The sequence below is a fragment of the Aeromonas sp. 603757 genome (genome assembly GCF_049171255.1).
In the GTDB taxonomy this organism is placed as follows: Bacteria; Pseudomonadota; Gammaproteobacteria; order Enterobacterales; family Aeromonadaceae; genus Aeromonas; species Aeromonas veronii_A.
The window spans coordinates 57672-115342 of record NZ_JAAKOE010000014.1 but is presented as its reverse complement, the minus strand read 5'-3'; the positions used below and the strand labels follow the sequence as shown (position 1 = coordinate 115342).

Genomic DNA, 57671 nt, shown 5'->3' with positions numbered 1-57671 from the left:
CTCGCGCTGCTGGCACCACGCATTCGTCACCACTTCGGCGAGCAGGCGGCGTTTGCGCCGGACAATCTGGCCAAGCTCTACAGCCGGGTCGAGCCGGGCTTTATCCGGGTCGATGCGGACGAGGTGACCTATCCGGCCCACGTTATCCTGCGCTACGAGCTGGAGCGCGATCTGGTGGAAGGGAAGATCGAGGTGGCCGACATCCCCGAACGGTGGGACGCCAAGATGCAGCAGTGGCTGGGGCTCTCCACCAAGGGCAACTACCGCAATGGCTGCATGCAAGATATTCACTGGACCGACGGCTCGTTCGGCTACTTCCCGAGCTACACCCTGGGCGCCATGTATGCCGCCCAACTGCGCTTTGCCCTCGAGAAAGAGCTGGGCAGCATGGGTGAGGTGATCGCGGCGGGCCGCCTGCCGGAGATCTTCGGCTGGCTCGGACGCCACATCTGGTCACAGGGGAGCCTGCACAGCACCGACGAGCTGGTGCGCCGCGCCACCAATGAAGCGCTCAACCCGCACTGGCTGCGCCAGCATCTGGAACAGCGTTATCTGAAGTAATGAGCGCAGTAAGCTAACAGCAGAACGGGGCCCTTTTTAGTTGACCACTACAGGGCCCGTTTTTATGGCGGTTCATTTTTATGGCGGTGCATGGCACAGCACGCCACCACCATGCTGTAAAAAGAGAAAATTCAGAGAGGATCAGGGGCACCCAGCAACTCGCGCAGTTGCAGGATATTGCCCTCCGGGTCGAAGGCGTTGCGCACCACAAAGCCGGGCCCCGTCCACTGCTGTGGCAGCAGGCCGCCGCCGAGATCCGCCGCCTTCGCTTCTGCCCAGGCGAGGCTGGAGACGGTGAAGAACAGCTTGATGGCCCCCTCTTCCCGCAGTGCCGGCGGCCGCTTGATAACAACTTGCCCGGCATAGGGCGCAGGAATGGCGTGGATCAGCAGCTGGATATCGCTGTTTTCCAGCACCACCAGCTGCTCATCCTGACTGCAGACCACCATCTGCAGCAGGGTACGGTAAAAGTGGGTCAGCAGGCCCGGATCCTTGGCATAGATCAGGGCACCGGCGCGAGCTGGGCCTGGCATGGAGCACTCCTCAACAGTGAACGACTGGGTGGACAGATCTCCACCATCTCACAGTTGCGCGCCCCATTCGATCCTTTTTAGCGGCTCGCCAGCCTCACTGCACAAAGTGCCACTGCCGCAGTGCCAGTGTCGGAGGCGGCCCCTGATCATCCCCCAAATCTGCCATGCCCAGCGCCTCGTCATAGTGCACACCGCCCGCGCCACTCTCGGTCAAGTGTTTTGCCCGCACCGCCCCGTACAGACCGCCACTTCCGCTGATCTTCATCTCGGTGAGCGGGGCATAGAGAGCGGCATAGAGCGGCGTATTGCCCGACAGCTTGACCCCATCCTTGCCGCTATACGCGGAATAGATAGAGATAGCGGGCGTACCGCCAGCGGTCAGCCCCTGTTTGGCTGCCGTCACCTCGGCACCGGCCCCAAGATCGACCTTGCCGCTGACGATCAGGGTCAGGCTGCTCCCCTCGCTCACCGTCAACTTGTTGCTGCCTGTCATGGTGAAATCCTTGTCGATCAGCAGCACCACATCCCCCTTGATGGTGAGCTTGGCATCGGCCCCCATATTGAGGCTGTCGAGCTTGTAAATAGTCTGTTCCTTGCCAAACAGCTCCCCTTTGCCGGGGAACGGTAGCCCGGGCTTGTGCTGGTTGCTGCTGGTTACCGAGCCGGTGGAGGGATCCGTGGTCAGCACCATCTGCTGGGTGGCCCCGAGCGTCAGCGGGCCATTGATGGGCAATGTTGCAGGGGGGAACGATTTGGGCAACGCGGCCACATTGAGCGGGTCACACACCTGCCCGGCCACAGGCGGTAGCTTGGGATGAGTTCGGTATTGGGGATACAGATACTTCTGATGCTTGGCATCAAGGAATGCCCCGTTCCCACCATAGTTCAACTTGTCGTCAGCAATGCTTGTGCCATGACCCATAGAAACATCACCATTGATCGCAACAGCTCCGGCAATATGCCCCCCTTGCAAGGCAAAATTTCCACTCCCGTTTACGCTGCCCTCAACCCTGACGACCCCATCAGAGGGAGAAATTGTGATGTCGCCACCAGCAAGTACATTACCCGCAACAGGTGAAGAACCGTTCAAGGTCACCGAGCCGGTCGCCCGCACATCACCCCAGATGGGGGAGTGCCCGGCGAGCACCACATTGGCCTTGTCGCTGACGGTCGCCACCTTGGCGTTCTGCCCCTGATTAAGAGTCCCGGAAACAGACTCCTTGTACGCCCCCTTGCGCGAATCGTAGCTGTCGATAAAACCGCTCCCAGAGAGGCTCAACCCTTCACACGCCACCACCGAATCCTGAAAGATGAGATTGCCCGGCTCGCGCTTGAGGGCAAACAGGGCGTTGAGGCTGGCATTGCCCTCCAGATAACGGCCATGGCTCTGCAACGCCAACTTGCTGCCTGTAGAGGCATCCAGCTGATCGATGCGAAAGCGGCTGCCCGCCATGGCCCCTTCCCCCTTGCCAGGCACCTTCTGCACCAGTTGATCCCACTCTATCCGTGGTTCGGCGCCGAGCGCCTGATGCAGGGCGCGATAACTGTCGTTCATCCCCTGCTCGGCACTGAGCTGCGCATTGATCTTCTTGTGAAAATTGCCGCTCAGGCGGGTTTGCAGCTGATTCTCCTGAATGCTGGTAAACACCAGCAGGCTCGACAGCAGGCTCACCACCAGCACCACCAGCAATACGGCTCCCCGCTGCCCCTGCAATCCCTTGTTCATCCTGCTCCCCCTGCACCGGATGTGGCCAGTGCTGCCGCCCAGACCGCCTTGCGGCGTGCCACCTGCACCTCTACCCCCGGCGCCAGATAGCTCGGCAGCCCTTCGGGCAAGATACGGATATTGACCAGCGCCCCCTGCTGGCCGAATTCAAGATCCTGAAGATGGGCCAGCAACAGACGCGGGCCATCCCCGTCATCGCAACTGAGTACCGGCGGCGTGAAGCGGTACTGCTCGGTAAAATCGGCGGTTTTCTGGTTGCCAAGGCAGGAGAGCACCTGACTGCCCCCCTCTACCTTGAAAGCCAGCGTCAGGCGATCAGGGGTGACCGCTATCAGCTGATCCGCCTGCTTGATGCTGTTGGTAAAGGTGAGAGTGGCAAAGCGCAGCACCTCGTTCGCCTGCTCCAACGCCTTGCTCTGCTCGACCGTGCTCTTGATGGGCACGTAACCGGCAAAAATCGCCAGCATCAGCATCAGACCGAGCACCATGGAGATCATCAGCTCGACGAGACTGACACCTCGCTGTCGGAAGGGAACGTTCAGCATAGTGGTGGAAATCCTGCGTTCAGCTCCACCCGCTTGGCGCCGGAGACCCGCTCATCCTGCCACTCGATAGCGACCACAAAGTTGTCGCTATAACGGTTCGGTAGCACCAGCCGGTGGCCCTCGAGCAGGGTGAAGCGGGCAAGAAAATCGCCCTGGGTGAACCGCTCCGGCTTGCGCTGCACTTCGCACAGCGAACCCCATATCTGCTCCACGCTGTTGCTCGCCTCGATCGTGGCCAGGGTGCTCTGCAGGCTATAGTGCGCCTGCTGCAACGAGACCACCTGCCCCTTGGCGAGACCAAGAAACACCATCACCGCCAACACCATGGAGACCATGATCTCCACCAGATTGAACCCCTGCTGACGGGCAAGTGCGGCGTGTCTCATGAGCAGCTCCCTTGCAGCAGCTGACCGCTCGGGGCCACGCAGAGTACACGCTGCTCACCGAGGCGATTGGCCAGAGTGATCTCGGCGTGGCTGCTGCTGCCGGTTGGCGCGATCCGGATCGGCTCAAACGGTTTGATCACCACTCCGCCAGCAGGTGCTGCCGCCTGACGCAGCAACTTGCTGTCAGCCATCACCTCCCAGCCACCGTTCTCGGTGCCCTGCAGTACCACCGGCAGGGTCAGCTTGACCGCTTCGCTGCGGGCAAAGCGGTAGGCTGACGCGAGCTCGGTCGCACTGCGATCGAGTCGTTCGGCCGCGAGGCGCTGACTCATGGAGGGCAACCCGACTAGCAGCAAAATAGCGGCGATGCCGACCGTGATCATCAACTCAATCAGAGTAAATCCGCGCACGTTCATCTTATGATCCCCAGCAGTCATGGCGATTGGCCGCGCGATAACCGGTCTGATCTAGGGTCAGAGTGCCGCACTCATCCTGTTGTCGCGTCGTTGGAATGGCTTTGAGCAGATAGTCACCAGCATCTTGCTGGCTGTAGCTGAACTGGTAGAAATCCGTGTTGGAAGGGGTGGCAAACGTGGCGGGATAACGCCCCTGTTGGGTATAGATACGTTCGAGGGCGAGCGCCTGCTCCAGCAGTTGCTGCTGCGCTTCGTAACGACGTCCCTGTTGCAGATAACCCTGATACGCTGGCAACGCGATGGCTGCGAGAATGCTGACAACCGTCATGGCGATCAACAACTCGATCAGACTAAAGCCCCGGCAATGGGGCCATGCCTTACAGTCGTTCACTTATCATCCTTGGCAAGTGTTGTTGTTATTGGTCGGCCCTGAGCCGTAGATGCGATGACTTAATAATCATCAAAAATTAACCGACTCAATTGAACAACACAAAATTGTAATTCTCAATGTAAAAAAGCTAATTATGTGATCCATTGTTAATTTCCAAGCCTTTCTCATCACAACTAATCTCGCAATACAAATAAAGTTAAACCCATTGCGCCCCCATCTATCCGCTATGGGCTCTGCTACCCGTGCACAGTGGTAAACAAAATGAAGGGGTAGTCGACATGGAAGAGTGCAACGAAACCTGCGGCCGATTTTTCCTATCCCTGTCCGCTTCTGGCTAGTCACGGCCCCCGAGCCCCCTTACTCTTTTGCCATCTGTTCCAGCAAAGCCGCCAACACCATGAATGCAAAACCAAGCCCTGAGTTGTCACCGGATGAGGTGATCAACACCCTCAGCCGTGAACAGTGTCACGCCGCACGGCTCGCCCGCGACGCTCGCTTTGATGGCCGTTTTTTTACCGGCGTCATCTCGACCGGCATCTACTGCCGGCCAGTCTGCCCGGCACGGCCACCGCACGAGCACAACGTGTGCTACTTCCAAAGCGCCGCGGCCGCCGAGCAGTATGGCCTGCGACCCTGCCTGCGCTGCCGCCCTGAGCTGGCCCCCGCCGCCCGTGGCGATCTGCCGGTTGAACTGGCACGTCTGCTGGCGCGCATCGATCGCGGCGAGCTGGCTGACGGCACGCTCGCTGAACTCGCCGCTGAGGCAGGGATAAGCGAACGCACCCTGCGCCGCCAGTTCGAGCAGCACCTCGGCGCCTCGCCAAAACAGGTGGAACAGACGCGCCGCCTGCTGCTCGCGAAACGGCTGCTGACTGAAACCGGGCTGCCCATTACCGACATCGCGTTTGCCGCCGGCTTTGCCAGCATCCGCCGCTTCAATGACGCCTGGCTCAACGCCTACGGGCTGGCCCCACGCACTCTGCGCCAGCAGGAGCAGCACGCTGACGCGCCAGAACACATAAGTGCGGAGCCGCGCGGCGCCCCCCTGACCCTGCAATTGCCCTATCGCCCCCCGTATGACGTAGCGGCCATGCTGGCGTTCTACCGGATGCGGGCAATCCCGGGGCTGGAGCGGGTAGATGGCGAGGTGTATGAGCGGCGCTACCGGGTCGGCGATCGGGTCGCGCTGGTGCGCATCGCGCAGGGCAAGGGGCATAGCCTGCAGCTTACCGTCCATGATCTGCCGCTCGCGGCGCTGCCCGATCTGCTCTATCGAGTGCGCCGGATGTGGGATCTCGATGCCGATATGCAGCGGATCGGTGATCTGCTCGGTCAGGATCCGCTGCTCGCCCGCTTGCAAGCGCGCTGGCCCGGCGTACGGCTGCCTGGTGGTTGGGATGAGTACGAAGTAATGCTGCGCGCCATCGTCGGCCAACAGGTCTCGGTCAAGGGGGCCATCACCATACTCGGGAGACTGGTGGCCCGCACCGAGGCGCAATTCGGGGTGGCGCAACTACCGACCCCCGCTCAGTTGTGCGAACTCGATCTCGACGGTATCGGCATGCCCGGCAGCCGTATTCGCACCCTGCGGGGCGTGGCACAGGCGCTGGCCAGCGGCGAGCTGACCCTCACGACAGCCAGTGATGAGCAGTTGCAGGCGCTGCCGGGCATAGGCCCCTGGACGGTCGCTTACTGGCGGCTGCGTTGCGGGCTGGATACCGATGCCTTCCCCGCCTCCGATCTGGTACTGCAAAAGGCACTCGGCGGCGGCACCAAGCTGCCGGTGAAAGAGGTGTTGGCGCAAAGCGCTGCATGGCAGCCGTGGCGCAGCTATGCGGCCAGCTGGCTGTGGCACGCCATGAGCGAAGCGCCCGATTTGCTGCTCCGTGCCACTGGCAACGAACAACAGCCAGATACCCAACAACAGGAGATAACCCCATGATCCGCTACGATATCCTGCCGACCCGCTACGGCGATCTGCTGGTTGCCATCAATGAATCCGGTCTGGTGCACGTGGACTTTGTGGCGGGCCTGCGGGCACTGCCCGATATGAGTGGCTGGCAGCAAGATCACGGAGCACTGGCCCCGTTCCTCGCCGAATTTGACGCCTATTTTGCCGGTCGCTTGCAGCGCTTCTCCCTACCCCTTGCCGCCCGTGGCACCGCCTTTCAGCAGGCGGTATGGCAAGCGCTGTGCGACATCCCCTACGGCGAGACCCGCAGCTACAGCGATATTGCTCGCACCATCGGCAAACCCGATGCGGTGCGGGCAGTGGGCGCGGCGAATGGCCGCAATCCGCTCTCGATCATCGTCCCCTGCCATCGGGTGATCGGCCAAAACGGCAGCCTGACCGGCTATGCGGGGGGATTGGAGATTAAAAAAGCACTGCTGGCGCTGGAGAGGGGCAATTAAAGGAGGGTAGGCAGAGAACCTGCGATAAAAATTGCCCCTTTCCGGATGGAGAAAGGGGCTCATTGATCAGCGTTTCAGGCTGCCCATCACATGCATTTCGCAGCGGTTACAGTCAAAACGCAGGCGGAAGGTGTCTTTACCCATCTTGAGTTCCAGCGGCTCGGCCTTGAGACCGGGTACCTCGTTCGGACAGAGGTTCTGGCTATAGCGGATGCAATGCTTGGTGATCATCAGCACCACTTCCCGCTCCTCCTTGTTCGCCTCATAGGCGGGAGCAATCCGCTCCACCCCGTGTTCGCGGAAGAACTGCTCGGCCGCGCTGTTAAGCACATTGCCAAGGTAGGAGAGACGGTGCTGGGGATAGTTGATATCCCGCAGGGCGATACGTCGCTCGGGGCGTTGGTAGCTCGCCACGCGTGCGGCCTCCAGCGCAGCGATGCCATCCCGGCGCAAACCGTTGAGCTGTGATGCGGCGATAAATAGCGGCCTCGTTACTACCAACTCAATCTTGCGCGCCACAAACAGGGTATTGCCGAGCTTGCCAAGTTGATCCCGCGCCTGTTGCAGCGCCCGCTCCGGATTGTCGGCAGGCTGTTTGTCACAGGGAAGCGTCACCGCGGCGCTGATGCCTTGCTCGTCGGTGAGCGTGAGGTTCACGCCCTCATCGCACTCTGCCAGCACCATATCGACCCGGATGCGGCGATCCGCGCTCGCCTTCTCCAGCATCTTGCTGAACGCCTGATCGTGGTTGCGATAGATTTCTGTCCCCACCTTCAGCCCCGGCATGCGTTCTGACAGGAGTAACTGCTTACCTTCGACTTTGTTGAGACGCATCCCCACCAGCTCGTTATTCGGCTTGAAGAAGCCCAAACCGTCGCCGTTGTTGAGGGTGACCTGTTTGCCATCAATCTCGATACCGTCACGGGTCACCTTGGTGACCCGCCCCAGCGGCTCGCCCACATATTTCGGGCTTTTGGTGGAGTCGATCCCCTGCTGGCGACCATGGAGGAAGTAATCGGTGCTGCCGCGGTTGAAGCTCTTTTTGGGGTCAGGCGTGAAGCTGTAGCTGCAACGGCCAGCAGAGGCAGCCACCAGATCGGAGCGACTATCCAGAATGGCGTCCAGCTTCTGGCGATACCAGGCGGTAACGTTTTTGACGTAGTCGAGCCCCTTGAGTCGCCCTTCAATCTTGAAGGAGCGGATCCCCGCCTCGATCAAGGCCTCCAGGTTGTCTGTCTGATCCATATCCTTGAGGGACAGCAGGTGGCTGTCGGCCACCAGCACTTCACCGTCCGGCTTTTGCAGCGAGCAGGGCAGACGGCAGAGCTGGGCACACTCGCCACGGTTGGCGCTGCGGCCGGTACGGGCATGGCTGATATTGCACTGGCCACTGTAGGAGACACAGAGCGCGCCGTGGATAAAGAACTCCAGCTGCACATTGGTCGCCGCGCTGATCTCGCGGATCTGAGCAAGAGACAGTTCGCGCGCCAGCACCACCTGAGAGAAACCCACATCCTGCAGAAACTTCACCTTCTCCGGCGTGCGGTTGTCGGTCTGGGTACTGGCATGGAGCGCGATGGGAGGCAAATCCAGCGCCAGCAGCCCCATATCCTGGACGATGAGCGCATCGGCACCGGCTTCATAAATTTGGTGGGTCAGGCGCCGGGCCTGCTCCAGCTCGTGATCGTGCAGCAGGGTGTTGAAGGCGACAAAGACTTGGGCACCGAAGCGATGGGCGTGGCGCGCCAGCGCTTCGATATCTTCGATGGTGTTGCCCGCAGCGCTGCGGGCGCCAAAGGCAGGGCCGCCCATGTAGACGGCATCGGCGCCATGGTTGATGGCTTCGATGCCGTAGGCTAGGTTCTTGGCCGGAGCCAGCAGCTCCAACCGGTTGTTGTGGCTTAACGGGTGCTTGTTCTGGTGCATGGTCTCGGGATCAGGGCGGACAGCAAATGGGCGCTACTCTAGCCCATTCACCACCCACATGCCTTGATCCCGCTTAAGGTATCTGCGAAATACAGGATTACATAACCACCTTGAGTGCCAGCCCGAGCAGCACCAGCCCGCTCACCTTGTCGATGACAAAGGATTTGGCTTTAAGCCACGCCAGCACCGGCCCGCGCGAGAGCACCAGCGCCACCAGCACGTACCAGACGGCATCGATCCCGCCAGCGGTGAGCATCATGATGCCCCCTTCGCTCCAGCCGGTATCGGCCCGCACAAACTGGCTGAACAGGGCGATGAAGAAGACCGCCAGCTGGGGATTGAGGAAGGCCACCATAAAACCTTCAAAGGCCCCTTGCCGACCGCGCAACTGGTGCACCTCTTCACTCGCTTCACCACTGGCTGGTTTTGCCAGCAGGGCTTTCACCCCGAGCCAGGCGAGAAACGCAGCACCGCCGTAGCGGATCAGATCAAACAGGATCGGGGTCTGGGTGATCAGGATCGAGAGGCCAAGCGCGGTAACCAGCGCATAGATACCAACCCCAAGGCCATGACCGAGTGCGGTGGCAACGCCGTGCCCCTGCCCGCCCTGCACCGTGTTGCGGATGATCAGAGCCAGACTCGGCCCCGGGCTGATGGCCCCCATCACGCAGATTGCGGCCAGTGCCAGCCAACTCGTCAGTTCCATGCATTTCCTCTTTATATGCTCGATATGATGACCTGTATTCAGGGTACGGGCTGAGCCATTATGCCAGTAGTGAAAGTTATGAATAGATTCCATAACCAATGGCTATGGCACCACACAACTGACTGCGGCTAACCGCCGAGATCGAGCAGCTTGCGACTCTCGCCGACGGTACGTTGCAGGTGATCCCGCAGGAATGGGTAGGCCAGCTCGCGAAACCAGCGGTGGGCCGGATCCTGATGGTGGCGCTGATGCCACAGCAGATGATACTGCTGGTCGCGGGTAGCAAAGGGCAGGTCGACAAAGGTGAGCTCATGGCCGCAGGAGAGCTGCCAGGCGATATGAGCCGGGGTGGTCATCAGGCAATCGGTGCGCAGCAACACCTCCACCGCCGCCTGAAAGAAGGGGACTCGGGCAAACCAGCGCCGACTCAGTCCCTGCGGCGCCAATACCTGCTCAACCGGACTGTCCTTGTCGCCACCGCCGCTAACCTGCAGGTGAGGCCAGGCGAGATAGTCATCGAGACTCAGCGCCTTGCCCGCCAGCGGGTGATGACGTCCCATCAACACCGCCAGTCGATCTTCCCCCTGATGCAGACCGCGTATCTGCTCCGGTACCTGCTCGGTGATGGTAGAGACCAGATCGAGCTCGGACTGCCACAGCTGCGGCAGCTGACGTTTGTCCCACAGGCTGTACTCCAGCGCCGCCAACGGCGCCTCTTTGGCGAGCGCGGCGCAGATATCAGGCAGGATATGCTGAGCCACATAATCAGAAGAGGCGAGCCGAAATACCCGCTCGCAGCGGCTCGGGTCAAACCCGGGCGCCTCGTAGAGCCGCTCCAGCGCACCGAGAGAATCCGCCAGCTGGGCAGCCAACTGTTCGGCCCGTGGCGTCAGCAGCCAGCGTTGCCCCTCTCGCACCAGCAACTCGTCATCAAACTCGCTGCGCAACTGGGCAAGCTGCTTGCTGATGGAGGGCTGACTCAGGTGCAGACGCTCGGCGGCGCGGCTGATATTGCGGGTCTCCAGCAGCACCTTGAGGGTCGGCAACAAGTTGAGATTGGCTCTGAGCAAGGAGATACCCTCATCGGTGGCGAAATGCCTATCTTAGGGCAGAGGAGTCCCGCGCTTTAAGCGAAATTTCCTGCCATGTTCAGCGCGTTGCAGCCCTTTGCGACTAGATGGCACAGCTGAGCACCCCGCACATAACCATGACCACAAGATGACAGTGGTTGTCTCGTACGGCATAATTGCACGATTTTCCGCCCGCGGGCGATCCACTTTGAGAAGCGGTAACAAGATGAAATACGCCAATATCACCGGCTGGGGCAAATGCCTGCCTCCCTCCGTGCTGACCAACGATGACCTCAGCACCATCATGGATACGTCAGATGAGTGGATCTATCCGCGCACCGGCATCAAGGCCCGCCGAATCTCCCATGTCAGCACCTCGGATCTCGCCACCCTGGCCGGTCGCCGCGCGCTGGCCTGCGCCGGTCTGGAAGCGAGCGATCTCGATGGCATCATCCTGGCCACCGCCACCCCGGACAACCTGCTGCCAAGTGCCGCCTCTGCCGTGCAGAAGAAACTGGGCGCCGTCAATGCAGCCGTGTTTGATCTCAACGCTGCTTGTACCGGTTTTGTCTACTCCCTCTCGGTCGCCACCTCGCTGGTGCAGACCGGCATGATGAAGAAGGTGCTGGTGATCGGTGCCGAGCGCCTCACCTACCTGCTGGACTGGGCGCGCCGCGATACCGCCGTGCTGTTTGGCGACGGTGCCGGTGCCGTGGTGATCGAGGCGAGCGAGCAGGAGTGTGGCCTGATCGCCAACAAGCTGGGCTGCGACAGCGAAGCGCGAGAGATCCTGCATGTACCGAACTTCGGTACCGATCGGGTGCGTTTTGCCGATATCGATGGGCTGTTCACCTTCAACTTCGAAGGGCCGGAGATCTTCAAACGCGCCGTGCGCGGCATGGGTGAAGCCACCAGCACTGTGCTGGCGCAAGCCGGTATTGCGCCGGAGCAGGTCGACCTGATCGTGCCGCACCAGGCCAATATCCGCATCATCGAGACCCTCGCCAAGCGGATGAATGCGCCGATGGAGAAGGTGATGGTCAACATCGAAAACTACGGCAACACCTCCGCCGCTACCGTGCCCATCGCCCTGTGCGAAGCGCTGGAGCAGGGCCGCGTAAAGCCGAACTCCTATCTGCTGACCGCCGCTTTCGGTGCCGGCCTGACCTGGGGGGCCGCCATCATCAAGTGGGGCGATCGTGTTACCCCTATCAACAAGTGCGAGGCCGAGTTGCCACCCTGCGACCAGAGCGCACTGGAACTGATTGCTCACGCCGTCGAAGGGTGCCAGAAGGCCCACGCCAACGAGGCTTGATCCTCATCAGGAGCCTGAATCCTCAGGCTCCTTTCTCCCACCCCCTTCGCGATACTTTTCTAACCTGATCTCTTGAGGCTCCGGCAATGCCCACCACATCCTGAGCAGAGAGCCAACTTCGGCGTGATGAGCCTGAGCGCATAAACGTGATGAGCCTGAGCGCATAAACGTGATGAGCCTGAGCGCATAAACGTGATGAGCCTGAGCGCATAAAAAAGTCCGGCGCCCCAAAGGGCGCCGGACTTTTTACTGCAACCGGAGAATCCGGTTCAGGAGGACAGATTACTCTGCGGCAGGCGCTTCGGCAGCAACCGGAGCATCAGCAGCCGGGGCTGCATCAGTCGGAGCGTTCGCTTCCTTGATGGAGAGACGTACGCGGCCCTGACGGTCCACTTCCAGTACCTTCACCTTGACCACGTCACCGATAGTCAGGTGGTCAGCCACGTTCTGAACGCGAGCATCGGTGATCTGGGAGATGTGTACCAGACCATCTTTGCCCGGCAGGATGTTGACGAATGCACCGAAATCGGCCAGACGGACAACTTTACCTTCATAGATGCGGTTCACTTCGATCTCGGCGGTGATGGCCTCAATGCGACGGATCGCTTCCATGGCAGCTTCGTTGGCCACAGCGGAGATACGTACAGTACCGTCATCATCCAGCTCGATGTTGGTGCCGGTCTCTTCGGTCAGCGCACGGATCACGGAACCACCCTTACCGATCACGTCCTTGATCTTCTCAGGATTGATCTTGATGGTGTGGATACGCGGTGCGAAATCGGAGATCTGGGCACGGGGAGCCTGGATTGCTTCATCCATCACTTTCAGGATGTGCAGACGAGCACCACGAGCTTGCTTCAGCGCAATCTCCATGATCTCTTTGGTGATGCCTTCGATCTTGATGTCCATCTGCAGCGCGGTCACACCTTCGGTGGTACCGGCTACCTTGAAGTCCATGTCGCCCAGGTGATCTTCGTCACCCAGAATGTCGGACAGCACGACGAAACCTTCTTCTTCCTTCACCAGACCCATGGCGATACCGGCGACGGAAGCCTTGATCGGCACACCGGCATCCATCAGCGCCAGAGAGGAACCACAGACAGACGCCATGGAGGAGGAGCCGTTGGATTCGGTGATTTCAGACACCACGCGCACCACGTACGGGAACTCAGCAGCACTCGGCATCACGGCAGCAACGCCGCGCTTGGCCAGACGGCCGTGACCGATTTCACGACGCTTCGGGCTACCCATCATGCCGGTCTCACCGACGCAGTATGGCGGGAAGTTGTAGTGCAGCATGAAGCGATCGGCACGGTTGCCGGTCAGCTCGTCGATGTTCTGGGCGTCACGCTCGGTACCCAGGGTCGCAACGACCATAGCCTGGGTTTCACCACGAGTGAACAGGGCAGAACCGTGAGCACGGGGCAATACGCCGGTAGCGACAGACAGGGCACGGATCATTTCCGGATCGCGACCATCGATACGCGGCTCACCACGCACTACGCGGCCACGAACGATGCGGCTTTCCAGGCTGTGGAACTCTTCGCCGATCTTCTTGGCATCTTCTTCCACACCGGAAGCGATAACTTGCTCAACCACACGACCCTTGATGGCTGCGATGGTTTCGTAACGGACAGCCTTCTCGGTGATGCGGTAGGCTTCACCCAGTTCGGCGCTCGCCAGCTCGGCAACCTTGGCTTTCAGCGCTTCGTTGACGGCAGGCGGAGTCCAGTCCCACGGCTTGGTGCCGACGGCAGCGGCAAACTCGTTGATCGCATTGATCACGGTCTGCATCTGCTCGTGACCGTATACCACGGCGCCCAGCATGACCTCTTCGGAGAGGATGGCAGCTTCGGACTCAACCATCAGCACGGCGTTGGCAGTACCGGCAACAACCAGATCCAGATCGCTCTGTGGCAGTTCGGTGGTGGTCGGGTTCAGCACATACTGACCGTTCATGTAACCCACGCGAGCAGCACCGATCGGGCCGCCAAACGGAATGCCGGAGATGGCCAGCGCAGCAGAGGCGCCGATCATGGCAACGATATCGGGGGAGACTGCCGGATTCACGGACATGACGGTGGCAACCACCTGAACCTCATTGAAGAAGCCTTCCGGGAACAGCGGACGAATTGGACGGTCGATCAGACGGGAGATGAGGGTCTCGCCTTCGCTCGGACGGCCTTCACGACGGAAGAAACCACCCGGGATACGACCAGCAGCATAGGTACGCTCCTGGTAGTTGACGGTCAGCGGGAAGAAATCACGGCCGTGATCGGCCTCTTTCTTGCCTACGACGGTCACAAATACACAGGTATCGTCCATGCTGACCATAACGGCCGCAGTGGCTTGACGGGCCATCACACCGGTTTCCAGTGTGACGGTGTGTTGACCGTACTGGAATGACTTAACAATAGGATTCACGTGAATTTCCTTTTTACAATTTGGCTCTTTAAATTCGCGCACAAGTATACTTGATTCGATGCAAAAGGTAAGCGTCGACACAAATTCTGTGAGGATGGCAACAAGCCGCTAAAGAGCAATAAAAAAGGGGAACCCGGAGGTTCCCCTTTTCGCGAAATCTGATGGTCGATTAACGACGCAGACCCAGCTTGGCGATCAGAGCAGCATAACGCTCGGAATCTTTACGCTTCAGGTAGTCCAGCAGCTTACGACGCTGGGAAACCATGCGCAGCAGACCGCGACGACCGTGGTGGTCCTTGGAGTGCTCTTTGAAGTGACCTTGCAGATGGTTGATCTGGGCAGTCAGCAGGGCAACTTGCACTTCGGGGGAACCGGTGTCGTTGGCGCCACGAGCGTGCTCGGCAACGATTTGAGCTTTGATCTCAGCATTTAGAGACATGGTATTACTCCAGTACAGTGTTTAAAGGTTCACAGCCAATCTCTAATTCAGCCGTGAAATGAGGGCGGTATGATAATCGTCCCTGCCCATTTTCGCAACGAGAAAGAAGCAAGAGAGGGAAAGAGCACGCCGATACCGCCTGAGGATCACTCCTCGTCGTGATAACGTACCAGTCGCTTGGGGGCGACGCGGCCATCATCATCAATCTCGCCAACCCCGATGAACTCGCGCTCCGGGCCGACCGTCATACGAACCTGACCGCTGTGCGGCGCACCCGCCACCTGCACGGCCTGGCCCTGATTCACATAGGCAGCCACAACAGCCAGCATGTTCACCTCGGGCAAGCTTGCCACGGCAGTATCCATCGGCAGCAACAGGGGATCCAGCTGCTCGCGCGGCGGGATGCTCTCGGCCTTGGCCTGCTCGAAAATACACTCGAGCTGCTCCAGAGTCAGCATCCGCTCGTACGGATAGCTGGCCACCTGGGTACGGCGCAACTGGGTCACGTGGGCGCCACAACCCAGCACTTCACCCAGATCATCCACCAGAGAGCGGATATAGGTGCCCTTGCTGCAGTGCACTTCAAGGCGCACTTCATCACCTTCGAAACTCAGCAGTTTGAGCTCGAATACGGTGATGGGACGGGCTTCACGCTCAATCTCGATACCTTCGCGGGCATATTCGTAGAGCGGACGGCCGTTGTGCTTGAGCGCAGAGTACATGGACGGCACCTGCATGATGGGGCCGCGGAACTGGTCCAGCGCCTCAATCAGAGTACCGACAGCCACGTTTACCGGACGGGTGGAGACCACCTCACCATCGGAGTCGCTGGTGTTGGTGCGCTCGCCCAGTTTGGCGGTCACCTCATAGCGCTTGTCCGCTTCCAGCAGATACTGGGAGAACTTGGTGGCCTCACCGAGGCAAATCGGCAGCATGCCGGTCGCCAGCGGATCCAGCGCCCCGGTATGACCAGCCTTGGCAGCGTTGTAAATCCGCTTGACCTTCTGCAACACATCGTTGGAGGTCAGGCCGGTCGGCTTGTCCAGCAGCAGAATGCCGTGCACATCACGGCCCTTGAAACGACGTCTTCGGGTCATCTCAGGCTTTATCCTCAGTCGTGTCATCCGGTGCGGATTCAGCTTCTTCGTCACGGCCGGATTCGGCCATGCGGCGCTTGTCTTCACGCACAGTGTTGGTCACCAGGTTGGAGAGACGCATCCCCTCGACCAGGGTCTGGTCGTAGTAGAAACGCAGCTCGGGCACCACGCGCAGACGCATGGCACTGCCCAGCAGACTACGGATATATCCGGCTGCTTCGGTCAGACCCTGCAAGCCTTCCTTGATGCGCTCGGCATCATTTTCCAGCTGCAAGAAGGTGACGTAAATTTTGGCATAGTTGAGGTCACGGGACACTTCCACATCGGAAACGGTCACCATGCCGATGCGCGGGTCTTTCACCTCGCGCTGCAGGATCAGCGCGATTTCACGCTGGATCTGCTGTCCGACCCGACGGGTCCGGCTGAATTCTCTGGCCATATTCTATCCTGCGATAAAAGGGGGCCGCGGCCCCCTATTTTGTCTAACTCTCGGCTTACAGAGTCCGTTGGATTTCAACAGTCTCGTAAACTTCGATCTGGTCGCCTTCGCGCACGTCGTTGTAGTTCTTGACCGCGATACCACACTCGTAGCCGTTGCGAACTTCGTTGACGTCATCCTTGAAGCGGCGCAGGGATTCCAGCTCGCCTTCATAGATAACCACGTTGTCACGCAGAACGCGGATACGGTTGGAACGCTTGACCACACCTTCGGTAACCATACAGCCGGCAACGGCGCCGAACTTCGGAGACTTGAAGACGCTACGCACTTCAGCCAGACCGATGATTTCCTGACGATACTCTGGGGCCAGCTTGCCGCTCATGGCCTGCTTCACTTCGTCGATCAGGTCATAGATGACGGAGTAGTAACGCAGATCCAGGCTCTCGGATTCGATAACCTTGCGCGCAGACGCGTCGGCACGGACGTTGAAACCAACCAGGATGGCGCTGGAAGCGGCAGCCAGGGTCGCGTCGGTTTCGGTGATACCACCTACGCCGGAACCCACGATCTTCACCTTCACTTCGTCGGTGGAGAGTTTGACCAGCGCATCGCAGATCGCTTCCACAGAACCTTGTACGTCGGCCTTGATCACCACGTTCACTTCGGACACTTCGCCCTCGGTCATGTTAGCGAACATGTTTTCCAGCTTGGCCTTCTGCTGGCGAGCCAGCTTGACTTCACGGAACTTGCCTTGACGGTAGAGCGCCACTTCACGGGCTTTCTTCTCGTCACGGACAACGGTGGCTTCGTCACCGGCAGAGGGAACGCCGGAGAGACCCAGGATTTCCACAGGCAGGGACGGACCCGCTTCCTTGATCTCGCGACCCAGTTCGTCACGCATGGCGCGAACACGGCCGTACTCGAGACCACACAGAACGATGTCGCCCTGACGCAGGGTACCTTCTTGTACCAGTACGGTAGCAACCGGACCACGACCTTTATCCAGGAAGGATTCGATCACGACGCCGTTGGCCATACCGTCAACCACCGCTTTCAGCTCCAGTACTTCAGCCTGGATCAGGATGGCTTCCAGCAGATCGTCGATACCCTGACCGGACTTGGCAGATACGTGCACGAACTGGCAGTCTCCACCCCAATCTTCGGACATGACGTTGTAACGAGCCAACTCGGTCTTGACGCGATCCGGATCCGCTTCCGGCTTGTCGATCTTGTTGACTGCCACAACCAGCGGCACACCGGCAGCCTTGGCGTGCTGGATAGCTTCGATGGTTTGCGGCATCACGCCGTCGTCAGCAGCAACGACCAGAACAACGATGTCGGTCGCCTTGGCACCGCGAGCACGCATGGAGGTAAACGCCGCGTGACCCGGAGTATCCAGGAAGGTGATCATGCCGCTATCTGTCTGAACGTGGTAAGCACCGATATGCTGGGTAATACCACCGGCCTCGCCAGCAGCAACCTTGGCTTTACGAATGTAGTCCAGCAGCGAGGTCTTGCCGTGGTCAACGTGACCCATGATGGTCACGACCGGTGCACGGGGCTTGGCTTCGGAGGTCTCGTCACGATCGGACAGTACCGCCTCTTCCAGCTCGTTCTCACGACGCAGCACAACCTTGTGACCCATCTCCTCGGCGACCAGCTGAGCGGTCTCCTGGTCAATCACCTGGTTGATGGTGGCCATGGCACCCATCTTCATCATCGCCTTGATGACTTCAACTCCCTTGACGGCCATCTTGTTGGCCAGCTCGGCCACTGTGATGGTCTCGCCGATGACAACGTCGCGGTTCACCACGGCAGCCGGCTTGTTGAAGCCATGCTTCATGGCGTTCGGGGTAGCGACCTTGCCACGTTTGCCTTTACGGGCACGCGGATCACGGGAATTGCGATCATTGCGATCATCATCGCGACGACCCGCCTTTTTCGGGGCCTTGACAGCGGCGGCGGCAGTACGGCGGCTGGTCTCTTCTTTGCGATCCAGCTCGTCTTCTGCAGCTTGCGCATGCTTGTTGGTAGTCAGGTGATAATCGCTGCTCTCTTTTGCACGAGCGGCTTCTTCTTCAGCCCAGCGGGCTGCGTTCTGTTCCGCCATGATGCGAGCCTCTTCGGCTTTCTTCGCGGCGAGTTCTTCAGCTTTTTTCAAAGCTGTCTGTTCCTGTTGGCGCTTCAGTTCTTCTGCTTCGCGCTTGGCCATCTTTTCTGCCTCTTGCTGAGCTGTGCTACTGGCTGCTTTGGCGGGCTGTTGAGCCTGTCGAGCCTTTTGTTGTGCCTCGATCCGCGCCTTTTCCTCAGCTTCACGACGAGCCTGCTCAGCCTCACGGCGAGCCTTCTCTTCAGCGTCGAGGCGAGCCTTCTCTTCGGCTTCGCGACGAGCTTTTTCTTCTGCTTCCAAACGCGCTTTTTCCTCGGCTTCCGCCTGACGCTGTTCTTCTTCCAGCGCCGAGCGTCTTACATAGGTGCGAGATTTGCGAACTTCCACCTGCACTTCTTTGTTCTTGCCGCCGGTTCCCTGAACACTGATGGTGCTCTTGGTCTTGCGCTGCAAAGTCATGCGGGCAGGAGCGGCGACCTCGTCACCTCCATGCTGTTTCTTCAGGTGTGCCAGCAGAGTCTGCTTTTCAGACTCGCTGACCATGTCGTCGGCCTTGCTCTTGCTGATACCGGCATCGACAAACTGCTGGAGAAGACGATCAACCGGTGTGTCGATGTCAGTGGCAAGTTGTTTGACTGATACTTCTGCCATTCATTTTCCTCCGTTTGATCTTACTTAAGACTGCTCTTCTCCGAACCAACAGATATTGCGAGCAGCCATAATGAGCTCACCCGCCTTCTCGGCAGTCAGCCCTTCAATACCAGCAAGGTCATCAATACCTTGCTCAGCCAAATCTTCCAGGGTGCCCACGCCGCGGCCCGCCAGAGCGTATGCCAGTTCACGACTCAGACCGTTCAGATTGAGCAGCTCTTCGGACGGCTCGACGCCATCAAAGGACTCCTCTTTGGCCAGCGCCTGGGTAGTCAGGGCATCTTTGGCACGCTTGCGCAGCTCTTCGACCATGTCTTCATCCAGACCGTCGATAGCCAGCAACTCGTTGACCGGTACGAAGGCGATCTCTTCCAGGGTCGAGAAGCCCTCTTCCATCAGCAGACCGGCGAAATCGTCATCGATATCCAGGGTGCTGGTGAACAGGTTCATGATGCGGTCGTTCTCGGCCTGGTGCTTGGCACGCATGTCCTCAACGGTCATCACGTTCAGCTCCCAACCGGTCAGCTGGGAGGCCAGACGCACGTTCTGACCATTGCGACCGATGGCCTGGGCCAGGTTGGCAGCTTCCACGGCGATATCCATGGTGTGGTTGTCTTCATCAACGATGATGGAGGCCACATCGGCAGGTGCCATGGCATTGATCACGTACTGGGCCGGGTTGTCATCGTACAGCACGATGTCTGCACGCTCACCGCTCAGCTCTGCGGAGACAGCTTGCACACGGGCACCACGCATACCGATACAGGCACCGATCGGGTCGATACGACGATCGTTGGTCTTCACCGCAATCTTGGCGCGGGAACCCGGGTCACGGGCAGCGCCCATGATTTCGATCATCTCTTCGCCGATCTCCGGTACTTCGATACGGAACAGCTCTTTCAGGAAGTCCGGGCTGGAACGGCTGACAAACAGCTGGGAACCACGGGCTTCTGGACGTACTGCGTAGAGCAGGCCACGGACACGGTCGCCCGGGCGGAAGGTTTCACGCGGCAGCATGTCATCACGGAAGATCACGGCTTCAGCATTGCTGCCCAGATCCAGAATGACGTTGTCGCGGTTGCTCTTCTTGACGACACCACTGATGATGGTGCCTTCTTTATCTTTAAACTGATCAACTACTTGTGAACGCTCCGCTTCGCGCACTTTCTGCACGATAACCTGCTTGGCGGTCTGGGTAGTGATACGGTCGAAGGTGACAGAGTCGATCTGGTCTTCAACATATTCACCGACCTGGATATCCGGCTGATCAATCTGAGCAGCTTCCAGGGTAATCTCGGCGTAAGGGTTCTCCATCGCGGCTTGATCTGCGATTACCAGCCAGCGGCGATAAGTGTCGTAGTCACCGGTCTTGCGATCGATTTCGACCCGAACTTCAATCTCGCCTTCATATTTCTTCTTGGTCGCAGTCGCCAGCGCGGTTTCCAGAGCCTGGAAGATCTTCTCGCGGGGTACCGCTTTCTCGTTGGATACTGCGTCAACGACCAGCAAAATCTCTTTATTCATATCCGATAGCCTCGTTAACCAAAGTTCGGCACTATGTTCGCTTTTTGGATATTGGTGAAAGCCAACACGTCGTCCTTACCATCTACTGTCAGGGTGATCATGTCGCCTTGCACAGCTTTGATTACGCCTTTGAACTTGCGGCGGTTGTTTGTTGCCATCCGAAGCGTTACCGCCGCCTCTTGGCCAACGTATTTTTCGAAATGGGCAACCTTGAACAGGGGACGATCCAGGCCTGGGGAGGATACCTCGAGGTAGTACTCCTCGGTGATGGGATCTTCGACGTCCATGATGGCGCCAACCTGATGGCTGACCTCAGCACAGTTCTCGACAGTCACACCCTGCTCGCCGTCGATATAGACACGCAAGGTGGAGTGTTTACCCGCGCGGATAAACTCAATACCCCAAAGTTCAAAACCCAAGGCAACGACCGGAGCCTCGAGCAGATCGGTCAAACGTTGTTCCAACGTAGCCAAAGTCACCCTCCGAAAAACAAAAAAAGGGCATAAAGCCCAGATAGATATCGATTCAGAGTAAATTGCACATAACAAAAAGCCCCGATGTCAAATCGGGGCTTGGCGCTTTACCCTGATTGTCGCCTCGCAGCGACCGCCTTCCTGAGCGTAGGAAATGCGTGAAATTTGGTTGCGGGGGCCGGATTTGAACCGACGACCTTCGGGTTATGAGCCCGACGAGCTACCATGCTGCTCCACCCCGCGTCCGAAATCGTGCGAGATTATAGCCACTTCACTCTCTCGATACAAGACTGACTGGCTATAATAAACTCGGTTTCCCGAGCTCACTGCTTAATTGGTGCCGTGGGCGGGACTCGAACCCGCACACCCTAGAGCACTACCCCCTCAAGATAGCGTGTCTACCAATTCCACCACCACGGCAAAACTCTTACTCGGGAACGTCAGTATCTTTCTTCACTGGCGCTTTGGTCTGCTCAACCTGTTGGGTTTGTTGCAGATTCTCCCACTCACTACCCTGCTTGACCTTGTTGCTGGACATAGATCCGAGCACCAGGCTGATAACGAAAAACAGAGTAGCCAAGATTGCTGTTGTTCGGGTCAGGAAACTGCCTGAACCACCGGAGCCGAATACTGTGTTCGATGCCCCTGCGCCGAAGGAGGCGCCCATATCAGCCCCTTTACCTTGCTGAATCATCACCAGACCAATCAGAGCCAGTGAAACCAGCAGATAAACGACTAAAAGAATCTCGTACATTTAACTTGCACCCTTTGCCGCTTCAACAATTCCTAAAAACGCATCGCTATCGAGGCTTGCTCCGCCAATCAGTCCGCCATCAATGTCGGGCTGTGCAAACAAATCTCTCGCGTTGCTCGGCGTTACGCTCCCACCATAGATGATTCTAACTTTCTCACCTATTACCGGAGTATCCTCCGCCAAGCGACCACGTATAAAGGAATGAACCTCTTGTGCCTGCTCGGGTGTGGCGCATTTACCTGTACCTACAGCCCAAATCGGCTCGTAGGCGATGATAGCATTATCGAAAGCCATCGCGCCATTTTTCTCTATGACGATATCCAGCTCTTCAGCGATCACCTCGAAGGCTCTTCTCGCCTGCCTAGCCGCACCTGATTCACCTAAACAGAGGATGGGAATCAAGCCTGCCGCTCTGGCTGCCGCAAATTTCTCTGCGACGATAAAACTGGTCTCACCAAAGAGACGCCTGCGCTCGGAGTGCCCTACCAATACGTAACGACACCCTGCCTCAACCAGCATCTGACACGAGATTTCTCCGGTGTAAGCGCCAGTAGCGTGCTGACTCACATTCTGAGCCCCCAACTTTATTACTTTCTGCTCGTTGAGCAGTGAAGCGCTAAAGTCGAGATGCACATGGGAAGGACAGAGAACCACATCTACTTTTCCGTCAACGCCGTTTAGGCATTGACTCGTAAACTGCTCTAACTGCGACCTACTACCGTGCAACTTCCAGTTGGCTGCTACAAACGGCTTGCGATGTCCCATCGGCAACTCCCTTGCGAAAGCGGGGCTGATAATATCCAGAGGATGCTCAGCTGACAAGTGCTATTTTTAAATTTTTGAATCGTTTGAACAAGATACAACCAGGGCGGCTAAAAAGCCGCCCTGGTTGTTCATTAAAACGCCGATTCAACCTGCTTGGCGATGCGCTGAGCCATGTCACGCACCTGCTGTTCATGCTCCCCTTCGACCATGACGCGGATCAGCGGTTCGGTACCTGATTTACGCAATAGTACGCGACCACGACCAGCCAGCTCCTGTTCCACCTTGGCAACCTCAGCCATGACAGCATCAGCGGCCAGCGGATCCTTGCCTTCGGCAAAACGAACATTCACCAGTACCTGCGGGAACTTGTTCATGCCGGAGCGCAGCTTGGCAAGCGGCATCTCGGCACTGCGCATGGCAGTGAGCACCTGCAAAGCGGCTACGATGCCATCACCCGTAGTGGTTTGATCAAGACAGATAATGTGGCCGGAGTTCTCGCCACCGATGCGCCAGCCCTTCTCTTCCATCATCTCCAGCACATAGCGGTCACCCACCTTGGCACGGGCAAACGGAATGCCCAGGGTTTGCAGCGCCAGCTCCAGACCCATGTTGGCCATCAGAGTGCCGACGACACCGCCTTTGAGGCGACCATTGCGCAGAGCATCGCGCGCGATGATATAGAGCACTTCATCACCGTCGATGAGATAGCCGGTATGGTCGACCATGATCAGACGGTCACCATCGCCATCAAAGGCAACCCCCAGATCGGCCTTGCACTCCAGCACCTTGGCAACCAGTGCGTCAGGCGCAGTCGAGCCGACACCATCGTTGATGTTGAGACCATCCGGGGCACAGCCCATTGTGATCACTTCAGCACCCAGCTCGCGGAAAACCGACGGCGCAATGTGGTAAGTAGCGCCGTGGCCACAGTCGACCACCATTTTCACCCCATCCAGATTCATGTGGGAGGGGAAGGTGCTCTTGCAAAATTCGATATAGCGACCGGCAGCATCATCAATGCGCACCGCTTTGCCAAGTTCGGCAGACTCGACACACTTGAGCTCGTGATCCAGCTCGGCTTCGATAGCCAGCTCGACATCATCGGGCAGCTTGGTGCCATCGGCGGAGAAGAACTTGATGCCGTTGTCGTAGAAGGGGTTGTGGGAAGCGCTGATGACGATGCCGGCCTCGGCACGGAAAGTGCGAGTCAGGTAGGCAACCGCCGGCGTGGGCATGGGCCCCATCAGAATGGCTTTAAGGCCTGCCGCGGAGAGCCCCGCTTCCAGCGCGGATTCCAGCATGTAACCGGAGATGCGGGTATCTTTGCCAATCAGCACCTTTTTGGTGCCCTTCTTGGAGAGCACTTTGCCGGCAGCCCAACCCAATTTCATTACAAAATCAGGGGTGATCGGGTATTCGCCAACCTTGCCGCGCACACCATCGGTACCGAAATACTTTCTTGCCATTGTCTGTTCTCTTTATTATTTGGAAATAAAATCTTGTCCCGTCATTGCCAGCCAACCGACGCGCAATGCGTCCATGGTCTCCCGTACATCGTGTACCCTGATGATGCGGGCCCCATGCTGCATGCCGATAAGGGCGCATGCCAGACTGCCCGCCAGACGCTCATCCACCGGACGGCCCAGCAGGTTGCCTATCATAGACTTTCGCGACATCCCCACCAATAGCGGCAAGCCATAATCAAGCAGTTCCTTTTGAGCCGCCAACAGCTGATAGTTGTGTGCAAGGGTCTTGCCAAAGCCATATCCAGGATCCAGCAACAGCTCTTCACGACGGATCCCGACCGCCAGACAAGCCGCAATACGCTCATCAAAGAAGGCGCGAACCTCCCCGATCAGGTCCTCATAGTGCGGCTCGACCTGCATGGTTCTCGGCTGCCCCTGCATATGCATCAGACAGACCGGAACCCGAGCTTCGGCCGCGGCTTGCAGTGCTCCAGGTTCTTGCAGTGCCCGCACATCGTTGATCAGATGGGCACCCACCTTGCAACCCTCCCGCATCACAGCCGCTTTGGAGGTATCGAGGGAGATCATCACATCCAGCTCACGGGCCATCTGCTCCACGACAGGAATGACCCTGTCCAGCTCCTCCTGCTCGCTCACATCGGGCGCACCAGGGCGGGTTGACTCGCCACCGATGTCGATGAGGGTCGCACCGTCAGAGACCATCTGGCGCGCATGGGCCATTGCCCGTTCAAACTGGTTGAAATTACCGCCATCGGAGAAGGAGTCGGGCGTCACATTGAGGATCCCCATCACATGGGGACGATCGAGGGAGAGGCTGAGCCCCTTGCTGGTTAACTGCATTTTCATGTCCATCTGATAAAGAAAAACCCCGGGCAAGCCCGGGGTTTGGAGAGTCACGATTATTTGGCCGGCGCGTCGTTGGCTTTGTCGATAGTGACATCCGCCACCGGTGCAGCCTCATCGGCCGGCTTGGCCTCGGCAGCCACGGTGGAACCGCCTTGCGGGGTATCACCGTGCTCGTCATGCCAGTTGCTCGGAGCACGAACCTCGCGACGCGCCATCAGATCATCGATCTGTTTGGCGTCGATGGTTTCATACTTCATCAACGCATCTTTCATGCTGTGCAGTACATCCATGTTATCCAGCAGGATCTGCTTGGCGCGGTCGTAGTTGCGATCAATAACCTGCTTCACCTCGGCATCGATGATGCGCGCAGTGTCGTCGGACATGTGCTTGGCCTTGGCCATGCTGCGGCCGAGGAACACTTCACCATCTTCTTCCGCATAAAGCATCGGGCCGAGACGCTCGGACATACCCCACTGGGTCACCATCTTGCGTGCGATATCGGTAGCTCGCTCGATGTCGTTGGACGCGCCGGTCGAGACCTTCTCGGCACCGTAGATCAACTCTTCCGCCAGACGACCGCCATACAGGCTGGAGATCATCGACTCCAGATGCTGCTTGGAGTGGCTCCAGCGATCCTGCTCAGGCAGGTACATGGTCACACCCAGCGCACGGCCACGCGGAATAATGGAGACCTTGTAAACGGGATCATGATCCGGAACCACGCGACCAATAATGGCGTGACCGGCTTCATGATACGCAGTCATCTCTTTTTCAGACTCTTTCATCACCATGGAGCGACGTTCCGCCCCCATCATGATCTTGTCCTTGGCCTTTTCGAACTCAGCCATGGAGACCACTCGGCGGCTTTCGCGAGCAGAGAAGAGGGCAGCTTCGTTGACCAGGTTGGCCAAATCCGCACCGGAGAAACCGGGTGTACCACGGGCAATCAGCGCCGGATTGACGTCATCCGCCAACGGAACTTTGCGCATGTGCACTTTCAGGATCTGCTCGCGACCACGGACATCCGGCAGACCGACCACAACCTGACGGTCGAAACGGCCCGGACGCAGTAGTGCCGGATCCAGTACATCAGGACGGTTGGTGGCAGCGATGACGATGATCCCTTCATTGCCTTCAAAGCCATCCATCTCGACCAGCATCTGGTTAAGGGTCTGCTCACGCTCATCGTGACCACCGCCCAGACCGGCGCCACGCTGGCGACCGACCGCATCAATTTCATCGATGAAGATGATGCAGGGGGAGGATTTCTTGGCCTGCTCGAACATGTCACGTACCCGGGAGGCACCGACACCCACGAACATCTCCACGAAATCAGAACCTGAGATGGTGAAGAAGGGCACCTTGGCCTCACCCGCAATGGCCTTGGCCAGCAGGGTTTTACCGGTACCGGGAGGACCTACCAGCAGTACGCCAGTCGGGATCTTGCCACCCAGTTTCTGGAATTTGCTCGGGTCGCGCAGATAGTCGACCAGCTCCTTCACCTCTTCCTTGGCTTCATCGCAACCAGCTACATCGGCAAAGGTAGTCTTGATCTGATCTTCACTCATCAGGCGAGCCTTGCTCTTGCCAAACGACATGGCGCCTTTGCCACCGCCGCCCTGCATCTGACGCATGAAGAAGACCCAGACACCGATCAGCAGCAACATCGGGAACCAGGAGATGAAGATAGAGGTCAGCAAAGACGGCTCTTCCGGCTTCTCGCCCATCACCTTGACGTTGTGATTGAGCATATCGTTGAGCAGCTGGGGATCCGGCGCCGGGATGATGGTGGTGAATCGTTCACCAGTACGCTTGACGCCATTAATGACCTTACCGTCCATCCGCACTTCACGGATCTGATCTTGGGTCACCTCTTTAACGAAGCTGGAATAGTCCAGCTGGCGACTGGTGGTATCGCTGGGGCTGAAGCTATTGAACACCGACATCAATACGACGGCGATGACCAGCCACAGGATTAAGTTTTTCGCCATGTCACTCAAATCAGTAACCTCGCAGACTGACAGTTAACGATGAAGGTTAGGGTACTACAGTTTAAAACCGGTAGCCACAATGTAGACTTCCCGTGATCTGGCGCGGGATGAGTCTGGTTTACGAATTTTAACGGCGGAGAAAAGTTTCCGAATTTCATTCAGATAGGCATCAAAGCCCTCCCCCTGAAACACCTTCACCACAAAACTGCCGTCACTGCGCAATACCTGATGACACATGTCCAGAGCCAACTCGACCAGATACATGGCACGAGCCTGATCCACCTGCTGGGTGCCGCTCATGTTGGGGGCCATGTCGGACATCACGACATCGACCTTGTCGGGTCCGACTCGCTCCAGCAAGGCACCGAGTACAGTTTCCTCCCGAAAGTCCCCCTGCAGGAAATCGACACCGGCAATGGGATCCATAGGCAGAATATCGCAGGCGATGACCCGACCCGATTCGCCAACCTGCTCGACCGCGAATTGGGACCAGCCGCCGGGGGCAGCCCCCAAATCCACTACCGTCATGCCATTTTTCAACAGGCGGTCTTTGCCCTGGATCTCGTCGATCTTGAAAACAGCACGGGAACGCAGCCCCAATTTCTGGGCTTTTTTGACGTATTGATCGTCGAAATGTTCTTTTAACCAGCGGGTGGAGCTGGCGGAACGTTTTTTCTGGGTCATGATAATCGGCTTTAAAAAACCACAAGGGTTATTAGTATTAAGGGCTAAGTGGGGGTAGAATACGCCCCTTTCAACCCTGACTTATGAAGAAATTGCGATGATTCTCAACAATAAACAGAAACAGTACCTCAAGGGCCTTGCCCACAGCCTCAAGCCTGTCGTCCTGCTGGGTCAGCACGGTCTGACCGAAGGTGTACTGGCGGAGATCGATCTGGCGCTGAACCATCACGAGCTGATCAAGGTTAAGGTTGCCTCTGAAGATCGCGAGATGAAACAACTGGTTATGGATGCCATCGTCCGTGAAACAGGCTCTGTAAAAGTACAGAGCATGGGTCATGTGCTGACCATCTATCGTCAGGCCAACGAACCCAAAATCCAGCTGCCTCGCAAGTAAAAGGAAAGAGCATTGCTCTTTCCTTATTTCACTTCTTCCCGAGTCGCTTGCCACAGTAGTCGCCAAGCCCTTAACCTGCGATGAATAGTTTCGGACACGCGCCATGGCTCACCATCCTATTCTGACCGACGATGAACTGACCATGTTGCGGGAGCTGGGATGCTCGGAGGCGACCCACCTTCTGAGCGGACATCTCGACAACCCCATGCTTGGCTTGCTGCAAAAAGCCGAACAGCTGGTATTGGAAGCCCGCTATGCAGGCCATCAGTTGCGATTCCCCCTCACCTTTATCCAGAGAGAAGATGGCTTTGTCGAGCCTCGGCTCGCTGCGCCAGTGATCCGGGAGCTGGGGTTTGCCCAGCCAAGAGCTTGGAGACTTGCCCAGAAAGCGACACTGCAAACAGCTCATGGAGTACTCCAAGTGCTGAGCCTTTCGCTCAATGGCCTCATCGTGGAAGATCTGCCCACAGATATGATGGCGGATACTACCTTGCAGGGAACTCTGCAGATCGCCCCAGAGGCGCCATTTCCCTTGCAGGCCAGGCTGGTGAGACGGGTCAAATCTAATGCAGACCGTGCAACCTGGGCACTCAGTTTCCAGATGAGCGAGGCAAACATAGAGCGACTTCGTCACTGGCTGTTTCAGCGCCATCAGGACACCTTCAACGACGCTTACCAACCAGCCTGAAGCGCAACAAACAGGGGAGCAAGTGCTCCCCCGTCTCATCCCGCATTAACTACATCAGATGTAGGCAACGTCCAAGATTTCGTACTCCACATCACCTGCGGGCGTCTTGACGAGCGCCACATCGTCCACTTCCTTGCCAATCAGAGCGCGGGCAATCGGAGAGTTGACAGAGATAAGGTTCTGCTTGATGTCAGCCTCATCGTCACCCACGATGCGGTAGATAACCTCTTCCTCTGTTTCGCTCTTGAGCAGGGTCACGGTGGCACCAAAGATGATGCGACCATTGTTGGTCATCTTGGTGACATCGATCACCTGGGCATTGGAGAGCTTGGCTTCAATTTCCTGAATGCGGCCTTCACAGAACCCCTGCTGCTCACGGGCGGCATGGTATTCGGCGTTTTCCTTCAGATCGCCGTGCTCACGGGCTTCAGCAATCGCTTCGATAATCTGGGGACGAAGCTCGGTCTTGAGATATTCGAGCTCTTCGCGCAGCTTCTCAGCGCCGCGAACAGTCATCGGAGTATGATTCATAGTCGAAACCTGGGTTGCTTGAAAATAGAAGCTGCGGCTATCTGTCAGGACGCCGCAGCACTCGGTTCGGATGGCGCATCTTAATATGAAGCCAACACAAAATCCATGTCGGCCCCCTGATGCAGATCCCGCTTTATCTGTTGCTCCAAGAAATATTACTTTCCTTCCGGTACCGAAATAGGAGAGGAAATGGTCGGTTTGCCCTGCATGATAGCGATCTCTACCCGTCGGTTCATCCGGCGATTCTCGGGAGTATTGTTGGGCACCAATGGTTGGGAATCGGCCATCCCCTGCACGATCAAGCGTCCCTGATCAAATCCTGGGACCTTGATCATCTGGTGTGCCACCGCCACCGCCCGTTGCGACGACAACTCCCAGTTGGACTGGAACAGTTCATCTTCGGTCGCCACGTTGTCGGTGTGACCGGATATGGTGATTTCACCCGGTACATCCTTGAGCAGGGTCGCGACCTTGCGAATAACCGGCCAGAACTGGGGTTGCAGAAACGCCGAGCCAGCCGGGAAGGAGGCTTTTTCCCTGATCCGGATGATGATCTGCTGTCCCAACGCCTCGATTTCGATGGCACCATCCTGGATCTGATCTTTCATCTGCTCGGCCAGCGCCTTTGCCAGGGTATTGGACTGCTGCTGCGCCTTCTGAGCATCCTGAGCTGTGTCCCCCCCCGTCTGCTTGCCATCACTCTTGTCCTGACCACCTGCCTGCTCGGCCTCACCGGGCAAAAAATCCAGCTCGGTCTGGGTCATGTCCATGGTCTGCTGCATCACGGTATCAATCGGGGTTGGCTCTGGGCGGCCAGGACGGAACTCCTGGGCAATGACAGAAGTTCCCTTCGGAATATCTTTCACCTCAAGGATATTCTGGACCCCGAATGCCTTCTCCATGGACCCCGCAATCTGCTTGAACTTCTGCACATCCATCTCGGCAAAGGAGAGCAACAACACGAAAAAGCACATCAGCAGAGACATGAGGTCGGCGAAGGTCCCCATATAACCGGGCAGGCCGGGAGGCGGGCATTTGCAATCAGACATAGGGCTCCCTATTCACTGCCGTTGTTGCGTTTGGACTGGTTCAGATAGTTCTGCAGCATGGACTGGATCACCCGCGGGTTTTGGCCATCCTGGATCCCCATGATGGCATCGAGGATCAGCGAACGGCTAAGGCGCTCTTCGCCGCTGCGCAGTTCCAGCTTGTCGGCTATCGGGATGGCCAGCATGTTGGCTTCGATCGCACCATACAGAGTGGTCAAGAGGGCTACAGCCATGGCAGGACCGATAGATTTGGGATCACTCATATTGGCCAACATGGCCACCAGACCCACCAGCGTACCGATCATCCCCATCGCCGGGCCAAGATCCCCAAGGGTACGGAACACCTTGATCGCAATGACGTGACGTTCGGCAGTCAACTCGATATCCTTTTCCATCACTGCGCGCACTACATCGGCATCATGGCCATCCACCAGCATATCGATCCCTTTTTTCATGAAGGGATTGGGAATCTCGGCCGCTTCAAGCGCCAGAAATCCGCCTTTACGGGCGGCATCGGCAAGCTCAACGGCTTTAACTATGAGGTCTTCCAGCTTGTCGCCCTTGTACATAAAAGCTTTACCAGCGACCTTAAATGCCATCAGAAACTGGCCTAGGTTGAACTTCATCATGGCGATGAAGATGGAGCCCAATACGGTGATGTAGACCGATGGCATGTCGACGTACATGCTCATGGGGCCCCCCAGCAGCATGCCGTACACCACCACCCCGAAACCCAGCACTATCCCTATCAGACTGCCTAGATCCACGTCCCTACTCCTGTCACCGGTTCTTATTCCCAATTATAGTTTGTTGAATTTTCTGCTATTGCGACCCAAGCGGCAAGCATGCATCCACTGAGAATCATGGTTCATTATCGGCCAGTTTATCGAGAGTTTGAGGAGGCAGCGTTTTTCTGCCTCCCCCCTGTGGACGGTCGATGTTAATATAAGCCGTTTTTTTCAATCCCCGAGGATGGACATGGCCAGTAAAAAAATCGACCGCCTGAGTTTTGATGCCACTCTCGAAGAGCTGGAAACCATCGTTCATCAGCTGGAACAAGGTTCCCTACCCCTGGAAGAGGCGCTCAAACAGTTCGAGCAAGGCGTTCATCTGGTACGGGCCGGTCAGCAGAAGCTGGAACTGGCCGAACAGAAGATCCAGATCCTGCTCAGTCAAGCCGATGGCAGCGACCAGCTCGCCCCCTTCCAGCCAGAACAAGGAGAGGAGTGAGTGGCGCTGGACCATTTTTCCCGTCTGCATCGTCAGCGAATTGACGACTGTCTGTCAGCACAACTTGAATCCTTGCCCGCCATGGCGCCACGCCTGCGCGATGCCATGAGTTACGGCCTGCTGCTGGGCGGCAAGCGGGTGCGCCCCTTCCTGGTCTACGCCGTCGGCGAGATGCTGGGCGTAAAGAGCGAGCTGCTGGATGGCCCAGCCGCAGCGGTGGAGTGCATCCACGCCTACTCCCTGCTGCACGATGACCTGCCAGCCATGGATGACGACGATCTGCGTCGCGGCCAACCAACCGTCCACAAGGCGTTTGATGAGGGCACCGCCATTCTGGCCGGTGATGCGCTGCAGACCCTGGCGTTCTCCATTCTGGCCGATCACCCCATGCCCGATACTTTGATGGCCAACCGGGTGCGGATGCTGAGTACCCTCGCCCGCGCCTCCGGCTATCTTGGTATGTGTGGCGGTCAAGCGCTGGATCTGCAGGCCGAAGGTCGCCAGATCTCACTGGCCGAGCTGGAACAGGTACACCGCCACAAGACCGGTGCACTGATTGAATGTGCCGTGGCGCTCGGCGCCCTGTGCAAAGCCGATGTCGATGACGCCACGCTGGCTGCCCTGCAAACCTACGCCGCCGCAATTGGCCTCGCCTTTCAGGTGCAGGATGACATCCTTGACATCACAGGTGATACCGCCACCTTGGGCAAGCCACAAGGTTCTGACCTGGCGCTGGAGAAGAGTACCTATCCGGCCCTGCTCGGACTCGAAAATGCCCGTGAGCTGGCTCGCGAACTGCATGGGAAAGCCTTAACAGCCCTGCAATCCTTGCCCTACAATACCGACATTCTGGAAGCGTTTGCCGATTACATCATCGAGCGAACCCACTAAACGCTGGATAACAGTAACAATATGAGCGTTGATATTAGCAATTTCCCCAACCTGGCCCTCGCGGACACTCCGGTCGAGCTGCGTTCCTTGCCCAAAGATCGGCTGCCGGTGCTGTGCAACGAGCTGCGCGAATATCTGCTGCGCTCTGTCAGCCGCTCCAGCGGACACTTTGCCTCCGGTCTCGGCACGGTCGAACTGACCGTCGCCCTGCACTACGTCTACAACACCCCGTTCGATCGGCTGATCTGGGATGTGGGCCATCAGGCCTATCCCCACAAGATCCTGACCGGGCGCCGTGATCAGATCCACACCATCCGGCAGAAGGATGGTCTGCACCCCTTCCCCTGGCGTGGCGAGAGTGAATACGACGTGCTCTCCGTCGGCCACTCCAGCACTTCCATTGGTGCGGCGCTCGGTATGGCGGTCGCCGCCGAGAGTGAAGGGCTGGGTCGCAAGGTCGTTGCAGTGATCGGTGATGGTGCCATTACCGCAGGGATGGCCTTTGAAGCGCTCAACCACGCCGGCGATGTTCACAAGGACATGTTGGTGATCCTCAACGACAACGAGATGTCCATCTCCGAGAATGTCGGGGCGCTCAACAACCATCTGGCCCGGGTCATGTCCGGCAAGCTCTACACCACCATCCGCGAAGGTGGCAAGAAGGTGCTGGCAGGCCTGCCACCGGTCAAGGAGCTGGCCAAGCGGGCCGAAGAGCACCTCAAGGGGATGGTGGTGCCCGGCACCCTGTTCGAGGAGTTCGGCTTCAACTATATCGGCCCCATCGACGGTCACGATATAGAAGCGCTGGTCGAGACCCTGCGCAACATGCGCAATCTCAAGGGCCCTCAGCTGCTGCACGTCAAGACCAAGAAGGGCAAGGGTTACGAGCCGGCGGAGAAAGACCCCATCGGTTATCACGCTGTGCCCAAGTTCAATCCAGACGAGTGTTCCCTGCCGAAAGCGAGTGCCGCCAAACCAACCTTCTCCGCCATCTTTGGCCAATGGCTGTGCGACATGGCCGCCAAAGACGAGAAGCTGGTCGGCATCACCCCTGCCATGCGAGAAGGCTCCGGGCTGGTGAAATTCAGCCAGCAGTATCCGGATCGCTACTTCGATGTGGCGATTGCCGAGCAGCATGCAGTCACTTTCGCTGCCGGTCTTGCCATCGCCGACAAGAAGCCGGTGGTGGCCATCTATTCGAGCTTCCTGCAGCGCGCCTACGATCAGGTGATCCATGACGTGGCGCTGCAAGATCTGCCGGTGCTGTTCGCCATCGACCGAGCCGGTCTAGTGGGCGCCGATGGTCCGACCCATCAGGGGGCATTCGACATCAGCTTCCTGCGTACCGTGCCCAACATGGTAGTGATGACGCCCTCCGACGAGAACGAGTGCCGCCAGATGCTCTATACCGGCTATCTCCATCAGGGCCCTGCCGCAGTGCGTTACCCGCGCGGCAGCAGCCTGAGCGACGCCCCCATCTCGTCAGAGATGCAGGCGCTGGCGCTTGGCAAGGGACGTATCATGCGAGAAGGCAAGGGCACTGCCATTCTGGCGTTTGGCACCTTGCTGCACCACGCGAAAGCGGCCGCCGAAGCGCTGGATGCCACCCTGGTGGACATGCGCTTTGTCAAACCGATGGATGAGGCGCTGGTGCTGTCGCTGGCGGCCAGCCACGATCAGTTCGTCACTCTGGAAGACAACGCCATCATGGGCGGCGCCGGTTCGGCGGTGAACGAACTGCTGATGCGCAGCAAGCAGTGCAAGCCGGTGCTCAACCTTGGCTTGCCGGATCGCTTCGTCGAACAGGGCACCCAGCAGGAGATCTATGCCCTGCTCGGTCTGGACGATGCTGGCATCCAGCGCAGCATCGAAATCTGGCTGAAAGCCTGATAACGCTTAAAGCTATCAAGCAAAAGAAGGGCGCCTCACTGGCGCCCTTCTTGTTCTTCATAATCTAGAACCTGTTCAAGAACTGTTGCGAGAAGTCCGTCAACAAGGTAAAGAGCAGCGCAGGAACCGGAGTATATGTGAATACATGAGGATTCCGAGCAGCACATGAGCCTTGATCACGGCCTCGCAGTAAGTTCTTGCGCAGGTTATCAACCTTTGTAGATCTTGGGGTTAAACACATCCCGCAGCCAGTCACCCAGCAGGTTGATGACCAGCACCAGCACCACCAGACAGATGCCCGGGAAGGCGGTGATCCACCAGGAGCCGGAGAAGATGTAGTTGAAGCCGACGCTGATAAGCGAACCGAGCGAGGGCTGATCAACCGGCATCCCCAGACCGAGGAAGGAGAGCGCCGCCTCGCTCATGATCGCGTTGGCCACCTGCACGGTGGAGATGACCAGAATAGGCGACAAACAGTTGGGCAGAATGTGGCGGAACATGATGCGCGGGGCGCGGAACCCCATCACCTTGGCCGCTTCCACATACTCCTTCTTCTTCTCCGCCAGCACAGAGGCGCGCACAGTACGGGCATACTGCGGCCACTCGGCGATACCGATGATCACCACCAGCATCATGATGGCGAACTTCGAGTAGAACTCGGAGCCAAAGGTCGCCTGAAAGATAGCGGAGATGATGATCGCCACCATCATGGTGGAGAACGACAGCTGCACATCGGCAAAGCGCATCAGCAGGTTGTCGATACGTCCACCGAAATAACCGGCAATCAGACCGATGACGATACCAAGCACCAGCTGCAGCGCCACCGCAAACAGGCCGATGGTGAGGGAGATACGGGCGCCATAGAGGATGGTGCTCCAGATATCCCGCCCCTGGTTGTCGGTGCCGAGCCAGAAGCGCTCCTCGCCGCCTTCGAGCCAGGAGGGGGGCAACTCGGCATCCATCAGATCAAAACTGGTCTGGTCATAGACGTTGTGCGGGGCGAGCCAGGGGGCCAGCAGCGCCGCCAGCACAAATACCACGAACACCGCAAAGCTGAACATGGCTACCTTGTCCCGCAGGAAGTAGTAGACGATGTCAGAGTTCTTGAATCGTGCCCAACGGCTTGGGCTTGCAGTTACAGCATTAGTCATCTGTTACCCCTTGGCGGTCAGGTTAACGGTCGGGTTGATCAACCCGTAGAGCAGATCGACCAGGGTATTGGTCACCACGAAGATCAGTCCCACGAAGATGACGTAGGCGGTGATGAGGGGCGTATCGACCCGGTGGATCGCCTCGAGGAACAGGAAGCCGGTACCCGGCCACTGGAACACGCTCTCGGTCAGGATGGTGTAAGCCACCATGGTGCCGATCTGCACCCCACCGACGGTAATGACCGGCAGCATGGTGTTTTTGAGGGCGTGGCTGTAGTAGACCTTGTTGTTGTCCAGCCCCTTGGCACGGGCGAACTTGACGTATTCAGAGGAGAGCTGCTCCAGCATCTCGGAGCGCACCAGCCGGATAAACAGCGGCAGCATGATGGAGGAGAGCGACACCGCCGGCAGGATCAGGTGCAGGATGCCATCCCAGGTAAAGAAGCCCGACTCCCAGCCCAGCAGGTTACGGGTCTCGCCGCGGCCATAGGCTGGCAGCCAGCCCAGCTGGATGGAGAAGAGGTACATCAGCATGATGGCGGTCAAAAATACCGGGATCGAGATACCTATACTGCTCCCCGCCATGATGATCTTGGTGGGAATGCTGCGCGGGCGGATCGCCGAATAGACACCGAGTGGAATGGAGACCACCACGATGATGAGCGCGGCAGCAAACACCAGTTCAAGGGTAGCCACCAGCTTGTCGAGGATCACCTCGAGAGCGGGTCGCTTGAAGAAATAGGAGGTGCCCAAATCACCATGCACCGCATTTTTCAAAAAGCGGCTGTATTTGATGAGGAAGGGATCGTTAAGGCCCATCTTCTCGCGCAACTCGTGACGCTGGGCTTCGGAGACGGATTGTCCCACCAGCTCGCGCAACGGGTCACCCAGGTTATCCTGGATGGAGAAGGCGACCAGGCTGATGACGAACATCACTATCACGGCCTGATAGAACCGTTTCAGCAGGAATGTAAACATGCTTGTCCTTCTACGTGGCCTGTGTCGTGGCACAGGCTTCTGTTAGTGGGCGGAGTGACCAGCTGACCACCCCGCCCCGTCCTTCCTTGCGACGTTCTCTTACTTGCTGACCACCAGGTCACCCAGGTAAGGGAAGTTCATCACGTTGACCACCGGCTTGATGTCGACGTTCTTCTTGGCGCCATAGGCCAGATCTTCCCAGTGCAACGGCACGTAGGCAGCATCTTCGATCAGCATGGCTTCGACCTTCTTCAGCATCTCGGCACGCTTGGCCGGATCGGTCTCGGCGTTGGCATCCATCACCAGCTTGTCAGCTTCGGCGTTGGCATAACCGGCGCAGTTGTACTGACCCATACCGGTCTTGGCGTCCTTGGTGAAGGTCAGGAACTCGAAGAAGTTCGCGGTATCTTCGGTGTCGGAGTGCCAGCCGATCAGCTGCATGTCCGCGGCGCACTTGTCAAACTCGGGCCAGTACTGGGCCACCGGCATGGTCTTCAGATCCACCTTGATGTTGATCTTGGCCAGCATGGCGGAGACAGCCTGGGCAATCTTGACGTCGTTGACGTAGCGGGCTGCCGGGGAGATGAAGGTCATCTTGAAGCCTTTCTCGTAACCGGCCTCTTTCATCAGCTCCTTGGCCTTGGCCAGATCATACTGGGGTACCAGCGCCTCGTTGTGACCGGCATAGCCTTTCGGGCTCAGCTGACCAGCAGGGGTACCGAAGCCCTTGTTGATCTTCTCGACGATACCCACCTGGTTGATGGCGTAGTTGATGGCCTGACGCACGCGCTTGTCTTTCAGCGCCGGATTGGTGTTCTGGTTCAGCTCGATGATGATGGCACGGGTACCGGACAGGGTAACCAGCTGGGAGTCCTTGCCATTCTTCACGCGCTCCAGATCGTTCGGCGCAACCGGATAGATCATGTCCACGTCGCCACCCAGCAGGGCTGCAACACGGGTCGCATCTTCCTTGATCGGCACTACGGTCAGGTTCTCGACGTTACCCTTGGAGGCTTTATCCCAGTAGTTGGCGTTGCGGGCATAATCCAGCTTCACACCCTGCTCGCGGAACTTGACAGTGAACGGGCCAGTACCGGAGACGTGGGTAGAGGCATAGGAGTCGCCGTTTTTGACGATCTCGGCCTTGTCTTTGCCCGCTTCGGTCTTGCCGGTGTAGAACTTGGAGTCCATCGGGAAGATGTAGGTGACGGTCTGCAGCACCAGCGGGAAGGGCTTGGCGGTAATCAGATCGACGGTGTAGTCATCGACCTTCTTCACTTCGCTGATGGGATCGAAGATCGCCTTGAAGTCGACGGAGGATTTCAGGCGGTTGACGGTCCACACCACGTCGTCAGCGGTGAAGTCGTTACCGGAGTGGAACTTGACCCCTTTGCGCAGGTGGAAGCGGACGGTCTTGTCGTCAATACGCTCATACTTCTCGGCCAGACGGGGCTCGAACTGCAGGTCCTGGGTGTAACGCATCAGGGGATCGAATACCAGGTGCGACATCTCCAGGGTCTGACCGGAGAGCTGCTCCTGCGGATCCAGCGAAGTGGCGTCAGAAGCGACACCCACCTTGATATCAGCGGCTGAGACACTGAAGGCGAAACCGGCGGCAAACAGCGCCAGGGCAATCTTGGACAATCCTTTCTTCATCTTGTTCTCCATGCTTTTGGCTTTCTTATGACACTTTTTTTGACAAGCAGACCGGCGCACCGGCGCTCTCCTAGCTTGCGATTTCCAGCCCCTCGCGGGACATTCCCTTGAACTCCGGCATGAGGGAGATCAGCTTGCGGCTGTACTCATGCTCGGCATTGGTAAAGAGTTTCTCGGTCTCGGCCACTTCCACCAGATGACCGTGCTGCATCACCCCGATGCGGTCGCACATCTGGCGGATCACCGGCAGATCGTGGCTGATGAACAGCATGGTGAGCTTGAGCTCCTGCTGCAAATCCTTGAGCAGGTTGAGGATCTGGGCCTGCACCGACACATCCAGCGCCGAGGTCGGCTCGTCGCAGATGAGGAAGCGCGGGCGAGTGGCCAGGGCGCGGGCAATGGAGATGCGCTGACGCTGACCGCCGGAGAACTCGTGGGGATACTTGAGGCCAGCACCACGACCGAGACCCACGTGATCCAGCAGATCGCCGACGATCCCCTCGATCTGGCTCTCGCTGCTCGCCAGCTGATGGAAGCGGATCGGCTCGGCAATGATGTCGCGCACCTTCATCCGCGGGTTCATCGACGAATAGGGGTTCTGGAACACCATCTGCATCTGGCGACGCAGCGGGCGACGCTCGCGCTCGCTCTTGAGAGCGGTCAGATCGATCCCCTCAAAGAAGATTTTGCCGGTATCAGGCGGATAGAGACCGGTGATGGCGCGGGCAATGGTCGATTTGCCGGAGCCCGATTCCCCCACCAGACCGAAGGTCTCCCCTTCGAAGATCTCGAAGCTGATGTTGTTGCAGGCGCGCACATACTGGCGGCGGCTCGGGAAGATGGAGTCCTTGGTGACGAACTTCAGATCGACGTTCTCCACCCGCAGCAGCGCCCCTTCATAGGCACGCTCGTCCTGACTCTGGCCAAGCCAGTGGGTCTTGAGGTCAATATTGGTATCCGGCGCACTGGCATCCTCGATATAGGAGACCAGCGGGAAACGCACCAGCTTCACGTCGGAGCGAGGTACCGCCGAGATGAGGCTGCGGGTATAGGGGTGATTGGGGCTGCCCAGTACCTGTTCGGTCAGGCCGAACTCCACCAGATCGCCGCGATACATCACCGCCACCTTGTCGGTAACGTTGGAGACCACCCCCATGTCGTGGGTCACCAGCATGCAGCCCACCTGACGCTCTTTGCAGAGGGCGCGGATAAGCTGGAGGATCTGATCCTGGATGGATACGTCGAGCGCCGTGGTCGGCTCATCGGCGATGATCAGCTCCGGATCGCAGGAGAGCGCAATGGCGATAACCACCCGCTGACGCATGCCACCGGAGAACTGGTGCGGATACTGCTTGATACGCAGCTCCGGCTGCGGAATACCCACCGCCCCCATCAGCTCCAGCGCCTTGGCAAAAGCAGCTTCGCGAGAGAGGTCGGTATTGGCCAGAATGGTCTCCACCAACTGATGCTCAACGGTGAACAGCGGGTTGAGGGAGGTCATGGGGTCCTGGAAGATGAACCCGATACGGGAGCCACGGATGGCCCGCATCTCGTTCTGGCTCTTGCCGGAGATGAGCTCGCCATTGAGATAGATATCGCCACGGGCGATGCGACCCGGCGGGCTCAGGAGGTCGATAACGGCGTTGCCGATGGTGGACTTGCCGGCGCCGGATTCACCGACCACCCCGACAATCTCACCCTTTTCGATAGAGAAAGAGAGATCCTTCACCGCGGCCAGCACCCCGTAGCGGGAGGGGTACTCGATCCGCAAGTTCTTTACTTCGAGCAAGGACATGTTTACCTCTGCGGGGGACATCCGTCCCAAATAATTCGTCCGTAAATCAGCCGCAGATGCCGGTTGTTACCTTGGGCAATATTTGCTCAATCCATGAGGCAGCGAAACCAGCGATCCGGGCGGGTTTTTTGCATTTTTTTGGAATAACCCGCGAGTAACTTAGACGGTTTGACCACGGGTGTAAATGATTGAGTTATACAATTCCGCAATGTTTTGTGCAGATAACCACCAATTCGGCAGAGATAAATGATGATTTTCATCACACAAATGGCCGGTGCGTCCGCACATCTATTGGTATCATTACTTTAATTTCAACAACAACGCAACAAGCAGCATTTATCACTATTTCCAAAACGATCACCAGCCCCGAATGAGTAGTGAATATTTATGTGAAATGGATGATAAACGGCAGCATATGCCGATGAATGAAAATTAAGCAGATATAAATCGGGGGATGCCAGAACGGTCATCCCCCGGAAGATGGCTCTCAACCGAGCCAGAATGCCAGTAATTGCATACAAAACAGGGCGAACAGGCCGGCGATCAGATCGTCCAGCATGATGCCCAGGCCACCGTGGATCCGGCGATCAAACCAGGAGATGGGCCAGGGCTTGAGCACATCAAACAACCGGAACAGCGCGAATCCCGCCACCACCCACTCCCAACCGGCTGGCGCTGCGATCATGGTGACGCCAAAGCCGATCACCTCGTCCCAGACGATGGCGCCGTGATCCGGCATACCGATGGCATCGGTGGCGCTCTGGCAGATACGAATACCGACCACAAAACCCACCGCCAGCAAGGCGATAAACCAGTGGGTCGGCAGCCCGCTCACCAGCAGGTAGAGCGGAATGGCCGCCAGGGTGCCCATGGTGCCCGGCGCCTTGGGGCTGAGACCGGAACCAAACCCCACCGCCAAAAAATGAAGCGGATTTTTCAGATCCAGTCGTGTCAGCTCGAGCTTTATCCTGAACAAACTCATGCGAAGTGATCCCACCCTTTCAGTTGCAACTCGACCGCCTGGTCGCCACGCAGGTAGTCGATGCCCGGCTCGCCCGCCACGATGCGGCCGATGCGGCTGAACTTGACCCCGCTGTGGGCCAGCGCCGTATCGAGCGCGCCGCGGTGCTCCTCCGGTACGGTGAAGCAGAGCTCATAGTCATCGCCACCGGCCAGCGCCAGTTGCCACGCATCCTGCTCGCTCACCGCATCCTGCAGCACCGGTGAGAGCGGCAGCAGATCGAGATCGATCTGGGCACGCACACCGGACGCCTTGAGGATATGGCCGAGATCCGATGCCAGACCATCGGAGAGATCCAGCGCACTGCCCGCCAGCCCGCGCAGCGCCTGTCCGGCCAGAATGCGGGGATGGGGGTGGTCGAGCCGTGGCAGCACGGCAGCCAGCTGGTTCTCGTTGAGGGTGCGTTTGCCCAGCAGGTGGGAGAGCGCCAGCGCGGCATCACCCAGAGTGCCGGTCACATAGATGCCGTCACCGGCTTTGGCACCGCTGCGCATCAGGGCGCGACCGGCAGGCACCGACCCCTTCACCGAGATGGTGATGGAGAGCGGCCCGCGGGTCATGTCTCCGCCCACCAGCGCCACGTTGTAGTACTCGGCCAGTTCCAGAAACCCTTCGGCAAAACCGGCAACCCAACCTTCGTTGATGGCAGGCAGGGTCAGCGCCAGCGACACCCAGCGCGGCTCGGCCCCCATGGCGGCGAGATCGGAGAGATTGACCGCCAGCGCCTTGTAGCCGAGATCCACCGGATCCATGTCGGGAAAGAAGTGTACGCCGCTCACCAGAGTGTCGGTGCTCACCGCCAGCTGGGTATCGGTGGGCAGGGTCAGCAGGGCACAGTCATCTCCAGGGCCCATCACCACGTCCTTGCGGGCGTGGGGGACCTTGAAGTACTTATCAATCAGCTCAAATTCACCCATACAGTAAAAAGCCAGCAATAAGCTGGCTCCTCTCTTAGATGCTGACGGACAGCAGGATCAACGCTTGTTCAGCGATTTGATCACCTTGTCCAGTACACCGTTGACAAACTTGTGGCTGTCATCGGCAGCAAAAGCTTTGGCCAGCTCGATCGCTTCGTTGATGACCACGCGCGGCGGTACATCATCACGACGAGTCAGCTCGTAGGTCGCCAGACGCAGGATCGCCTTGTCCACCATGTCCACTTCTTCCAGCGGACGGGAGAGGAAAGGTGCAAACACCTTGTCCAGCTCGCTGCAGTGGAGGGCTACCCCGAACAGCAGATCGCGGAAATAGTTCAGGTCTACACCCTTGGTGTCCTGATCGATCTTGAACTGCTCTTCGATGTCACCCACGTTAGCCTTGGTCATCTGCCACTGGTAGATGGCCTGGGTGGCGCAATGGCGGGCTTTACGGCGCTCAGACGGTTTCAATGTACTTCTCCTCGTTACACGTCCAGTTCTTTCAGGACGTTGATCATTTCGAGCGCTGCCAGTGCAGCCTCTGCACCCTTGTTACCCGCCTTGGTACCTGCACGCTCGATGGCTTGTTCAATGTTTTCAGTGGTCAGCACACCGAAGGCAACGGGAATTTCATATTCCATCATTACCTGGGCCATGCCCTTGCTGTTCTCGTTTGCCACCAGGTCGAAGTGATAGGTGCCGCCACGGATGACAGTACCGACCGCCACGATGGCGTCGTATTGACCACTCTTGGCCAGCTTCTTGATGACCAATGGCATTTCAACCGCGCCCGGCACTTTTACCAGTGTCAGGTTGCTGTCCTGCACTTGACCTTGACGCTTCAGTACGTCCACCGCGCCGTTCACCAGACTGTCGTTGATGAAGCTGTTGAAACGGGCAACAACAATAGCAACGCGCGCCTCAGGAGCGGCGATATTTCCTTCGATAACCTTCATTGGAAATCCTGTATCTGTGCAATCAAAAGGGCCGGAGTCAAAAGTGCGCACATTCTAGCACAACAGACCCACGACAAAAACCATGGCCGCAATAGACGGCCATGATCGCGATTTAATCAGTCCGGCGCGCTTACTCACCGGTGAATTCCACGACTTCCAAGCCGAAACAGCACGGAAGGGGATGGTACTTCTCTGGCAGAACGTTACTCGCCGATGTACTCAACCACTGCCAGACCGAAACCACCCGGAAGGGGATGGTACTTCTCTGGTGGAGCTTTACTCGCCGACGTACTCAACCACTTCCAGACCGAAACCACCGAGGGCATGGTACTTCTTCGGCGAGCTCAAGAGGCGCATCTTGCTTACGCCAAGGGCCTTGAGGATCTGGGAACCAACGCCCACCCGGCGCGAAGTCCCCTGCCACTTGGCTCCTTCCGGAGCCAGTCCCTTGTCGGCGGCGTCAAAACCCTTGACCCTAGCAAGCAGCTCGGCGCCCTGGGCTTCCGCCCCCAAAATCACCAGCACGCCGCCCTCGTCGGCGATGCGGGCCATGGATTTGGGCAGCGGCCAGCTGCGGGCTGCATGACGGTCGGTCAACAGCAGATCGCTCAGCACATCGTGCAGATGAACGCGCACCAGGGTCGGCTGGTCGGCCTGTACCTCACCCTTTTTCAGGGCGAAGTGAACCTGATTGTCGATGGTGTCACGGAAGGTGATGAGGTCAAACTCGCCAAATTCGGTGGGCAGCTTGCACTCGGCCACCTTCTCGACCGTGGTCTCGTGCTGGTTGCGGTACTCGATAAGGTCGGCGATGGTGCCGAGCTTAATGCCGTGCTCCTCGGCGAACACCTCCAGATCCGGACGGCGCGCCATGGTGCCATCTTCGTTGAGGATCTCGACGATGACGGCGGCAGGCTCGAAACCGGCCAGACGGGCCAGATCGCAGCCCGCTTCGGTGTGACCGGCACGGGTCAGTACGCCGCCATCCTGCGCCATCAGCGGGAAGATGTGGCCCGGCTGCACCAGATCGGCCGCCTTGGCATTGGCCGCCACAGCGGCCTGTACGGTCACCGCACGATCGGCGGCTGAGATACCTGTGGTCACCCCTTCTGCCGCCTCGATGGAGACTGTAAAGGCGGTGGAGAACTGGGCATTGTTGCGATCCACCATCAGCGGCAGCGCCAATTGCTTGCAGCGATCCCGGGTCAGGGTCAGGCAGATGAGGCCACGGCCGTAGCGGGCCATGAAGTTGATATCCTCCGGACGGACGCAGGAGGCGGCCATGATGAGGTCCCCTTCGTTCTCCCTGTCTTCGTCATCCATCAGGATCACCATCTTGCCAGCCTTGATATCGGCAATGATTTCCTGGGTTGTGCTCAGCGCCATGGGCTACTCCATCAGTGTACTTGGGGGTTGAGCCAGCAGGCTCAACGCAAATGCGAGTGTATGTTGCTCTAAATTGGGGCTCGCGGCTCCATTTCAATCAGAGCGGGATCACAGAAAATCGTTTTGGTGGCCAGATTCAGCGCACACCGTCAGAGAAAACCGGCCTTGGCCAGTGTCTCCATGGTCAGGGTCGAGGCGCTGCTCTCCTGGGACTTGCCCATCATCAGTCGCTCCAGATAACGGGCAATCTGATCCACCTCGAGGTTGACCTTGTGGCCTGGCTTCCAGCTGGCAATAGTGGTCTCCTGCGCGGTGTGGGGCACGATGGTCAGGCGAAACAGGTCCCCCTGCACGGCGTTGACGGTGAGGCTGATGCCATCCACCGCAATGGAGCCCTTCTCGGCGATGTAGCGGGAGAGCTCGCCCGGCGCCTTGATCCAGTACTCGATGGCGCGGCCGCTGCTGGAGACGCTTTTCACCTCCCCTACCCCATCCACATGGCCGGAGACCAGATGGCCGCCGAGGCGGGAGGTGGGCATCAGCGCCTTCTCGAGGTTGACCCGATCGCCCACTCTGGCGGCGGCAAAACCGGTACGGGAGAGGGTTTCCAGCGACACGTCGGCGGTATAACTCTTGTCGCCCAGCGCCACCACGGTGAGGCAGACGCCGTTGGTGGCGATGGAGTCGCCCAGTTTGACGTCGCTAAAATCCAGACCTGGTGCGTGGACAGTGAGGGCCATGTCATCGCCCTGACGGCGCAGCTCGGCCAGGGTTCCCACCGCTTCGATAATTCCGGTAAACATGCAGATCACCTTGCTGATGACGGGGGCTGCTTATGCCCCCTTGAACATTGATAAATCAGGCTATTTTGGCGGTAATGCGAATATCCGGCCCCACCATGCGCACATCCTTGATGGCGAGCTTGGGGGCCTGGAACAGCCGGGTCAGACCCGGCAGATGGAACAGGCCGCGCCCCTCGTCGCCCATCAGTTTGGGCGCCTGATAGAGCACCAGCTCATCCACCAGCCCTTTTTCCAGCAGAGCGCCGCAGAGCCGCGGGCCCGCCTCGACCAGCACCGAGTTGACGTTCTGCTTGGCCAGCAGCATGAAGAGGCTGACCAGATCCAGCTTGCCATCCAGCAGCGGCAGCTCCAGCTGCTGCACCCACTCGGGCCACTCGCCGGACGCCTTGTGGCGGGCCAGCAGCACCGGGCTCTCGCTCTGGAACATCGGCAGATCCGGGGTGAGCCGGTTTTGCGAATCGACGATGACCCGCAGCGGCTGGCGCAGGGTCTCCTTGGGATAACTCGCCTTGACCGAGGGGGGCAGCTCGTCCCAGCGCACGGTCAGGGAAGCGCCATCGGCCAGCACGGTTTCAGCGCTGGAGAGTACCGCATCGTGGCGGGCCCGCAGCCGTTGCACGTCACGGCGCGCATCCGGGGAGGTGATCCACTGGCTCTCGCCGCTCGCCATGGCGGTGCGGCCATCGAGGCTGGCCCCCAGCTTGACGGTCACCCGCGGGAAGGCGGTACGCATCCGCTTGAAAAAGCCCGGGTTGAGCGCTTCGGCTTCGCTCGCCAGCAGGCCGAAATCTGTCTTGATGCCCGCTTCGGAGAGCATCCGCAGGCCACGTCCGCCCACCTGGGGATTGGGATCGACCATGGCCGCCACCACCCGGGCCACGCCAGCGTTGATCAGCGCCTCGGCGCAGGGGGGAGTACGACCGTGGTGGGAGCAGGGTTCGAGGGTCACATAGGCGGTGGCGCCGCGGGCGTTGTCACCGGCGGCGCGCAGGGCGTAAACCTCGGCATGGGGCTCGCCCGCCTTCTGATGCCACCCTTCGCCAACCACCACGCCATCCTTGACCAGCACGGCGCCGACGCAGGGATTGGGGGCCGTGGTGTAGCGGCCGCGGCGGGCCAGTTCGAGGGCCCGACTCATCCATTGGTAATCATCTTGACTAAACATCCGGGCTCCTTTGACAACACATCTCGACTTTACGCAGTATCGTAGGTTCGATTAGCGCAGCGTAATCGGACGCGGCAACATGGGTGAGAATGGCGGTTTACTTTTCCAGCTTGGCAATCTCTTCGCCAAACTCGCGAATATCTTCGTGTCCTGAGGTAGAGAGGGGCGAAGCGGATATCCACTTGCCCATCCGATACCATCATTTCTCCAATTTGGCGATCTCTTCACCAAACTCGCGAATATCTTCGTGTCCTGAGGTAGAGAGGGGCGAAGCGGATATCCACTTGCCAATCCGATACCATCATTTCTCCAATTTGGCGATCTCTTCGCCGAACTCGCGAATATCTTCGAAGCTGCGATAGACGGAGGCAAAGCGGATATAGGCCACCTTGTCCAGACTCTTGAGCTCATCCATCACCAGATTGCCCACCAGCTCGGAGGCGACTTCGCGCTCGCCGGTGGCACGCAGGCGGGATTTGATATGGTTGACCGCCTTTTCGATGGCCTCCATGCTCACCGGCCGCTTCTCCAGCGCCCGCAGGATGCCGGCGCGCAGCTTGTCTTCATTGAACGGCTCGCGGGAACCGTTGGACTTGATGACGCGGGGCATCACCAGCTCGGCCATCTCGAAGGTGGTAAAACGCTCGTGACAGAGCAGACACTCACGACGGCGGCGCACCTGATGGCCTTCTGCCACCAGACGGGAATCGATCACCTTGGTATCAACCGCACTACAGAATGGGCAATGCATCGGACCTCCGGCGTTAATGGAACAGGGACCGGCCCGGCGGGCCAGGATCTAGGTCGGCCAGTGTAGCACGGCCATCCAAAACCGGTAAAAGCCAGAAAAAACAATGCCACCCGAAGGTGGCATTGGTCTCAAACCGGATGGTCTGACTTATCAGCCATAAACCGGGAAGCGGCGGCAGATATCCAGCACCTTCTCACGCACGGTGGCCAGCACGGCATCGTTGTCGTGGTTGTCCAGTACGTCGCAGATCCAGTGGGTCAGCTCGATGGACTCGGCTTCCTTGAAACCACGGCGGGTGATGGCGGGGGTACCGATCCGCACACCGGAGGTGACGAACGGGGAGCGCGGGTCGTTGGGCACGGAGTTCTTGTTGACGGTGATGTTGGCTTTGCCCAGCGCAGCGTCAGCATCCTTACCGGTCAGCTCGCGGCCGATCAGATCAACCAGCATCAGGTGGTTGTCGGTACCGCCGGAGACGATCTTGTAACCGCGCTCGATAAAGGTGGCAGCCATCGCCTTGGCGTTTTTCACGACCTGAGCCTGATAGGTCTTGAACTCCGGCTCCAGCGCCTCTTTGAAGGCAACAGCTTTACCGGCGATGACGTGCATCAGCGGGCCGCCCTGACCACCCGGGAAGACGGCAGAGTTGAGCTTCTTGTAGAGCTCTTCGTCGTCAGCGGCGGAGAGGATCAGACCACCGCGCGGACCTGCCAGGGTCTTGTGAGTGGTAGAGGTGACCACGTGAGCGTGGGGAACCGGGTTCGGGTAGACGCCAGCGGCAATCAGACCAGCCACGTGAGCCATGTCGACGAACAGGTAGGCACCGACCTTGTCGGCGATTTCGCGCATGCGGGCCCAGTCAACGATGCCGGAGTAGGCAGAGAAGCCACCGATCATCATCTTCGGCTTGTGCTCGACAGCCTGACGTTCCATGTCGTCGTAGTCGATCTTGCCGGACTCATCGATACCGTAAGGCACGATGTTGTAAAGCTTGCCGGAGAAGTTGACCGGAGAGCCGTGGGTCAGGTGACCGCCGTGGGCCAGGTTCATGCCCAGTACGGTGTCGCCCGGCTGCAGCAGAGCCATGTAAACGGCGCTGTTGGCCTGAGAGCCGGAGTGCGGCTGCACGTTGGCGTAAGTGGCACCGAACAGCTCTTTGGCGCGCTCGATAGCCAGGGTTTCGACCACATCCACATACTCGCAACCACCGTAGTAACGCTTGGAGGGGTAACCTTCGGCGTACTTGTTGGTCAGCTGGGAGCCCTGGGCTTCCATGACACGGGGGCTGGTGTAGTTCTCAGACGCAATCAGCTCGATATGCTCTTCCTGACGACGGGTTTCGTCTGTGATGGCCTGCCACAATTGCGGATCATAATTGGCGATGGTCATGTCACGTTTCAACATCCGTTTCTCTCCTGAAAATCGTTTGCGCGTTAGGTGAAGTGGGCGCGGGCATTGTAACGTGAGCTGGATCAAAGAGACAGTCCAACCACCTAAAAAAATGTTGAATTTATGTTGTAAAAAGCAAGATTCCCTCCCCGTTCAATACCCTGGCCGCTCCGCCAAACGACTCATTTTTCATCCCGCTGCGGGCGGGCAAAACCCGAAGGGGATCACAACGCCCTCTTTATCCATCCTGTAACATATTCATTCGAAACAAATTTAATGATGATGGAGCTGATTGCAGCCATGCATCCGAGGGGCTGCACCTAACCGGAGGAGTTCAAGATGGACCATCTGCTGACATTCGTGATCCTGGCTGTCTTTTTTCTGTTCTACTGGGTCTACTACACCAGCCAACGCAAACATCTCCCCACCACCTCGTGGGAGCAACTCCCCACCAAAGCCGAATATCTGGCGGCCCACCCTGAATCAGTCGATGGCGATATCATCTTCTGTTATCACTGCGGCCACCACGAGTTGCTGGAGGTAGGAATGGTGCACCTGACCGATTTTCGCCGGGAATGGGTCTGTGCCAAGTGCAAGCAGGTGCTGTTTCGGGAGATCGAATAACAGCGCAGGGGCTGGCCTCCCCAAACGTTGTGCATCGCCAGCAGGGATCAGAACTGCGCATCCCTGTTGGCCGTCAGCCACTGCTGCAACCCGCTCACCGCCGCGTCAAATTGCGCCCCGATTGTCGCAGGCTCCCCGCCTCCCACCTCAAGAGCCGCACAGTGGCTGGCAAATTCGGTCAACCCCAGCGCCAGCGCACTCCCCTTGAGCTTGTGCGCCAGCTGACGTTGCTCTTTCCCCTCACCCTGAGCCAACTTATCCACCAACACCCGCCCTTGCGACTCAAACAGCGCGACCAGCTGGCGGATCCGCGCCATGCCGAGCAGGGGCAGATCGGCGTCCAGCACCGGATTGGCCCACTCAGGCTGGTTAGTTGGGGGCGCGGCTGCTGATAATTGCACCCGCGGCTCAATAGCGGCGCCCTCTTGCCGAAACAGCTGATCGATGGCGTTCGCCAGCACCGCCAGCCGCACCGGCTTGCCGACAAAATCGACAAACCCGGCGGCAAGGCAGTGGCGGATATCCTCCGGATACATCTGGGCCGAGATGGCGATGGCGGGCAGCGGCCGCTCATGCATCTCCTCGCTGATGGCTGCCAGATCCTCGCGCAGGGTCATACCGTCCATATCGGGCAGATTGATATCGAGCAGCGCCAGCTCGAAGGGGCGCTCGGTCACCAGCGCCAGCGCGCTGCGACCATCCTCCGCCAGGGTGACGCGATGGCCGAGGCGGGTCAGCATGCCGTGCGCCACCAACCGGTTGATCTCGTTATCCTCCACCAGCAGGATGTCACGGGACTGGCCAAGGTGCAGCGGTTGCGCCTCGGCAGGCAGCTGGGCACTCGAGCGTTGCAACGGCAGACTGAAGCTGAATTCACACCCCTTGCCCGGTTCGCTGGCAAGGATAAGCTCGCCCCCCATGGCGGCCACCAGCTTGCGACTGATCGCCAACCCCAGCCCGGTGCCGCCCTGATGGCCTATATCGCGCTTGCGCTGGCGAAACGCCTCGAACACCGCCGCCTGCTCATCGGCCGGAATGCCGGGGCCGGTATCGCGCACCACAAACCGGATGCAGGGCTCGGCGCAAGGGCCTTGGCAGGCAAGAGGCGCCACCGTCAGGGTAATCTGGCCACGGGCGGTAAACTTGACCGCATTGCCGAGCAAGTTGCCGAGCACCTGGCGCAGCTTGCCCAGATCCCCCTCGACCACAGGCGCCAGCCCGGGCGCATATTCCAGCGCCAGAGTGACCCCCTTGGCCGCAGCCTTTGGCCGGAACAACGCGCTGAGCTCATCCACCAGCTGGAACAGGGGGAAGGGTTCGCGGCGCGCCTCCACATGGCCCGCCTCTATCTTGGAGTAGTCGAGAATGTCGTGGAGGATCTCCAGCAGGGATTCGCCGCTGTGCTCGATGGCGGCCAGATAGCGCTGCTGGGTCTCGCTGAGATGGGTATCTTCCAGCAGCGTCAGGCCCCCGAGAATGCCGTTCATGGGGGTGCGGATCTCGTGGCTCATGGTGGCGAGAAACACCGACTTGGCGCGGTTGGCCTGTTCTGCCTCGGCGCGGGCCTGCCGCTGCTTCTCCACCTCCTCATTGAGCCGCTCGTTGGCGTGGCTGAGCTGGCCGGTGCGCTCCTCGACCCGCGACTCCAGCTCTCGCTGATAGCGGCCCAGCTCAACCGCATTGTCACGAAACACCTGCAAGGCCCGGCCCAGCTCCGCCAACTCATCGCGCCCGGTGCTGGCGATCGGCTCAAGAGGGACCAGATCCCCGCGCGCCAACCGGCTCATCCCCGCCACCGCCCGTTGCAGCGGCCAAACGATCCGGCCGTAGACCATGCGCCACATCAACAGCATCAGCAGTAACAGGGTGAGCAGGCCAATGGCCATCAACGCCTGCTCCAGCAGCCTGAGGCGCTGGCTTAGCGCCAGCTGGCTCTGCCCCAGCGAATCGCGGGCACGGCTGACCAGCTCACCGACCTGCTGGTTGAGGCTGCTCATCAGGGCCTCATTGGCATTGGCCAGCACCCGCAGCGCCTCCCCCTTGCCGAGCCAGTCGCTGCGCAGTTGTACCAGCTTGTCGCTCTGCGCCAGCACGGTCAGCGCCTGCTCCACCGCCTGCCGGCGGGCCGGGTCGGTCACCGCTCCGGCCCGCAGTTGCAAGATGGCCAGCTCCCGCTGCCCCTCTTGCAATAGCGTTTGCAACTGTTCCTGCCGTTCACTGCGCCACATCTCCTCGATGCGCTGCTGCTGCATCAGGGTGCGATGGCGCAGCTCGGTCATCTGCTCCAGCCAGTCGAGATCCTGCTCCAGCAAGCGATCCAGCGTCCGGGCCGCCTGCGCACCTTGCTGTTGGTAGAGGGAACCCAACCCCGCCACCATCACGGTTTCGGCGTTCTCCATCTGGCTACGCGCCAGCTCGGCAATCTGCCCGGCTGCCGCCACCAGACGGGCCCGCTGCGCCTCCCCCTGCGCCATCAAGGTCAGGCGCTCCCCCACCAGCCAGCCCTGCTGACCCAGATTGCCGATGATGCTCTGACTGAGCTGATCGAGGCTTGTTGAACCCTGCCCACGGCCGAGTTGCACCAGTACCTGCTGCAACTGTTGCCCCTGCAGGGTGAGCAAGCGCCCCTGATGCTCCCGCTCCTGCTCGCTGGTTGCGGTGGCCAGCAGCCGGGACGCGCTCTGGATCTCGCCGCTGAGGCGAGAGAGCGTGCGGGCCAGCTCCTGATCGGCCAGCGTCTGCTGCACCCCTTGCTCCAGCTGGCGCAGATGGCTAAGCCCCACCCAACCCAGCAGGGAGGCACTCAGGGTCAGCAACGCCATCAGGGAGAAGGCCAGCAGCAACTTGCCACCCAGGCCGGAAAAGATTCTCACGGGAAGTCCCTTGGTTGTGGTCGGCTTTGACCGGATAATATGGCCCAACACTTTAACAAAACCCCTGACCATGCGAAGCGTCTATCTCTCCCCGTTGTTGCTGATGTGGTTGCTAATGCTTCCCCGCGCCGCCCTCGCCTTTGCGGTCGATATCTGGCCCGGCGGCGAATTCAGCGGCCAGCCGCTGCGCCAGCAGTGGCAGGAACCCGCAGCGGCAACCAAACCGCTGACCCTCTGTGCCCTCTACCCCCATCTGCGCGACGCCTACTGGCTTTCGGTCAATCAGGGCATGGTGGACGAAGCGAAGCGGCTGGGAGTCAAGTTGCAGATCCACGAAGCGGGGGGCTATGGCGCCCTCGCCGAGCAGCGCCAGCAGTTGCAGCGCTGCGTGCAGGAAGGGAGCGACGCCATCTTGCTCGGCGCGGTGAGCTATCAGGGCTTGCGCGAGGCCATCAAGGTCACGCCGCTGCCGGTCTTTGGGCTGGTCAACGATCTGCCCAGCGGTCTGGTGCAGGCGAAGGTGGGGGTCTCCTGGTACCAGATGGGCTGGCAGATTGGCCACTGGCTGGCGCAGCGCCACCCCGCCGGCAGCAAGCCGGTCTCGGTCGCCCTCTTCCCCGGCCCGCAGGCAAGCGGCGGCAACAACTTCGTCGAGCCGGGCTTTGCCGACGCCATCAAGGGGAGCGCCATCAAGCTAGTCACCACCGAGCGCGGCGACAACAGCCGGGAAATCCAGCGCACGCTGGTGCAGCAGACGCTGGCCCGCTATCCCGACCTCGACTATCTGGTGGGCGGTGCCATCGCCGCCGAAGTGGCGGTCAACGAGCTGGCGCAGCGCCATCTCGACCGGCCCCAGGTGCTGAGCACCTACTTCAGCCACGGGGTACAGCGTGGCCTGCGCCGAGGCAAGGTCCTGGCCGCCAACAGCGATCAGATGCGGCTGCAGGGGCGCCTTGCGGTCGCTCAGGCGGTCTGCCTGCTGCAACACCCTGATGCCAGTGCCGAGCAGTGCCCGCGGGTGATGGGGCCACCCATTCTGACGCTGTCTGCACCGCTGGCCGACCCCGCCGATTCCCTCTCGGATGGCGCTTTTCGTCCCGTCTATCGGGTCGAATAGCCGTTCCAAATCCGATCAGCCCACTCAAGGAGAAGAGATGAAAGAGTTACATGCCAGCTGCCTGTGCGGCGCCGTTGCCCTGACCCTGCCGGATCAGTTCGACTATATGGGGAACTGCCACTGCAGCGAATGCCGCAAGTTTTCAGGGGGAGATTACGCCTCGGTCGGCGGACTGGATGGCAACAAGGTCACCATTGTGAAGGGGGAAGAGGCCATCAGCCGCTACCGCAAATCGGCAGAGACCACCCTGGCCTTCTGTCGTCACTGCGGCTCCAGCCTGTTCAGCCAGAAGAGCAGCAGCGGCAAGATCAACCTGCGCCTCGGGGTACTGGATAATGTGCCGAGCCAGCGACCCGCATTTCACATCTTCGTCGGATCCAAGGCGCCCTGGCACCAGATTGGCGACGACTGCCCGCAATTTGATACCCGCCCGCCGGTCTGATACCCGGTCAAACAGGTCAAGGCCGCCGCAAAGGGGTCAGGAGGCTATCTCGCCGGCAAACAGATAGCCTTCACCATGGACGGTGACAAACAGCTGGGGATCCCGCGGATCCGCTTCCATCTTGCCGCGCAGCCGCCGGATCAACACGTCTATGGTGCGATCGCTCGGGCCATCGCCGCGATGGCTGATAAGGGTCAGGATCCGCTCCCGACTGAGCACCCGCCCGGCATGGGCGACAAAGGCCACCAGCACTTCATATTCGGCCTTGGTCAGACGCACCGGCACTCCGTCCTTGCTGAGCTGGCGGCGGGGAATATCAAAACGCCAGGGGCCAAAGCGCACCGCATCGTCAGCCACCGCAGGCTCGCTCGGCGCGGCGGCCGCCAGCGAGATCCGCCACAGCAGATTCTTGACCCGCACCAGCAGTTCCCTGAGCTCGAACGGCTTGGTGACATAGTCGTCGGCCCCCATCTCGAGGCCGACAATCCGGTCTACCGCATCACTGCGGCCAGTGACCAGAATGATCCCCACCGTGCTGCGCGCCCGCAGTTCACGGGTCAACAGCAGACCATCTTCCCCCGGCAGATTGATATCCAGCATCACCAGATCGACCGGCTGCTCTGCCAGCACGGCGCGCATCTCCAGGCCGTTTTCGACCGCCGTCACCCGATAGCCCTCCCGCTCGAAATAGCCGGTCAGCTTCTCGCGGGTAACCGCATCATCTTCAACAACCAGAATGTGGTAGCTCATGGGCAGGGTTCACGATGGTCGACAAGGGAGGATTATTCTATTCACATTTTGTCATAAATACCCCTATTTCATTAATTTGTGGCGGCAGCCCTGTTCACAACGCCTCCCTATCATGGCTCCCATCAAAAAAGTGATGTGAGAGAGCATGATGAAAAAACTGTGGCACTTCCTGCGCACCCCCAGCCGTCGCTGGTCGGTACTGGCGCTGCTTCTGGTGGGCGTCGGCGTCACCCTCGCGGGCACCGTCGGCCTGCACTACGGCTTTGAGAAAACCAGCAGCCTCGAATTCTGTATCTCCTGCCACTCCATGAAAGACACCGTCTATCCGGAGTACAAGGAGTCCATCCACTTCAAGAATGCCTCAGGGGTACAGGCGGTCTGTACCGACTGTCACCAGCCGAAGGACTTTGTCGGCAAGGTGGCCCGCAAGATGGAGGCGGCCAACGACCTCTATCAGGAGTACATAGGCCACAGCATCGACACCCAGGAGAAGTTCGAGGACCGGCGCCTGCATTTGGCCGAGAAGGTGTGGGCACGGATGAGCAGCCAGAACTCCAAGACCTGCAAGTCCTGCCACAGCTACGACAACATGGATCACGCCAAGCAGTCCCCGGCGGCCGCGCTGGCGATGAAAGACGCGGCGGCGAAGAACATGAACTGCATCGAGTGCCACAAGGGCATCGCCCACGAACTCCCCAACATGGCGGGGGGCTTCCGGGCCACTTACGCCACCCTGGTCAACGACGCGCAAGAGGCGCCAGCCGCCGAGACCCTCTACAACCTGGGTGAAAAAGATCTCTACGCCAGCGAGCAGAGCACCGACCCGGTTGGCAAACTGCTGCCTGCCTCCCGCATCGACGTGGTGGACCGCAGCGGCGATCGCCTCAAGGTGACCATCGAAGGGTGGCGCGAGAGCGATGGCAAGGGCCGGGTGCTGAGCGAATACATGGGCAAGCGGGTCTTCGTCGCCACCATCCGTGATGAACTGAAAGCGAGCGAGAAAGTGCTCAAACAGGAGACCGACAGCGCCACCCATATCAAGTGGGAGCAGGTTCAGGTGCAGGCCTGGGTCGATGGTAAGGGCTTTGAGCCCTCGCTCAAGCCGATCTGGGATTACGCCGGCGAGATGTACAAATCCACCTGCAACTCCTGCCACGGCGCGCCGGATCCCGCTCACTTCACTGCCAACGGCTGGATCTCGGGGCTCAAGGCGATGTCTGCCTACTATCGCCTGAGCAAGGAAGAGGAGCGCACCCTGCTCAAATACCTGCAAAACCATGCCGCCGATACCGGTGGTCAGGGCAGCCACTAAGTCCGGATTCGAAAGAGGAATAACAAGATGATCAATATTTCCCGTCGTGGTTTTCTGGGTGGCTTGCTGGCCAGCGGTGCCTCTGCCCTGATCGGCCCCTCCCTGCTCGGTCGCGCCGTAATGGCCGCCGAGTCTGGCGACAAGCTGGTGCAGTCCGGCTCCCACTGGGGCGCCTTCCGTGCCCGGGTGGTCGATGGCCGCTGGGTCGAGACCCTGCCGTTCGAGCACGACAAGCACCCCACCGACATGCTCAAGGCCTTGAGTGAAGTGGTCTACAACCCCTCCCGCATCCGCTACCCCATGGTGCGACTGGACTGGCTGCGCAAGGGCCACCAGTCCGACACCAGCGAGCGCGGCCAGAACCGCTTCGTGCGGGTGACCTGGTCCCAGGCGCTGGACTTCTTCTATCACGAGCTGGAGCGGGTGCAGAAGACCTATGGCCCGAGCGCACTCTATGCCGGCCACTCCGGCTGGCAGTCGGTGGGCAAGCTGCACTCCGCTGGCGCCATGCTGGGACGCGCCATGAACCTGCACGGCACCTATCTGGCCAAGGCCGGTGACTACTCCACCGGTGCCGCCCAGGTGATCCTGCCCCACGTGGCGGGCGCCATGGAGGTGTACGAGCAGCAGACCTCCTGGCCGCTGGTGCTGGAGCACAGCAAAACCATCGTTATCTGGGGCTCCGATCCCATCAAGAACCTGCAGGTGGGCTGGCTGGTGCCGGATCACAGCGTCTACGACTACTGGGCACAGCTGAAAGAGAAGGTGGCCAAGGGCGAGATCCGGGTGATCAGTGTCGATCCGGTCAAATCCAAGACCCAGAAGTACCTCAATTGCGATCAGGTGACCCTGAATCCGCAAACCGACGTGCCGCTGATGCTGGGTATCGCCCACACCCTGTATATCGAGAAGCGCCACGACGAGGCGTTTCTGAAGAACTACACCACCGGCTTTGACAAGTTCCTGCCCTACCTGCTGGGCACCAGCGATGGTCAGGTGAAGGATGCCGAGTGGGCCGCCGCCATCTGTGGCGTACCAGCCGAGACCATCCGCGAGCTGGCCCGCGCCATGAGCAGCGGCCGCACCCAGCTTATCGGCGGCTGGTGCGTGCAGCGCATGCACCACGGCGAGCAGTACGCCTGGATGCTGGTGGTACTGGCCTCGATAATCGGCCAGATCGGCCTGCCGGGGGGCGGTTACGGCTTTGGCTGGCACTACAACGGGGCGGGTACCATCACCTCCAGCGGCCCCATCATGTCCGGTTTCAGCTCGGTCATCCCCGGGGTCAAGCCGATCCATGATGGCGACTGGAAGGGCTACTCCAAATTCATTCCGGTGGCCCGTTTCGTCGACTGCATCCTCAATCCGGGCAAGCAGATCGCCTTCAACGGCCAGACCATCACCTACCCCCACATGAAGATGGCGGTGTTCTGCGGCAACAACCCGTTCCACCACCAGCAGGATCGCAACAAGATGGTCGCCGCCTGGCGCAAGCTGGAAACCGTGGTCAGCATCGATCACCAGTGGACCGCCAGCTGCCGCTTCGCCGATATCGTGCTGCCCGCCACCACCACCTACGAGCGGGATGACATCGAGCAGTGGGGTTCCCACTCCAACGCCGGCATCCTGGCCATGTACAAGGTGGTGGAGCCGCTGTTCGAGGCGCGGGATGACTATGACATCTTCGCCGATCTTTGCCGTCGCTTCGGTCGCGAGGCCGAATTCACCGGTGGCAAGAGCAAGCTGGAGTGGATCCAGAGCATCTATGACGACGCCCGCCTGCAGGGGCGCGGCATCGGCATTCGTCTGCCCCGTTTCAGCCAGTTCTGGCACGGGGAAGGCTTCGTCACCTTCCCGGCGGGCCAACCCTGGGTGCGCCACGAGTCGTTCCGTCAGGAGCCGGATCTGGAACCCCTCGGTACCCCGTCCGGCCTTATCGAGATCTACTCCAAGACCATCGCCGACTACGGCTATGGGGATTGCCCGGGCCACCCGGTCTGGATCGAGCCCTACGAGCGCTCCCACGGCGGGCCGGGCAGCAAACAGTATCCGCTGCACCTGCAATCCTGCCACCCGGACAAGCGGCTGCACAGCCAGCTCTGCTCCTCCGACAACTACCGCACCACCTACACGGTGCAGGGGCGCGAACCTGTCTACATGAATCCGCAGGATGCCAAATCCCGCGGCCTCAAGGACGGCGATCTGGTGCGGGTGTTCAACGGCCGCGGTCAGGTATTGGCT

54 protein-coding genes and 2 tRNA genes (2 of these 56 cut by a window edge) are annotated in these 57671 nt (G+C 59.2%); 14 read left to right on the top strand and 42 right to left on the bottom strand.

Annotated elements, in window-relative coordinates; translation table 11 throughout:
• Positions 1-561, top strand: partial view of a carboxypeptidase M32 gene (locus G5332_RS14355; protein WP_421172957.1) — the 3' end only. 918 nt of this gene lie to the left of the window's left edge; 561 of the gene's 1479 nt are visible here — the last part of the coding sequence; its start codon lies beyond the left edge, outside the window; it ends in the stop codon at positions 559-561.
• Positions 562-692: 131 nt separating this feature from the next.
• Here the strand turns inward: G5332_RS14355 and G5332_RS14350 are convergent, their stop codons facing one another.
• From G5332_RS14350 to G5332_RS14325, 6 genes are all read right to left on the bottom strand, one after another.
• The gene (locus G5332_RS14350) at positions 693-1094 is read right to left on the bottom strand and encodes a glyoxalase/bleomycin resistance/dioxygenase family protein (protein ID WP_421172956.1); all 402 of its coding nucleotides are present in this window, start codon (positions 1092-1094) and stop codon (positions 693-695) included.
• 94 nt (positions 1095-1188) lie between these two features.
• Positions 1189-2820 (bottom strand): DUF7305 domain-containing protein, encoded by a 1632-nt coding sequence (locus G5332_RS14345; RefSeq protein WP_323930531.1) that lies wholly within the window; start codon positions 2818-2820, stop codon positions 1189-1191.
• A complete protein-coding gene (locus G5332_RS14340; protein WP_042656732.1) occupies positions 2817-3365 on the bottom strand; it encodes a PilW family protein in 549 nt (182 codons plus the stop codon). Before G5332_RS14340 ends, G5332_RS14345 begins: the two co-directional genes overlap by 4 nt.
• Positions 3359-3751, bottom strand: coding sequence for a type IV pilus modification PilV family protein (locus tag G5332_RS14335; RefSeq protein WP_042656731.1), 393 nt, complete (start codon positions 3749-3751; stop codon positions 3359-3361). The genes G5332_RS14340 and G5332_RS14335 overlap by 7 nt, the downstream gene beginning before the upstream one ends.
• Complete coding sequence (locus tag G5332_RS14330) at positions 3748-4167, bottom strand: GspH/FimT family pseudopilin (protein WP_042656730.1); 420 nt, start codon at positions 4165-4167, stop codon at positions 3748-3750. The genes G5332_RS14335 and G5332_RS14330 overlap by 4 nt, the downstream gene beginning before the upstream one ends.
• 1 nt (position 4168) lies before the next feature.
• Positions 4169-4558, bottom strand: coding sequence for a type IV pilin protein (locus G5332_RS14325; protein ID WP_159143118.1), 390 nt, complete (start codon positions 4556-4558; stop codon positions 4169-4171).
• A 397-nt stretch (positions 4559-4955) separates the two neighbouring features.
• Between G5332_RS14325 and G5332_RS14320 the strand changes: the two genes are divergently transcribed.
• Positions 4956-6500, top strand: coding sequence for an AlkA N-terminal domain-containing protein (locus G5332_RS14320; protein ID WP_421249840.1), 1545 nt, complete (start codon positions 4956-4958; stop codon positions 6498-6500).
• Positions 6497-6970 carry a methylated-DNA--[protein]-cysteine S-methyltransferase gene (locus G5332_RS14315; protein ID WP_335830778.1) on the top strand — a complete coding sequence of 158 codons (474 nt, stop codon included), beginning with the start codon at positions 6497-6499 and terminating at the stop codon, positions 6968-6970. Before G5332_RS14320 ends, G5332_RS14315 begins: the two co-directional genes overlap by 4 nt.
• Before the next feature lie 66 nt (positions 6971-7036).
• Here G5332_RS14315 and G5332_RS14310 read toward each other — a convergent pair whose 3' ends face one another.
• From G5332_RS14310 to G5332_RS14300, 3 genes are all read right to left on the bottom strand, one after another.
• Positions 7037-8896: a U32 family peptidase gene (locus G5332_RS14310; protein WP_335830779.1), complete on the bottom strand. Its 1860-nt coding sequence runs from the start codon at positions 8894-8896 to the stop codon at positions 7037-7039.
• A 97-nt stretch (positions 8897-8993) separates the two neighbouring features.
• The gene (locus G5332_RS14305) at positions 8994-9602 is read right to left on the bottom strand and encodes a LysE family translocator (RefSeq protein WP_042054198.1); all 609 of its coding nucleotides are present in this window, start codon (positions 9600-9602) and stop codon (positions 8994-8996) included.
• Positions 9603-9730: 128 nt separating this feature from the next.
• Positions 9731-10672 (bottom strand): LysR family transcriptional regulator, encoded by a 942-nt coding sequence (locus tag G5332_RS14300; protein ID WP_421231517.1) that lies wholly within the window; start codon positions 10670-10672, stop codon positions 9731-9733.
• A 226-nt stretch (positions 10673-10898) separates the two neighbouring features.
• Here G5332_RS14300 and G5332_RS14295 point away from each other — a divergent pair, with 226 nt between their 5' ends.
• Positions 10899-11987: a ketoacyl-ACP synthase III gene (locus tag G5332_RS14295; protein ID WP_184234440.1), complete on the top strand. Its 1089-nt coding sequence runs from the start codon at positions 10899-10901 to the stop codon at positions 11985-11987.
• 282 nt (positions 11988-12269) lie between these two features.
• Here the strand turns inward: G5332_RS14295 and pnp are convergent, their stop codons facing one another.
• The 15 genes from pnp to rlmE form a co-directional block, all read right to left on the bottom strand.
• Positions 12270-14411 (bottom strand): polyribonucleotide nucleotidyltransferase, encoded by a 2142-nt coding sequence (gene pnp / locus G5332_RS14290; protein WP_216951943.1) that lies wholly within the window; start codon positions 14409-14411, stop codon positions 12270-12272.
• Positions 14412-14580: 169 nt separating this feature from the next.
• On the bottom strand, positions 14581-14850 hold the full coding sequence (gene rpsO, locus G5332_RS14285; protein ID WP_216979371.1) for a 30S ribosomal protein S15: 270 nt from the start codon (positions 14848-14850) through the stop codon (positions 14581-14583).
• A 146-nt stretch (positions 14851-14996) separates the two neighbouring features.
• Positions 14997-15947: a tRNA pseudouridine(55) synthase TruB gene (truB, locus tag G5332_RS14280; RefSeq protein ID WP_245094887.1), complete on the bottom strand. Its 951-nt coding sequence runs from the start codon at positions 15945-15947 to the stop codon at positions 14997-14999.
• 1 nt (position 15948) lies between these two features.
• Positions 15949-16386, bottom strand: a complete 438-nt coding sequence (rbfA, locus tag G5332_RS14275; RefSeq protein WP_005338799.1) for a 30S ribosome-binding factor RbfA — start codon at positions 16384-16386, stop codon at positions 15949-15951.
• Between the two features lie 55 nt (positions 16387-16441).
• Positions 16442-19147 carry a translation initiation factor IF-2 gene (gene infB / locus G5332_RS14270; RefSeq protein WP_216951946.1) on the bottom strand — a complete coding sequence of 902 codons (2706 nt, stop codon included), beginning with the start codon at positions 19145-19147 and terminating at the stop codon, positions 16442-16444.
• Between the two features lie 24 nt (positions 19148-19171).
• Positions 19172-20671: a transcription termination factor NusA gene (gene nusA, locus G5332_RS14265; protein WP_216979372.1), complete on the bottom strand. Its 1500-nt coding sequence runs from the start codon at positions 20669-20671 to the stop codon at positions 19172-19174.
• A gap of 14 nt (positions 20672-20685) precedes the next feature.
• A complete protein-coding gene (gene rimP / locus G5332_RS14260) occupies positions 20686-21144 on the bottom strand; it encodes a ribosome maturation factor RimP (protein WP_005338809.1) in 459 nt (152 codons plus the stop codon).
• Between the two features lie 166 nt (positions 21145-21310).
• A tRNA-Met gene (locus G5332_RS14255) sits at positions 21311-21387 on the bottom strand.
• Positions 21388-21479: 92 nt separating this feature from the next.
• Positions 21480-21564: transfer RNA gene (locus G5332_RS14250), tRNA-Leu, on the bottom strand.
• A 7-nt stretch (positions 21565-21571) separates the two neighbouring features.
• Positions 21572-21898, bottom strand: a complete 327-nt coding sequence (gene secG / locus G5332_RS14245; protein ID WP_005338811.1) for a preprotein translocase subunit SecG — start codon at positions 21896-21898, stop codon at positions 21572-21574.
• Positions 21899-22663, bottom strand: a complete 765-nt coding sequence (gene tpiA, locus G5332_RS14240) for a triose-phosphate isomerase (RefSeq protein ID WP_043822828.1) — start codon at positions 22661-22663, stop codon at positions 21899-21901.
• 131 nt (positions 22664-22794) lie between these two features.
• The gene (glmM, locus tag G5332_RS14235; protein WP_139434790.1) at positions 22795-24129 is read right to left on the bottom strand and encodes a phosphoglucosamine mutase; all 1335 of its coding nucleotides are present in this window, start codon (positions 24127-24129) and stop codon (positions 22795-22797) included.
• A 15-nt stretch (positions 24130-24144) separates the two neighbouring features.
• Positions 24145-24990 carry a dihydropteroate synthase gene (folP, locus tag G5332_RS14230; protein ID WP_421172950.1) on the bottom strand — a complete coding sequence of 282 codons (846 nt, stop codon included), beginning with the start codon at positions 24988-24990 and terminating at the stop codon, positions 24145-24147.
• Between the two features lie 59 nt (positions 24991-25049).
• Positions 25050-26996: an ATP-dependent zinc metalloprotease FtsH gene (ftsH, locus tag G5332_RS14225; RefSeq protein ID WP_216951949.1), complete on the bottom strand. Its 1947-nt coding sequence runs from the start codon at positions 26994-26996 to the stop codon at positions 25050-25052.
• Between the two features lie 45 nt (positions 26997-27041).
• A complete protein-coding gene (gene rlmE, locus G5332_RS14220; protein ID WP_216951950.1) occupies positions 27042-27671 on the bottom strand; it encodes a 23S rRNA (uridine(2552)-2'-O)-methyltransferase RlmE in 630 nt (209 codons plus the stop codon).
• Between the two features lie 97 nt (positions 27672-27768).
• On the opposite strand from rlmE, the gene yhbY reads away from it, so the two are divergent.
• Positions 27769-28065, top strand: a complete 297-nt coding sequence (yhbY, locus tag G5332_RS14215; RefSeq protein WP_033114153.1) for a ribosome assembly RNA-binding protein YhbY — start codon at positions 27769-27771, stop codon at positions 28063-28065.
• Positions 28066-28168: 103 nt separating this feature from the next.
• Entirely contained in the window at positions 28169-28753 is a 585-nt protein-coding gene (locus G5332_RS14210; RefSeq protein ID WP_421172949.1) for a PilZ domain-containing protein, read from the top strand.
• 54 nt (positions 28754-28807) lie between these two features.
• Here the strand turns inward: G5332_RS14210 and greA are convergent, their stop codons facing one another.
• The 3 genes from greA to pomA form a co-directional block, all read right to left on the bottom strand.
• Positions 28808-29284: a transcription elongation factor GreA gene (gene greA, locus G5332_RS14205; RefSeq protein WP_216951952.1), complete on the bottom strand. Its 477-nt coding sequence runs from the start codon at positions 29282-29284 to the stop codon at positions 28808-28810.
• Between the two features lie 155 nt (positions 29285-29439).
• Entirely contained in the window at positions 29440-30333 is an 894-nt protein-coding gene (locus tag G5332_RS14200; RefSeq protein WP_216951953.1) for a flagellar motor protein MotB, read from the bottom strand.
• Positions 30334-30341: 8 nt separating this feature from the next.
• A complete protein-coding gene (pomA, locus tag G5332_RS14195; protein WP_216951954.1) occupies positions 30342-31100 on the bottom strand; it encodes a flagellar motor protein PomA in 759 nt (252 codons plus the stop codon).
• A 211-nt stretch (positions 31101-31311) separates the two neighbouring features.
• Between pomA and xseB the strand changes: the two genes are divergently transcribed.
• From xseB to dxs, 3 genes are read left to right on the top strand one after another with little or no spacing between them, the layout of a single operon-like run.
• Positions 31312-31563 (top strand): exodeoxyribonuclease VII small subunit, encoded by a 252-nt coding sequence (gene xseB / locus G5332_RS14190; protein WP_005338838.1) that lies wholly within the window; start codon positions 31312-31314, stop codon positions 31561-31563.
• Entirely contained in the window at positions 31564-32454 is an 891-nt protein-coding gene (gene ispA / locus G5332_RS14185; protein WP_421172947.1) for a (2E,6E)-farnesyl diphosphate synthase, read from the top strand. It abuts the gene before it with no gap.
• A gap of 21 nt (positions 32455-32475) precedes the next feature.
• The gene (dxs, locus tag G5332_RS14180) at positions 32476-34344 is read left to right on the top strand and encodes a 1-deoxy-D-xylulose-5-phosphate synthase (protein ID WP_421172946.1); all 1869 of its coding nucleotides are present in this window, start codon (positions 32476-32478) and stop codon (positions 34342-34344) included.
• Between the two features lie 209 nt (positions 34345-34553).
• Here dxs and G5332_RS14175 read toward each other — a convergent pair whose 3' ends face one another.
• From G5332_RS14175 to glyA, 13 genes are all read right to left on the bottom strand, one after another.
• On the bottom strand, positions 34554-35495 hold the full coding sequence (locus G5332_RS14175; protein WP_019445927.1) for an ABC transporter permease: 942 nt from the start codon (positions 35493-35495) through the stop codon (positions 34554-34556).
• Positions 35496-35498: 3 nt separating this feature from the next.
• Positions 35499-36473 (bottom strand): ABC transporter permease, encoded by a 975-nt coding sequence (locus G5332_RS14170; protein WP_042080630.1) that lies wholly within the window; start codon positions 36471-36473, stop codon positions 35499-35501.
• Between the two features lie 99 nt (positions 36474-36572).
• Positions 36573-38129 (bottom strand): ABC transporter substrate-binding protein, encoded by a 1557-nt coding sequence (locus tag G5332_RS14165; RefSeq protein WP_103250977.1) that lies wholly within the window; start codon positions 38127-38129, stop codon positions 36573-36575.
• Between the two features lie 70 nt (positions 38130-38199).
• Positions 38200-39924: a dipeptide ABC transporter ATP-binding protein gene (locus G5332_RS14160; RefSeq protein ID WP_100654430.1), complete on the bottom strand. Its 1725-nt coding sequence runs from the start codon at positions 39922-39924 to the stop codon at positions 38200-38202.
• A gap of 487 nt (positions 39925-40411) precedes the next feature.
• Positions 40412-40906 (bottom strand): phosphatidylglycerophosphatase A, encoded by a 495-nt coding sequence (locus G5332_RS14155; RefSeq protein WP_227341281.1) that lies wholly within the window; start codon positions 40904-40906, stop codon positions 40412-40414.
• Positions 40903-41862, bottom strand: coding sequence for a thiamine-phosphate kinase (thiL, locus tag G5332_RS14150; RefSeq protein ID WP_421172945.1), 960 nt, complete (start codon positions 41860-41862; stop codon positions 40903-40905). The genes G5332_RS14155 and thiL overlap by 4 nt, the downstream gene beginning before the upstream one ends.
• Before the next feature lie 57 nt (positions 41863-41919).
• Positions 41920-42333, bottom strand: a complete 414-nt coding sequence (nusB, locus tag G5332_RS14145; RefSeq protein ID WP_005343514.1) for a transcription antitermination factor NusB — start codon at positions 42331-42333, stop codon at positions 41920-41922.
• A 14-nt stretch (positions 42334-42347) separates the two neighbouring features.
• Positions 42348-42818: a 6,7-dimethyl-8-ribityllumazine synthase gene (ribE, locus tag G5332_RS14140; RefSeq protein WP_005338866.1), complete on the bottom strand. Its 471-nt coding sequence runs from the start codon at positions 42816-42818 to the stop codon at positions 42348-42350.
• Positions 42819-43094: 276 nt separating this feature from the next.
• Positions 43095-44204 carry a bifunctional 3,4-dihydroxy-2-butanone-4-phosphate synthase/GTP cyclohydrolase II gene (gene ribBA, locus G5332_RS14135; protein WP_421231518.1) on the bottom strand — a complete coding sequence of 370 codons (1110 nt, stop codon included), beginning with the start codon at positions 44202-44204 and terminating at the stop codon, positions 43095-43097.
• Positions 44205-44353: 149 nt separating this feature from the next.
• The gene (locus G5332_RS14130; RefSeq protein WP_005349507.1) at positions 44354-45007 is read right to left on the bottom strand and encodes a riboflavin synthase; all 654 of its coding nucleotides are present in this window, start codon (positions 45005-45007) and stop codon (positions 44354-44356) included.
• Between the two features lie 55 nt (positions 45008-45062).
• Entirely contained in the window at positions 45063-46172 is a 1110-nt protein-coding gene (gene ribD, locus G5332_RS14125) for a bifunctional diaminohydroxyphosphoribosylaminopyrimidine deaminase/5-amino-6-(5-phosphoribosylamino)uracil reductase RibD (RefSeq protein ID WP_362786460.1), read from the bottom strand.
• A 301-nt stretch (positions 46173-46473) separates the two neighbouring features.
• Complete coding sequence (gene nrdR, locus G5332_RS14120; protein WP_005338880.1) at positions 46474-46923, bottom strand: transcriptional regulator NrdR; 450 nt, start codon at positions 46921-46923, stop codon at positions 46474-46476.
• A 150-nt stretch (positions 46924-47073) separates the two neighbouring features.
• On the bottom strand, positions 47074-48327 hold the full coding sequence (gene glyA, locus G5332_RS14115) for a serine hydroxymethyltransferase (RefSeq protein ID WP_005338884.1): 1254 nt from the start codon (positions 48325-48327) through the stop codon (positions 47074-47076).
• Between the two features lie 324 nt (positions 48328-48651).
• Between glyA and G5332_RS14110 the strand changes: the two genes are divergently transcribed.
• Entirely contained in the window at positions 48652-48936 is a 285-nt protein-coding gene (locus G5332_RS14110; RefSeq protein ID WP_100646668.1) for a hypothetical protein, read from the top strand.
• 47 nt (positions 48937-48983) lie between these two features.
• On the opposite strand, the gene torS is transcribed toward G5332_RS14110, so the two are convergent.
• Positions 48984-51809 (bottom strand): TMAO reductase system sensor histidine kinase/response regulator TorS, encoded by a 2826-nt coding sequence (gene torS / locus G5332_RS14105; protein ID WP_421249841.1) that lies wholly within the window; start codon positions 51807-51809, stop codon positions 48984-48986.
• Between the two features lie 70 nt (positions 51810-51879).
• On the opposite strand from torS, the gene torT reads away from it, so the two are divergent.
• Positions 51880-52926, top strand: a complete 1047-nt coding sequence (gene torT, locus G5332_RS14100; protein WP_421249842.1) for a TMAO reductase system periplasmic protein TorT — start codon at positions 51880-51882, stop codon at positions 52924-52926.
• A gap of 37 nt (positions 52927-52963) precedes the next feature.
• On the top strand, positions 52964-53368 hold the full coding sequence (locus tag G5332_RS14095; protein WP_270820210.1) for a GFA family protein: 405 nt from the start codon (positions 52964-52966) through the stop codon (positions 53366-53368).
• Between the two features lie 36 nt (positions 53369-53404).
• Here the strand turns inward: G5332_RS14095 and torR are convergent, their stop codons facing one another.
• On the bottom strand, positions 53405-54118 hold the full coding sequence (torR, locus tag G5332_RS14090; protein ID WP_107682548.1) for a two-component system response regulator TorR: 714 nt from the start codon (positions 54116-54118) through the stop codon (positions 53405-53407).
• Positions 54119-54263: 145 nt separating this feature from the next.
• On the opposite strand from torR, the gene torC reads away from it, so the two are divergent.
• Together torC and torA are read left to right on the top strand one after the other, a co-directional pair.
• Positions 54264-55430, top strand: coding sequence for a pentaheme c-type cytochrome TorC (gene torC, locus G5332_RS14085; protein WP_270820212.1), 1167 nt, complete (start codon positions 54264-54266; stop codon positions 55428-55430).
• Positions 55431-55457: 27 nt separating this feature from the next.
• Positions 55458-57671, top strand: partial view of a trimethylamine-N-oxide reductase TorA gene (gene torA, locus G5332_RS14080; protein WP_421249843.1) — the 5' portion only. 279 nt of this gene lie beyond the right edge of the window; the window shows 2214 of its 2493 coding nt (coding positions 1-2214); its start codon is at positions 55458-55460; the stop codon falls past the right edge of the window.

Excerpts from the sequence above, each read along its gene's own strand:
- G5332_RS14310 (WP_335830779.1), bottom strand. The coding sequence starts at position 8,896 with ATGCACCAGAACAAGCACCCGTTAAGCCACAACAACCGGTTGGAGCTG.
- G5332_RS14335 (WP_042656731.1), bottom strand. The coding sequence starts at position 3,751 with ATGAGACACGCCGCACTTGCCCGTCAGCAGGGGTTCAATCTGGTGGAG.
- G5332_RS14200 (WP_216951953.1), bottom strand. The coding sequence starts at position 30,333 with ATGTCTGATTGCAAATGCCCGCCTCCCGGCCTGCCCGGTTATATGGGG.
- G5332_RS14315 (WP_335830778.1), top strand. The coding sequence starts at position 6,497 with ATGATCCGCTACGATATCCTGCCGACCCGCTACGGCGATCTGCTGGTT.
- torT (WP_421249842.1), top strand. The coding sequence starts at position 51,880 with ATGCGAAGCGTCTATCTCTCCCCGTTGTTGCTGATGTGGTTGCTAATG.
- G5332_RS14210 (WP_421172949.1), top strand. The coding sequence starts at position 28,169 with ATGGCTCACCATCCTATTCTGACCGACGATGAACTGACCATGTTGCGG.
- G5332_RS14170 (WP_042080630.1), bottom strand. The coding sequence starts at position 36,473 with ATGTTTACATTCCTGCTGAAACGGTTCTATCAGGCCGTGATAGTGATG.
- G5332_RS14305 (WP_042054198.1), bottom strand. The coding sequence starts at position 9,602 with ATGGAACTGACGAGTTGGCTGGCACTGGCCGCAATCTGCGTGATGGGG.
- xseB (WP_005338838.1), top strand. The coding sequence starts at position 31,312 with ATGGCCAGTAAAAAAATCGACCGCCTGAGTTTTGATGCCACTCTCGAA.
- G5332_RS14130 (WP_005349507.1), bottom strand. The coding sequence starts at position 45,007 with ATGTTTACCGGAATTATCGAAGCGGTGGGAACCCTGGCCGAGCTGCGC.
- G5332_RS14175 (WP_019445927.1), bottom strand. The coding sequence starts at position 35,495 with ATGACTAATGCTGTAACTGCAAGCCCAAGCCGTTGGGCACGATTCAAG.
- ribE (WP_005338866.1), bottom strand. The coding sequence starts at position 42,818 with ATGAAGGTTATCGAAGGAAATATCGCCGCTCCTGAGGCGCGCGTTGCT.
- yhbY (WP_033114153.1), top strand. The coding sequence starts at position 27,769 with ATGATTCTCAACAATAAACAGAAACAGTACCTCAAGGGCCTTGCCCAC.
- G5332_RS14155 (WP_227341281.1), bottom strand. The coding sequence starts at position 40,906 with ATGAGTTTGTTCAGGATAAAGCTCGAGCTGACACGACTGGATCTGAAA.
- truB (WP_245094887.1), bottom strand. The coding sequence starts at position 15,947 with ATGACCCGAAGACGTCGTTTCAAGGGCCGTGATGTGCACGGCATTCTG.
- ribBA (WP_421231518.1), bottom strand. The coding sequence starts at position 44,204 with ATGGCGCTGAGCACAACCCAGGAAATCATTGCCGATATCAAGGCTGGC.
- G5332_RS14160 (WP_100654430.1), bottom strand. The coding sequence starts at position 39,924 with ATGTCCTTGCTCGAAGTAAAGAACTTGCGGATCGAGTACCCCTCCCGC.
- rlmE (WP_216951950.1), bottom strand. The coding sequence starts at position 27,671 with ATGACCCAGAAAAAACGTTCCGCCAGCTCCACCCGCTGGTTAAAAGAA.
- torR (WP_107682548.1), bottom strand. The coding sequence starts at position 54,118 with ATGAGCTACCACATTCTGGTTGTTGAAGATGATGCGGTTACCCGCGAG.
- infB (WP_216951946.1), bottom strand. The coding sequence starts at position 19,147 with ATGGCAGAAGTATCAGTCAAACAACTTGCCACTGACATCGACACACCG.
- G5332_RS14295 (WP_184234440.1), top strand. The coding sequence starts at position 10,899 with ATGAAATACGCCAATATCACCGGCTGGGGCAAATGCCTGCCTCCCTCC.
- ribD (WP_362786460.1), bottom strand. The coding sequence starts at position 46,172 with ATGTTTAGTCAAGATGATTACCAATGGATGAGTCGGGCCCTCGAACTG.
- torC (WP_270820212.1), top strand. The coding sequence starts at position 54,264 with ATGATGAAAAAACTGTGGCACTTCCTGCGCACCCCCAGCCGTCGCTGG.
- tpiA (WP_043822828.1), bottom strand. The coding sequence starts at position 22,663 with ATGGGACATCGCAAGCCGTTTGTAGCAGCCAACTGGAAGTTGCACGGT.
- G5332_RS14095 (WP_270820210.1), top strand. The coding sequence starts at position 52,964 with ATGAAAGAGTTACATGCCAGCTGCCTGTGCGGCGCCGTTGCCCTGACC.
- thiL (WP_421172945.1), bottom strand. The coding sequence starts at position 41,862 with ATGGGTGAATTTGAGCTGATTGATAAGTACTTCAAGGTCCCCCACGCC.
- G5332_RS14165 (WP_103250977.1), bottom strand. The coding sequence starts at position 38,129 with ATGAAGAAAGGATTGTCCAAGATTGCCCTGGCGCTGTTTGCCGCCGGT.
- G5332_RS14345 (WP_323930531.1), bottom strand. The coding sequence starts at position 2,820 with ATGAACAAGGGATTGCAGGGGCAGCGGGGAGCCGTATTGCTGGTGGTG.
- nusA (WP_216979372.1), bottom strand. The coding sequence starts at position 20,671 with ATGAATAAAGAGATTTTGCTGGTCGTTGACGCAGTATCCAACGAGAAA.
- G5332_RS14110 (WP_100646668.1), top strand. The coding sequence starts at position 48,652 with ATGGACCATCTGCTGACATTCGTGATCCTGGCTGTCTTTTTTCTGTTC.
- G5332_RS14340 (WP_042656732.1), bottom strand. The coding sequence starts at position 3,365 with ATGCTGAACGTTCCCTTCCGACAGCGAGGTGTCAGTCTCGTCGAGCTG.
- greA (WP_216951952.1), bottom strand. The coding sequence starts at position 29,284 with ATGAATCATACTCCGATGACTGTTCGCGGCGCTGAGAAGCTGCGCGAA.
- G5332_RS14320 (WP_421249840.1), top strand. The coding sequence starts at position 4,956 with ATGAATGCAAAACCAAGCCCTGAGTTGTCACCGGATGAGGTGATCAAC.
- glmM (WP_139434790.1), bottom strand. The coding sequence starts at position 24,129 with ATGGCAAGAAAGTATTTCGGTACCGATGGTGTGCGCGGCAAGGTTGGC.
- secG (WP_005338811.1), bottom strand. The coding sequence starts at position 21,898 with ATGTACGAGATTCTTTTAGTCGTTTATCTGCTGGTTTCACTGGCTCTG.
- G5332_RS14330 (WP_042656730.1), bottom strand. The coding sequence starts at position 4,167 with ATGAACGTGCGCGGATTTACTCTGATTGAGTTGATGATCACGGTCGGC.
- dxs (WP_421172946.1), top strand. The coding sequence starts at position 32,476 with ATGAGCGTTGATATTAGCAATTTCCCCAACCTGGCCCTCGCGGACACT.
- folP (WP_421172950.1), bottom strand. The coding sequence starts at position 24,990 with ATGCAGTTAACCAGCAAGGGGCTCAGCCTCTCCCTCGATCGTCCCCAT.
- nrdR (WP_005338880.1), bottom strand. The coding sequence starts at position 46,923 with ATGCATTGCCCATTCTGTAGTGCGGTTGATACCAAGGTGATCGATTCC.
- glyA (WP_005338884.1), bottom strand. The coding sequence starts at position 48,327 with ATGTTGAAACGTGACATGACCATCGCCAATTATGATCCGCAATTGTGG.
- rpsO (WP_216979371.1), bottom strand. The coding sequence starts at position 14,850 with ATGTCTCTAAATGCTGAGATCAAAGCTCAAATCGTTGCCGAGCACGCT.
- G5332_RS14350 (WP_421172956.1), bottom strand. The coding sequence starts at position 1,094 with ATGCCAGGCCCAGCTCGCGCCGGTGCCCTGATCTATGCCAAGGATCCG.
- rbfA (WP_005338799.1), bottom strand. The coding sequence starts at position 16,386 with ATGGCCAGAGAATTCAGCCGGACCCGTCGGGTCGGACAGCAGATCCAG.